The sequence below is a fragment of the Colwellia sp. 1_MG-2023 genome (genome assembly GCF_030546755.1).
In the GTDB taxonomy this organism is placed as follows: Bacteria; Pseudomonadota; Gammaproteobacteria; order Enterobacterales; family Alteromonadaceae; genus Thalassotalea_H.
The window spans coordinates 57,672-115,342 of sequence record NZ_JAUOPE010000004.1 but is presented as its reverse complement, the minus strand read 5'-3'; the positions used below and the strand labels follow the sequence as shown (position 1 = coordinate 115,342).

The following is a 57,671-nucleotide window of genomic DNA, read 5'->3' as shown; positions in this document are numbered from 1 at the left end:
TGCAATCTATTTTTTTTCATCACAGGTAAATGATGAATACGCTTTGCTGTCATCAACATTAAGGCGTCGTAAGCACTACTGTTATGTTTTATCGTCAACATGTTTTTCGTCATTATGGTGCTCACAGGTTGCTTAAAATCAAGCCCTTTAGCGATACAACGTTGTCGTAAATCTTTGTCAGTAACTATACCTATCGGCTGAGGGCTAGAGGTATCGCCTTGGGCATGATTGTTAACGATTACCAAACAAGAAAATTTACGTTCAGTCATTTTAATCGCCGCATCTTGAATAGTGCAATGCTGGTCAATGGTCTCAACCGGACTGTGATAAAACTGACTTATGCTGGTATTTAATAAAGAGGAGGCAATAATCGCGTCTTCATTAATTTGACTCATTTTATTATTCAGTCGTTGCTCTGCGCTGTGAATAAAAAAATTCAGCACCGCGGGGTAATCTGCAACTAAGAGCTCAAGTTCTTGATAATCAATACTATATAGCAGTGTGTCTTCCTCAGTATGTACTGCTATTTCAGACGACAAAGGTGTTTGACAAAACACTGTACATAAATCTCCCTCACCGTATTTCCCTAATAATTCATCTAATGAGTCACGATAATTTAACGCGCCTTTTCGTATGATAAATAATGGATTAACTGCACAATTTGCAGGAGGCAAAGGTTCATCTTGTTGAAGATAACAAATGCTGATCGCATGAACGACTTTTCCTAGTAGCACAGGAGGGAGCTGGTCAAAAGGAGGAATCGTTTGCACAAAAGCAGAAATTTCAGCTAAATCAGTATCCATAATTATCTTTTCAGTCATTGTTATATCTATGTTTGTAGTGCATTTATCCGCTAAAGGCTAACTTTATTTGTGCGATCTAGACTAAAGTGTAATACCTCGGCTTGAAAATCCTTGTTAGTGTTTAAATTAGCTAAGATTCATTATGGATTTTTGCTTTGCTAGATCACTGACATGGTATGGTAAACCTGCAATCAATAATAAATTTTGCTAAATAAAATAACAGGTTAATGAACGCGTAAAATAATTACAAAACGCGTATTAATGAGCTAACAAGCTCAATGCTAGGAGAATAAAATGGAAGACAAACAGTCATATTGGCAAGAAAATCTGCGCCTAATATTTATCTGTCTTGCTATCTGGTTCGTGGTTTCATTTGGGTTCGGTTTGCTGTTAGTAGAACCATTAAATGAAATTCGTCTAGGTGGGTACAAACTAGGTTTCTGGTTTGCACAACAAGGCTCTATTTACACCTTCGTTGGTTTAATTTTCTGGTACGGTAAGAAAATGAACGACTTAGATAAAAAATATAACGTGGAGGACGCGTAATGGATGAGTTAAGACTCTATACGTGGATCGCAGTTGGCGGTACCTTCTCACTTTATTTCTTTATAGCTTGGTGGGCTCGAGCGGGTTCAACCAGTGAATTTTACGCGGCCGGCGGTGGTATTACACCATTACAAAACGGTATGGCAATTGGTGCCGACTGGATGAGTGCTGCGTCATTTATTTCTATGGCCGGTTTAATTGCTTTCTTAGGTTATGGTGGCTCTGTATTTTTAATGGGCTGGACCGGTGGCTATGTATTACTCGCATTATGTTTAGCACCTTATATGCGAAAACATGGCAAGTTTACCGTCCCTGAGTTTATTGGCGATCGCTTTTATTCTAAAACCGCGCGTATTGTTGCAGTGGTTTGTTTAATCATTGCCTCATTAACGTATATTATCGGTCAAATGAAAGGTGTTGGTGTTGCATTTTCACGCTTCTTAGAAGTTGAATATGATATGGGACTCTACATCGGTATGGCGGTTGTATTTGTTTATGCCACCTTAGGTGGTATGAAAGGTATTACTTACACACAAATTGCGCAATATTGTGTACTGATCACTGCTTATACCATTCCAGCCGTATTTATCTCATTACATTTAACGGGCAACCCAATCCCACAATTAGGTTTAGGTTCAACACTTGCTGATGGTAGTGGTGTTTACTTACTGGATAAACTTGACACTGTGGTTTCGGAATTAGGCTTTAAAGAATATACCACGTCAACCTTAGGTGATGTTGAAATGTTTGCTTATACCTTATCCTTAATGATAGGTACGGCAGGTTTACCACATGTAATCATGCGATTTTTCACGGTACCTTCGGTAAAAGCCGCTCGTCAATCTGCTGGTTATGCTTTAGTTTTCATTGCTTTACTTTATACCGTTGCTCCTGCAGTTGGCGCAATGGCACGCTTCAATTTAATGAATACCATTGAACCTGTTGCCGGGCAAAATTTAGAATATGCTGAACGTCCACAATGGTTTAAAGAATGGGAAAAAACCGGACTTTTAGCCTTTGAAGATAAAAACGGTGACGGTAAAGTGCAATATAATGCTGATCCAACTACGAATGAAATGGTGAAAGTTGATCGTGATATTATGGTACTTGCTAACCCTGCCATTGCGAACTTACCAAACTGGGTGATTGCTTTAGTTGCCGCAGGTGGTTTAGCAGCAGCATTATCAACTGCAGCCGGTTTGCTACTCGCAATCTCTTCGGCAATTTCACATGATTTAATGAAAGGTGTATTAATACCTGACATGAGTGAGAAAAGTGAATTACTCGCCAGTCGTATCGTGATGACGTTATCGGTTTGTGTTGCCGGTTATCTTGGTTTAAATCCACCTGGCTTTGCCGCGGGTACTGTAGCGTTAGCCTTTGGTTTAGCGGCTTCTTCAATTTTCCCAGCGTTAATGATGGGTATTTTCTCTAAGACAATGAGTAGTAAAGCCGCTATTTCAGGTATGTGCGCAGGACTTGGCGTCACTATGTTATATGTATTCCAGCATAAAGGTATTATGTTTATTCCAGGTACGGCATTCTTAGGTGATATGGAACCTAACTGGTTTATGGGTATTTCACCAAATGCCTTCGGTTCAGTAGGCGCATTTGTAAACTTTGCTGTTGCGTTTATTGTTCTCAAGCTTACAGGCCCAGCACCAAGTCATATTCAAGACTTAGTGACTAACTTCCGTACACCTCACGGTGAAATTGCAGCGGCACATGATCATTAAATGACACATGCCAAAGCAGTTAGCTAGTATATTAAGGCTCCAGCTCTTATGAACTGGAGCCTTTATTTCCAACAAGAAAACAAGATATTATTTTGTCTATTCTGTTAGCCATTGAACAGAATAAACAAAGTAATATTACTTTTTAATTATAATAAGCACGATGGGAAATTGAATGAATCGTCACACTAAAATTGCTATTTTTGTCGCCCCAATCTTAATTTTACTTGGCTATGTTTTATCTGACATGTATATGGAGCATGAAGCAAGCAAAATAAAAATTGTTGAATTAGTACCATTTGGTCATTGTGATGTGAAAAATCAAAAGTGCATTTTAAAGTCTGGAGAATTTGAAATAAATGTGATGGACGACAAGGGCATCACTACCGTTAACTCAACATATCCACTTGATACCGCCACGTTATTTACTGTCGACAAAAGCAATCAAGCAACACCTTACCAATTAGGCATGAAAGATAGTCCCTATTATTGGAAGCGAGAAACCGCCTTAGGTACTTTAATCGAAAACAAAGGCGATAGTGCAAAACTCAGAATAATTATTGAAATTAAAGGCGGGAAATATTTCGCAGAATTTTACACCCAAACAACAAATTAAGTATCTCTATAAAACATAAGTTGTTATCAGCAATTAATAACAACTAATGCTAAAAAAATCAGGCCTCTGGTAAACCTATATGAACATCGCCACCTTTATAATCAATCGTGATTAAAAAATGTTTCAGCACATCATATCCAATGACACCTTCAACTTTTCTGCCTTTTATTCGTGTCCCTATTTGTTCAAATTGACTTTCTAAATAAGAATTTGAACCTTTACCAGGTATAGTCACTGAAACATCTTCCATTTCAAATGGACCAAATTTTAATGAAGGAATGGTAAAATGTTCAGTATTAATGACTTCATTAACACCACTCGTAACACCTTCTTGTATTTCCGCTTGTTCCAACCAACCCATTTTTATTGCTACGTTACGATCTACAACCATGCCGCCTGTATTACCCGTATCTAATAACAACCATATGTGTCTGTCATTTGGAAACCCTACTTTAATGATAGGCATTCCCGTTCCTTTTTGCCTTTGTGCGACAATATTTTTAAATTTTTGTACGTTAATAGAGTCTTTATCTATCATGCGCATTCTTTTATTCGGGTAATCAAATTGAGTGACAAACTTGCTAAAAAATCCGGCGCCAAGTAATAAACCATTACTGTGATGACCTAACGCTAATTCGGTTACTTTATCGAGCTCGGTTTCTAAGCCAAAATACTGAATAGGAATATTTCTACGTGTCGGCCTTTTCTCAATACCAAAAGCCCCTTTAACGCGAATGAAGCTACCTTCATCAAACGATAAATTATGCTTAGTAATAAATGCTTTATTAATTGCATTAAGCTGCGAGCCAGTATCTAAAATCGCATAAGTGTCGATATCGGCTATTTTAACAGGGATTTTGATATGACCGTTGTCTAAATTGAAATCAATCCATTGGGTGACGCCAGCTGAACAGGTAAAAATTTGTAGCAGTAAAACGAGGGTAGAAATTATTTTCATAGTTAGTCCTTTAAACAGTTAATCCTTTGAAATTACGCGTGAACTTTATACTTTTTTGACTTTTCTGTCCAATATTACAGGTCCGACACCTTCAGCAGCGAGTTCATCGTCTTTATTATATAACGGGCAATGATTTAGTGATAAACACCCACAACCAATACACCCACTTAGATAATCTCTTAAATTTTCTAAGTAATGGATTCTTGTCGTTAAGTTTTCTCGCCAATTACTGGCTAACTTTTCCCAGTCTTTTGTATCAGGTGTTCGATTATTCGGTAATGTTGCAAACGCTTCTTTAATTTCTTGTAAGCTTATTCCCATTTTTTGGGCCGCTTTAATCACGGAAATACGTCTTAGCACTTCAGCTTTGTAACGCCGTTGATTGCCTTGATTTCGCCAACTGCGAATTAAGCCTTTTTCTTCATAAAAGTGCAAGGTAGAAACTTTCACACCACAACGCTTGGCTACTTTACCGACCGTAAGCTTTGCTTCTTCTAAGTTATTTTTCATCATCAATGCTCATAAAATTATTTGTCAAAAAACACTTTACCCCAACTTAACTTGAGGTTTTATAGTGTCATCACTTTAATCACAAAAGGCAATAAAAATGAATAAAAACAATGTAACCACCATAAATAAAACCGCATTAAGAAAATTTTTAGCGAGTTCCTTGCAATATTTTAACCAAACCATGCAAAACAAATAACGTCTCTAAAACAATAATAAGGAAAAATTATGATTTATTTAGAACATTTGAACTTAGTCGTAAAAGATATCCCTACCACACTAACTTTCTACAAAGCTGCATTTCCTCATTGGTCTGTACGTAGCAAAGGTAAACAAGTCTGGTATGGTAAACCACGTGAATGGTTACACTTTGGCGATGATTATCAATACATTACCTTTAATGATGGCGGTGAAAATCAAAACAGAAACCTCACTGGTCATCAAATTGGCTTGTCACATTTTGCTTTTGTCACCAGTAACATCGAACAGATAATCAAACGTTTAGCTGAAGTCGGTTTTGCCGTTAGTAAAGAAGGTGCGATAGATCAGTTTAGAAAAAATGTATATTTTGTTGATCCCGATGGTTTTGAAATTGAATTTGTACAGTACCTAAGTGATAACCCTAAAGAAAGAAACTTGGATTCGTGAACAAGATAAATCTTAGTTTATGAAAACTGAGCCAAGATTAAAAAAACTGTTGAATTTTCATGATTATTTACAATATATTTCTTAAAAAATTCAACAGTTTTGTTTTATTAATCTATAATCTTGTTCACTTATTCGTTGCTATAGATTCTCGCGGATAAAGAATTAAATATAATGTAAGTATTAATTTTTAATTACCTCAAATATTTATCTATTTTTTTACGCTATACTAACGAAAGTTTTACAAAAATTTTACTCATAATTTTAGGATTTATGTTCAAGACTCAAGATATACATGTAAAAGGACTTGCAACCGAAGTATTAAATACTGACTTCTACGACGTGATGTTTGGCAGTATTGATACCAACGGAGCTATGAGTGCACTCGAACAAAACACCTTAAGCCAGATCACTAAGGTTTTAACTAACCCTGCGCAATTAAACAAACATATTCCTGCCTTACCGGCAATGTTAGTCAAGTTATTAGATACCTTGAAAGATCCGCACGCCGACTTTGATACTTTTGTGGATATTATTGAACAAGACCCAGCTTTTGCTGCCGAAGTGCTAAAAGTTGCCAACACAGCAAAATATAATCGAACAAACAAAGAAATTATTTATTTAAGTAAGGCTACCTCATTGCTGGGTATCAGCGGACTCATGAAAATTGCCAGCACTTTACTCATGGCAGATGTTATCCCTTGCAACCCTTTATATTATCAACTTTATGGCCGACTTATTTGGGTACACTCAGTGCAATGTGCCACCTTATGTGAACTATTAGCTATTCATGAAAAACAAAACACTGCTGATGCATATTTTCTTGGTTTAATACATGACCTTGGCAGAATTATTGTTTTTAATTGTATTTCACATGACATGAAAAAAACCTTTGCGTCATTAACTCCGTGCACAAGAGAATATAAAATACTCATGACAGAAATGTCGCGGGATATTACCTATTTTATCGCTAAAGAATGGCAACTACCATCCATATACGTAGAAGCACTAAAAGAACAAAGAGAAGGTACTCGCAACCCATTAAGTGACTTGTTATTTAAAGCAAATTGCTTAAGTGAAAATTACTTATTATTTAACAAAAAATCGGTTACTGAAGATGAATATCAATCGCTGCAAAAATCACTTGGTATTGATGAAAAAATTTTTGAAGAGTTTAATGAGCTAGCCCCAGCTATTTCAGAAAGTATTATCTAAATAAAATAACCGAGAAAAACGCAAACTTTTCATAACATTAGTTTTCATCTGTGTTTCAGCTTGATATCTTATAATCACAATAAACAGCAATTTTATTTTCATGTTCCCAAATTGGCAACTCACCTTAATTAGTATCAGTTACATTGGTCTCTTGTTCCTTATTGCTTATTTAGGAGATAAATACCGTCATCGATTAATTAAAAAACGCCAAAGTGTTATTTATGCGCTTTCTCTTGGCGTTTATTGTACATCGTGGAGTTTTCTAGGGACAACAGGACAAGCTTCAAGTAATTTTCTTTCTCATATTCCAATTTACTTAGGTCCAATCTTATTATTTATTTTTGCCTGGCCGTTTATTCAACGCATTATTCGCACAAGTTTAAAACTCAACTTAACGTCAATTGCTGATTTACTCGCGGCACGTTTTGGTAAATCACATAATTTAGCCATTTTGATCACCTTAGTAGCGTTAGTAGGTACTATGCCCTATATCGCATTACAACTTAAGGCGATTGTCTATTCATTTCAACAACTTCAAGTAAACAACACAGTAAGCACTTGGGGCTTTGGCTTAATCGTTAGTTTTGTTTTAGCAGGTTTTACCATTGTTTTTGGTATTAGAAATATCGACGTAACCGAACGTCACCCCGGCGTTGTTTTAGCAATCGCTTTTGAAAGCTTAGTAAAGCTTATCGCCTTTCTAGCGGTAGGAATTTTTGTTACTTTTTACTTGTTTGAGTCTCCTAGTGATATTTGGCATAAATCCGGCGCAAACATTCAACTTTATCAAAACTTTAACACCCCTAATTTAATGTCAATGTTTGCAATGCTTATCATTGTAATGGCAGCATTTTTATCTTTACCTCGACAGTTTCAAGTGATGGTAGTTGAATTAAAAGACGAAAAAGATACCTGGTTAAGTCGTCGTGTATTTCCATTGTATTTACTGGTATTTGCTTTGTTTGCCGCTCCTTTAGGTATTGCTGGAGATATGGTGTTAGGTGATTCCGTACCCGCTGATGCTTACGTGCTGTTTTTACCATGGTCTCAACAACAAACCTGGCTAACACTTATCGCATTTTTAGGCGCCATTTCAGCTGCCAGTTCCATGGTGATAATCTCTTCGATCGCGTTAAGTACTATGCTAAGTAATGAAATAGTTTTCCCATTTTTATTTCGATCAAATAACACCAATCATATTGAATACAACAACTTCCGACATCGCTTACTCAAAATCAGAAAATTTTTAGTTTTATTTGTTATTTTATTAGGTTACGGCGTATTTTTAATGGCATCGCCAGATACGCTCAGCTCTTTAGGCGAAATAGCCTTTGGTGCGTTTGCACAATTAACGCCGGCACTTATTGCTGCATTTTATTGGCGTCGTGCAAGTTTAACGGGGGTATACGGTGGAATATTAGTCGGTTTTATGATGTGGCTAATGCTTAACTTTCTCCCTCAATTTGGTTTGTACGCACAGCCATTTGATGACGGCCTCATTCCTGCCAATAGCTTATCAAGCTTATTAAGTTTAGCCGCTAATATTTTTGTTATGTGGTCTTTATCTCAAATTAGCCGTCAAACAGTACAAGAGCGTGTTCAAGCCTCATTATTTTTAGAGTGGCAAGCACCAAATTTACTCGGAAGTGGTAAAAATAGACGTATTGATTATAAAGAGTTAGAACTATTAGTTTCTCGCTTTGTCGGTCTATCAAAAGCAGCAAAGAGTTTCGCTAAATTTCAACATAAAAATATTAAAAAAGAACTAGGGACCACCAACTATAACCAAGCATTACTTCAGCATACAGAAAACACTTTAGCCAGTGTCATGGGCGCTTCATCTGCACGCTTGGTATTGTCTTCAGCACTTGATGGAAGAGATATTGCTTTAGATGATTTAGCATTACTGGTTGAAGATGCCTCAAATCAACGACAACAATACAGCGAGAATTTATTACAAAGCGCAATAGAAAACGCCAGTGAAGGTATTTCCATTGTTGATAAAGAGCTAAATCTGGTTGCGTGGAATAAAAAATATATAGATATATTTCAATATCCTGATGAATACATTTATAAAGGCGCACCCATTGAAAAACTGATTCGCTATAACGCTTCTCGAGGTCTCTGTGGTTTAGGCAACATTGAAAGCCAAGTTAGTAGGCGCTTACATTACTTAAGAAGTGGTAGTTCTCATAGTTCGGAGCGTCAACAAGACGATGGTAAAGTTATTCGAATTGAAGGAAACCCTTTACCTGATGGTGGCTTTGTGATGATGTTTTCCGACATCACAGCCTACCGTCAAGCAGAAAAAGTATTAAAAGATACCAATGTTGATTTAGAAGTAATTATACAAGAACGTACGCAAAAATTAGCCCAAGCGAACGATGCTCTGGAAATTGCCAAAGAAAAAGCGGAGCAAGCGCATATTAAAAAGAGCTTATATTTAAAAGCTTGTAGTCATGATTTAATGCAACCGTTAGAAGCCGCACGTTTATTTACTTCAGCATTAACCAGCCAAGACAATCTCAATGAGGTACAAAAAAGACAGGTTAAAAACATCGATCATTCGTTAAAAGTGGCGAATGATCTGTTAGCCGATTTAGGTGAAATCGCCCGCATAGAAAGTGGCAATATAAAACCACACTATACGGCTTTCTCGTTAAATGACTTATTTAAAGAACTTGCGGAAGAATTCTCTGCATCGGCAATTGAGCATGAAATAGAATTTCGTCTTGTTGAAACTTCTGCTTGGGTTTATTCAGATAGAAATTTATTACGACGTGTTCTGCAAAATTTAATTGGAAATGCTTTTCGCTATGCTAGCCCAGGTAAAGTGTTACTTGGTGCCCGCATTATTAAACAAATAGTGATCATTCAAGTGCTTGATAATGGCCCTGGTATTCCATTAGAAAAACAATCATTAGTCTTTGAGCAATTTACTCAGCTAGATACGCCGCAATCTCAATCTGGCAGAGGATTAGGTTTAGGACTCAATATCACTCAAAGCTTAACTCAGTTATTAGGACATTCTTTAGGATTAAAATCTAAAGAATCACAAGGATGTAAGTTTACGGTTTCCCTTAAAAAAGTACCGCCAATTTTAAATCCACGGGTAGAAAAACCTAGTGTGAAAATTGGTTTCAGCGATATTACGGTAATGTGTATTGATAATGATCCTGATGTACTCAGTGGGATGGTTGAATTATTAACAACCTGGCAATGTAATGTTTTAGCGGCAGACTCGTTTAAACAAGCACAAACGGTTTTTGCTCAGCATAGTAATGATATTCAGATTTTATTAGTGGATTATCAACTTGATAATGATCATAACGGCTTAAATTTAATTTCTATTCTCAGAGAACAATCCAGCCATTACATACCTGCAATATTAATTACTGCCACTACCGACAGTGATATTGAAGAAAAAACTAAAGCAGCAGATGTTGGCTACATGAGAAAACTAGTAAAGCCGGCTTCACTTAGAGCAATGATGAGTGCATTATTAGCGAAAAAACTGCAAGACAAATATTTATAAATCAGCTGACTAAGTTTTATTGATCAGCTGATTATGCATTTGAAGCTAAATATTCTGCCAATTAATTATGATTCAGAAATGTTAGTCTCGTGAATATCAAGCTGACTTATCGCGATAACCGCTTGCGTACGATTACGAACATTTAACTTTCTGAAAATTGCCGTTGCATGAGCTTTTATCGTTGCTTCCGATACATTTAAATCATAGGCTATTTGTTTATTAAGCATCCCTTGAGCAAACATCATTAAAATACGATATTGTTGCTGAGTTAAACTGGCAACTCGCTCGGCTATTTCAGCATGCGCTTCATTACTGGCATTCATTTGAAATGATTCTGGCAACCAAATTTCGCCCATCAGCACTTGCTGAATCGCTTTAAAAATAATATCTACAGGTGTTGATTTAGGAACAAAACCTGAAGCGCCAAATTCAATCGCTTTCGCAATAGTGTCTTGATCTTCATGTGCAGAAACAATGACCACAGGTATTTGTGGAAAATGATTACGAACATGAATTAAGGTATTAAAACCATGTGCGCCGGGAATATTTAAATCCAATAACAACATATCACTTTCGCTGTGCACTGAAAGTTGTTGCTCTAATTCTGCAATTGTTTGCGCTTCAACCCATATTGTTTGCGTCAGTTGTGCTTTAAGCGTATTGAGTAAAGCTTGTCTGAATAATGGGTGATCATCAGCTATTATAATTTTTTCTGGCTGGATCATAGTAAGTTTCCTAAAACTTGGGCGAATTCAGTATACATTGATCATCCCAAAAAGCTTCTACGACTAAAGTCTAAGACCACACTTTTAACTTTTTTCTCTGTGCTTCAATCAAAAGATTACTTTGATGGAATATTTTTTAACACCGCGATAAGTAGTTGCCAATACTGCTCAACCGTTTGTACATTAACCTTTTCATCCGGCGAATGAGGAAATTTAATCGTAGGGCCAAACGAAACCATATCCCAATTTGGATAAGCCGTTTTAAATAAACCACATTCAAGGCCGGCATGAATCACCATAATTTCAGGTAATTTATCGAATAAAGATTGATAAGTATCACGTACTGTTTGCATAACAGCTGAACTGGTATCAGGTTTCCAGCCTGGATAAGCGCCAGAAAAACCAATTGAAGCGCCTGCTAAATTGAAAATAGACTCAACCATAGTTTGCGCTTCTAACCTACCGTCATCGTGTAAACTTCTAATTAATGTCATGGCAACAAACTTTGGTCCTTTACTTCGCATCACCCCTAAGTTTAATGACGTTTCAACGATCCCTTCAATATCATCGCTCATACGTAAAACACCATTAGGGCAGGCATTTAATGCACGTAAAATTTGTTTTTGCGTGGTTTGATCCCAGCATTCATCAAACGTTTCTGGCGATATCAGCAGCATTTCAATGTTAGTCTCAACCACTTTAAGGTTTTCTTTAACAACCGTTAAATAATTCGCGAGGTCGTTTTTTAACGCGGCAATTTGATGAGAAGGCACAACAAAGCTTGCATCAGCTTCACGAGGAATAGCATTTCGTAAACTGCCCCCATTAAGCTCGGTTAATCGAATATCGAATTTATCACTCGCATTTAGTAAAAAACGTATTAATAATTTACAGGCATTCGCTCTACCCGTATGAATATCGACACCAGAATGGCCGCCTTTTAAACCTGAAATAGATAAATTAAAGGACGTATAATCGGCAGGCACTTCTTCAAAATCAATATTAAACGTTGCGGTGCCATCAATACCACCAGCACAGCCCATATAAACTTCACCCTCTTGTTCAGAGTCAGTATTAATTAATATCTCACCTTCGAGCCAACCTGCTTTCAGACCAAATGCTCCCGTCATACCAGCTTCTTCATCAATCGTTACTAACACTTCTAAAGGCCCATGGGCAATATCGTCACTTGCTAACACTGCCAAAGCTGATGCTAAACCAATACCGTTATCAGCCCCTAACGTTGTACCATTGGCTTTTACCCATGCTTCTCCAGCGTCATTAAATAAAATGGGTTCAATAGGATCCGTTAAGAAATTGTGTTTATTATCAGCATTTTTTTGAGGAACCATATCCATATGCGCCTGTAAAATAACACCTTTTCTATTTTCCATGCCTGACGTTGCTGGCTTTTTAATGAGTAAATTACCCACCTCATCTTCTTTAACAATTAATCCTTGTTCATTTGACCATGCTTGGATCCAGGCTGAAATTTTATCTTCATGTTTCGATGGATGAGGTATGGCACAAATGCCTGCAAACATTTGCCATAATTTTTGCGGTTGTAGATGCGATAAAGTGCCCACAATATTTCCTTGAGTATTATTTATTGTATTAATTATTTATGCTTAAGCATAAACGCCGAAAACTCAGCGTTTATTAGATGTTGAATCATTCACTATTGATTAAAAATTGAGATAGGTGGCTGTCTAGCTTATTTACTCGCCATTAAAAATTGCCATTGTTCATTAAAATTATCACTAGGCTTTTTATCAAATCCAGAGCGAACATATTGACTAATTTTCCCTTCAGCAAAAGCGACTAGAATATTAGCTAATGCCAGTTCATTTATTTCAAATCCTTTGCCTTCACGTAATTTACGCTCGCGTAAAATTTGTTTAAATTGCGATTCTAATTTTTCAAAAAACTGATTGACTCGCGTTCTTAATCGCTCATTTTCCCCCATTAAAGCATCACCTGATAAAATACGACACATGCCAGGGTTACGCTCAGCAAACACAAGTAAAACATGTAAAATATGATGGCAACGTACTAATGCTTCTTTGTGATCAGAGACAATTAAGTTGATACGAGAAAACGTTGATTCTTCAATAAATTCAATTAAGCCTTCAAACATTCTTGCTTTGGATGGAAAGTGACGATACAGCGCCGCTTCTGAAACACCCACTTCAGCAGCTAATTTAGCCGTGGTTATCCGTTGACCAGGACTAGACTGCAACATTAATGCTAAACATTCTAATATTTGCTGTTTACGGTTTGGTTTTTTATTAACCGGCATATCACCTATTCTCTATTGTTTTTATAAAGGGTATTAAAACTTAACACCTATCAAGTCGACTAAGATTGTATAATGTTCTTTAATGCTTTTCATCCAATTGTTCAGCAATGATATCGACTAATTTTTTCGCGACATCACTTTTACTCATTAACGATATGTCATGCTGAGATGTCGCACTAAAAACCGTTAATGCATTGTTATCACTATTAAAACCTTGCCCTGAAAGGGCGACATTATTCGCGGCAATCAAATCTAAATTTTTACGCTTTAATTTATCTAACGCATAGTGTTCAACATCTTGTGTTTCTGCGGCAAAACCTACGGTAAAAGGTTTATCCGCTAAAGCAGCTACGTCAGCGACAATATCAGGGTTTTTCACTAAGTTAATTTGCAAGTGATGATTATCAGCCGTTTTCTTAATTTTCTGTTCCGCTATTTCAGCCACTCGATAGTCAGCTACCGCAGCACAAGCCACAAATACATCAGCATTTTTCGCTTGTTTTATGGCTTCTTGATGCATTTGCTCGGCACTCGTCACTTTAATTAATTCAACAGTTTCCGGCGTAGATAAGTTCACTGGGCCAGATATCAACGTAACTTTCGCACCTGCATTTAACGCAGCCTGTGCAATTGAATAGCCCATTTTTCCTGAACTATGGTTGGAAATATAACGCACAGGATCAATTGCTTCTCGAGTTGGCCCCGCCGTGATCACCCAATGTTGATTCAACAATTTTTTTTCTTGATATAAACCACAAACCTGATCAACTAATTCTGGCACTTCCAGTAGTCGACCAAAGCCAACATCGCCACATGCCTGTTCGCCCTGTCCGGGCCCCCAAATATGCATACCACGATTTTTAAGCTTTTGAATATTCTCTTGTGTTATTTCAGCATGCCACATTTGTTGATTCATCGCGGGTGCTATAGCAATAGTGGCATTAGTTGCTAACACTATGGTGCCTAATAAATCATTCGCTAAACCATGAGTAATGTTTGCAATGCTATTAGCACTAGCTGGAGCAATTAATAACAAATCAGCCCACTTAGCTAATGCTATGTGCCCCATTGCACGCTCAGCTTCAGTATCTAATAACGTATCTGAAACGGAGTTTCCTGAAACAGCCTGTAAGGTTAAAGGAGTAATAAAAGCTTTTGCGCTTTCGGTCATCACAACACGGACTTCAGCGCCTTGATCGATAAGTCGTCGAACGAGCTCTGGCATTTTATAAGCAGCAATACCGCCGGTAATACCTAAGACAATTTTTTTACCCTGTAGAATTTGCATAACCTGCTAGTCTTAATAGTCTAAATCTTTATTTTATATACGATACCATTAATCGGCATCGAAGAAAATTGACATTGCAAGGATGCACTTATGTTAAAAGATTGGCCAAGTTCTGAAAAACCAAGAGAAAAATTATTAAATCAAGGGGCGGCAAGTTTATCTGACGCTGAACTTCTAGCTATTTTTCTCCGTACCGGCGTTAAAGGTTGCCATGTTGTAGATCTAGCTAGGAAGTTATTATCTTGCTTTGGCAGTATAGCTGCTATTTATCGAGCTTCCGCTGATGAATTTTGTCAAGTGCATGGCCTTGGCATAGCAAAATTTGTGCAACTACAAGCTTGTTTAGAAATGAGTAAACGGTTTCTTGCGGAAGAAATGAGCAACGGCCAAGCATTGACTTCTTCACAAGCAAGTAAAGATTTTTTAATCAGCCAACTGCGCAATGAAAGCCAAGAAGTTTTTGCTGTACTTTTTCTCAATAATCAACATCAAGTGATAACGTTTAAGCGCCTATTTTATGGGACAATAAATGCTTCCGCCGTTTACCCTAGAGTCGTGGTAGAAAATGCACTAAAACATCAATCTTGCGCGGTTATCCTTGCCCATAATCACCCTTCAGGCGTCGCAGAAGCTAGCTTTGCAGATAAAAATATTACTCAACAATTAAGCCAAGCATTGGCTCTTATTGATATTCGAGTATTAGATCATATGATTGTAGCGGGTCACCAATGCTATTCTTTTGCAGAACATGGACTTTTATAGCCAATGAATTATTTACTTAAAAATCTTGCAAGTCGTTGAATTGACAGTTAGGTTTAAAATATCATGAGAAAGAATAAGGATTGAAATATGTCAGATGATATCCCAACGATTAATAATCAAGATGGTGAAGAACGTCGTAAATCATTTCGATTAGACATGGAAAAAGAACTAGTTGATATAACTTGGACCCATGATTCTGGACAAGAAATAAACAAGAAAATTGTCTGTGTTGATTTTTCCAAAGGTGGATTAAAACTCGATTGTGACCAAAGCATTCCTATTAATACTGAAGTGACCATTAGGTTTAAAGCGGCAGCAGCAAATTGCCAAATTTTAAAAGGCAAAGTAATACGTTGTCTCGAACAAGAGAATGGTTGGTTTGAATTAGCATTAAAATTGAACCAATAGTGAATAAAATTCAACATTGATTTTTTAAGCTATACTAAAAGATCGGTGCATAAATAACGCATTAAAGTTGTAGTAGAAGGAATTGGCGAAATGATGATATTAGTTGGTGGTGAAAAAGGCGGCAGTGGTAAAAGTTGCCTTGCGCAAAATTTAGCAGTTTATTTTGCACGTGATAAAAATGCCATCGTTTTAATGGTTGATTGTGACCCACAACGAACCACTTCTGATTGGATACAAGCACGCAATACTGATCCATCTTTACCCGCAATAAACTGTATTCAATTATATGGAAAAATTCGCAATGACTTATTAAGTCTAAACCAACATTATGACTACGTTATTGTTGATTGTGGCGGCCAAGATAATTTAGCGCTACGTGCTGCGATGTCCGTTGCCGAACATGTTATCATTCCTCTTCGCCCGAAACGTCGTGATTTAAAAACAGTGCCGCATATGGAAGATATGTTAAGTACCTGTAAAATGGTCAACCCTAAAATGCTAGCCTCATTTGTTATTACTCAATGTCCTGCATTACCCACTCAAGCAAATCGTATTTTAGAAGCTAAAGATGTCTGTCGGTCATACGGCATTAATGTTTTAGACGCAGTGACTTATAACCGCAATATTTATGATGACAGTGAAGAACAAGGTTCTTCTGTTATTGAAATAGACCCTGAAGGTAAAGCGGCAACTGAAATGAAAGCAATAGCCGAGGAATTACTCGCCATGAAACCGGACAACTCTCATGAGTTTATCTGATCTAAAAAAATCCAAGGACGGCAAGCCACGGAAAAAGGCATTTACCGTAGATGAATTTATTGCTGACGCAGAAAATTATGCGAAAGGCACGCCTGAAATTGTCAGTGAAAGTAAAAATCAAACGGTTAATTTGCAGCAAGCATTAGCAGCAGCCAAGCAATTTGAAGTAAAAAAACAAGCAGAAAGGCGAAAAAGTAAAGCCGGCAAGCCATTTAGGCACGCAACGTTTACCTTGAGTGAAGAAGCGATTGAGCAACTTCAAGAATTAGCAAAAGACAGTCAATTAGCGAAATCGCATATCATCCGTATTTTAATAGACGAACTATGCAATAAAGATCAACAAAAGAAACTCAATAAACTTTTAGATTCGAATGTAAGCTAAAATTGTTTAATATCTCAACCAAACCTTATAAAAAAACAGCGTATAATCGCTGTTTTTTTATACCAACTTGTGAAAAACAATCATTTAACTGATTAATTTACAAGGAATTAGCAAAGATCTTTGCTTGGAACGCGATAAAAACTAGATTTCGTTTTTCACTTTCTCTATAATATGCCACCTTTTTCAGGATCCCGGGGCGACGGTCTTGGGGAAAAATAGCTCGAGCTGAAATTAATTTTGGAGTACTCATATGTCTAAAGTTTGCCAAGTAACAGGCAAAAAGCCAATGGTTGGAAACAACCGTTCGCACGCAAGAAACGCGACTCGTCGTCGTTTTTTACCTAACCTTCAAACTCACCGTTTTTGGGTTGAAAGTGAAAATACATTCGTTAAATTACGTTTAACTCCGAAAGGAATGCGTATTATCGATAAAAAAGGTATTGATGCAGTATTAACTGATATCCGTGCCCGTGGCGAAAAAGTTTAAGGAATCATCATGCGTGATAAAATTCGTTTAGTTTCAAGTGCTGGTACAGGTCATTTTTATACTACTGATAAGAATAAAAAGACTATGCCTGAGAAAATGGAAATCAAAAAGTTTGATCCAAAAGCTCGCAAGCACGTAATGTATAAAGAAGCGAAAATTAAGTAATTTTTGTTTTAAGAATTAAAAACCCAACGTAATGTTGGGTTTTTTTATAACCAAAAATCAACAAAAGATACCCAGACCACTCAGTTGTCTATTTCCCATTTCCCTATACCATCATTGAATCAATAAACCTTTGTCACTTAAATAAAAATTCAATAAGCCAGGTGTAGTTCAATAAAACCTTACCATGATATATTCAAGCAACGTTTAACGACTAAGTTATGTTTAAAATTAATGCCGTATTGATTGATTTTCATAATGAAGATTCATACCCTGATATTTTTTCATACCTTGATAAATAAACGACGATTAACGAAATTTCATTGAGGAGCACAATGAGCCAAGCAATTACTATCCGTGATGCGTTAAAAACTGATCACGACTTTATTTTATCTTTGTCACCCAGATTAGCCGAAGTCGCAAAGCTTTCATGGCACGATAAAAATACTGTGCAACAAATGCAAGATAACTACATACTTGAAATGTTAAATAACGCGCCAGCACCTCATACAACCTTAATTGCCGAACGAAATGGCATCTCTATAGGTTTTATACACATTTGTAGTCATACAGATGGGATATCCAACGAGAAATGTGCAAGCATTACCTTATTAGCGGTATGCCCAAACGCTCAAAAAATGGGCGTGGGTCAACAGTTAATGCAATCAGCAGAACTGTGGGCCAAAAATCAGAATTATCGGTTATTGCATTTAGAAGTATTTGCCAATAACAATCATGCCCAACAATTTTATCAAAACCTCGGCTTTAAGCCTGAAATGCTACATATGATAAAACCGCTCTCTTAATACGTTGAGCAAAGGACAATAGTTATTTTTTGGAAAAAAAAAGGCCGCTAACTTGCGTTAGCGGCCTGATTTTAAAATTGCTTGATTACGGTCTAATAGTAATTTCAGGTGAGGTATTAATTTCACCATCATCATTAATTGTTGCTGCATTTCCGTCACATAATAAAATAGCTAAACTACCGTTTGCTTGGCTATTACGGATAAAAGCAAGGTCGTAGCCAAACTGAGTTAAGCTACTTGCTGCGAATTTTTGAGCTAACGATAGCTTATCCCACAGCGAAGAATGTTCAGGCGTATAATGCCTTCTTTCTAACAACACTTCTCTCTCTAATACAGCTTGCACGTATCTACCTTCTACAATCAACGAGGATATTATGTTTAAAATATAATCGGACAATATCTTAGTTCGTTCTATAATTCAACAAATGGCTACAATTAAATGATAGTTTTTCAACTGGTACAAGCAGTCTATTCCAATCGGTACCATATTGCTTATATAATTGCAGATATGTTTTTTATGAGTAATATTCTTTATGAGCCAAGTATTAAAAGATCTCCTCACCCTTTTGTCTTTAGAAAAAATTGAGCAAGGCTTATATCGTGGTCAAAGCCAAGATCTAGGGTTTAAAGCGCTATTTGGTGGGCAAGTCATGGGGCAAGCTTTATCAGCCGCGCAAGAAAGTGTCGAGTTAGATAGACATGTCCATTCATTACACTCTTATTTTTTACGACCAGGCGATGCTGAAAAGCCAATTATTTATGAAGTAGAAAATATTCGTGATGGACGCAGTTTTAATACCCGTAGAGTGAAAGCAATTCAAAACGGCCAAGCTATTTTTTATATGACCGCTTCCTTTCAGTTAGAAGAAAAAGGCTTTGATCATCAAAATATAATGCCTAACGTTGCAGGCCCTGATGAATTGCCGTCTTTTACTGATTTTATTTTTGATAATCAGCAATATATCCCTGAAAATGTCCGCGGTAAATTTCTTTCAGAAAAGCCAATCGAGTTAAAACCCGTTGAACAATATAATTGGATAAAACCTGAAAAATCAGAGCCTATCTGCCATATGTGGATCAAAGCCAACGGTCAATTGCCTGATGACCCGCGCATACACAAATACATGCTGGCTTATACCTCAGATTTTCATTTTTTGCCCACCGCACTGTTTAGTCACGGAGTCAGCCATTGGCAGCCAAACTTTCAGATAGCGACCATTGATCATGCCATGTGGTTTCATCGCCCATTTCGCTTTGATGATTGGCTATTATATGTCATGGAAAGCCCGACAAGTATTGGTGGTAGAGGTTTAGTAAGAGGACAAATTTACAACCAAGCAGGCGATTTAGTCGCCACTACCATGCAAGAAGGCGTGATCAGACAACGATAAATACCTTTTAACGATGTCGCCAGTCATCACCACTAGGGTGTTGAAAAATCCGTAAATCGAACACTGGCGCCATCGCAAAGAGGTGATCAAATATATCCGATTGTATTGCCTCGTAATTCACCCAGTTTTGGTCATTACTAAAAAAATATAACTCTAAAGGTAAACCTGTCGCTGTCGCAGGTAGTTGCCTTACCATACATGTCATTTGGTGATGAACTTTTTCATGGTGTTGCAAAAATTCCTGAATATAAGCGCGAAAAGTTCCTACATTGGTTAATTTTCGTTGGTTCACATAATCGGTATCTTTTAATGCTAGTTGCTTGGAATGCTCAGAAATTTCTTGTAACTTCCTTGCCAAGTAATCCTTTAATAAATGAATTTCTTTAAGCTTTTCAATTTTATCGGCTTGGTAAAAATGAATACTACCAATATCGACAATAATTGTGCGTTTGATACGACGTCCGCCAGAAGCAAACATGTCTCGCCAATTTTTAAATGAGCCGCTAATCAGCGCATAAGTAGGAACGGTAGTTACCGTGCGATCAAAATTTTGCACTTTTACCGTATTTAAACCAATTTCAAGCACATCTCCATCTGCGCCATACTGTGGTATTTCAATCCAATCGCCGGGGGCAAGCATTTTATTAGCAGAAATTTGAATGCTGGCAACTAACCCTTTAATGGTATCTTGAAACACTAAGAGTAATACCGCAGTTAATGCCCCTAAACCACTCAGCAAGTAAATTGGCGACTTATCGAGGACAAATGAAATTGATAAAATAGTCGCTACTAGATATACCGCTAACTTAATCACTTGAATACTGGCATTTAACGGTAAATAACGCTGTTTCGCCGTTTCTCTAGAAATGTTATTTACAACATTAAGGAGCGAGGCTATTGTTCTAGCCACCTGAAAACTTATGGCAACTTTGGCAAACACCAAGAAAAAATGTAGCGTTAAAGATTCTGCTGCAATTAATTTAGGCGCCAAAAACCAAAAAAGTATCAGTGGAATTAACAAAGCTAAACGAGTAAATACATGGTGTTCAAAAATCAAGTCATCCCACGTATTTCGCGAATGCGCTACGAGTTTTTTTACCACACTTAATAATTGATGTTTTGCTAAATAATAAGCAATTGCACACAATACAAAGATGATCACACAACCAAGTATTAATGATGAGATAGCTAAATTATCAGGTGATACTCCTTGTTCTGTTAACCACGATGACATAATAGCTATCATATAATTCCCTTATTTATTCTGTTGATGAAATTCAGCAAGTTTTGCGTCTTTATCTAACCAAAGCTGATTAACCCATTTTTGAAACTGAATTTTATGCGCTCTATCGTTAACATAATCACCCTTTAACGATTGATCAATATCTTTTATGCCAATATCCACCCGTACTTCTTTCACTCTTCCACAAATAAAATCAATAAAAGTTGGTGTGCCATCAGGATAGTAAAGAGTAATGTCTAAAACCTTGTTTAACTGATCTCCCATCGTAGACAGCACAAAACCAATACCGCCGGCTTTGGGTTTTAGTAAATATTGAAACGGTGAATTTTGCTTATCATATTTTACTTTGGTAAAACGCGTGCCTTCAATAAAATTCATAATGCTCACAGGTTTATGTCTGAACTTTTCACACGCTTTTTGCGTCGTTTCAATATCCTTACCCTTTAAATGAGGATTTTTTTTGATGAAACTTTGGCTATATCGCTTCATAAATGGAAAATCGAGTGCCCACCAGGCAATGCCAAGAAAAGGTACATAAATCAGTTCTTTTTTTAAAAAGAATTTCAAGAAAGGTATTTTGCCATGAAGAATACGTTGCAAGACCACAATATCTACCCAACTTTGATGATTTGAAATCACTAAATACCATTGTTTTCTTTCAAGCTGCTCTAAACCAGTCACAACTAACTTAGTCGTGTTAAATAGTTTTTGAATTAAGGTATTTACTGCCACCCAATTACTCGCCATGTTATCGAGTAAATAACTAAAAAACTTACGCCATAAATGTAATGGAATAAGTGCTTTAAGAAGCGAAAACAGTACAATCGGCAACAACCAAAAAAGAGTGTTAACGGTATAAAAAATCATTGATATAAAACCAATGAGGAAAGCAGGTAAAAAATTTAACATCACTTAAGCCAATACAATCACGTTTATTCTTGTCAGCTATAATAAATCGAATTTATCTAGCTTTCAGCTAATATTTTCTCCTTTTTGAGGATAACTAACACTATACATGAAAGTGTGGTCACTTTTTTATCAATATTATTTAAGCACTGAGATAATCGGCTAAATTAGTGTTCTTTAATAATGAAAAACAACCATTAATCCCCCGTTATTGCCTAAAGCTACTAAAAAGAGCAATCTCTTCTAACAAACACAGAAAATATCATTGCATCTCACCGCGCTTTCAGGGCATGCTATAGCTAATTATCATGGGGAAATGTAATGAATTTTAATCGTGCTGTCATCAAAGTGGGCAGTGCCTTAGTATCACCAGATGCAAAAGGCTGTAGTGGCATGTATTTACTTGCCATCGCGCGCTTTATCACCGAATGCCAACAAGCAGGCAAAGAAATAATTATAGTGTCATCTGGCAGTGTTGCCGCTGGCAGACAATTAATTCAGCACGGTTCTAATAATCCTTCGATTCCAACCAAGCAAGCCATGGCATCTGTTGGGCAAATGCAAATGATGGCAAATTGGCAGCGCTTTTTTGATGTGCCTTGTAGCCAGTTGTTAATCACTCATGCCGATTTAAAAAATCGTGAACGCTATATTAATATTAAAAATACTTTACGTATTTTACTCGCCAATAATGTTATTCCAATAGTGAATGAAAACGACACTGTGGCAACAGATGAGTTAAAAGTTGGTGATAATGACAATCTTGCGGCCCTTGTTGCTTTAGTGAGTGAGGCAGATTGTTTGTTTATTCTGAGTGATATTGATGGTGTGTACGATCAAGATCCGCGTGATAATCCAAATGCTGTATTGGTACCTGAAATTAGCGAAATCACCGATGAAATTTATGCGATGGCGGGCACGACGAACAATCCCATAGCTACCGGCGGCATGAAAACTAAAATTCAAGCTGCAGAGAAAGCGGTAGAAAACGGCATTGAAACCTACATTTTAAATGGTCGCAATAGCGAAATTTTCGACGCCTTATTAAAAGGTGACAACCCTGGCACTCGTTTTAAAGCAAATCAAACAGCTATCAAAGCGCGAAAGCACTGGTTAAAACACACGTTAAAAAGTCATGGCAATGTTAGCCTAGATACCGGCGCGGTTAATGCCGTAATAAATAAAGGCGCTTCATTACTACCATCGGGCATCGTTGAAGTCAGTGGTAATTTTGCCGCAGGTGAATCGATTAATATTATCGACAATCAAACAGCAGAAATAATAGCAAAAGGTATTTGCCAATATAGCCATAGAGATTTATTACGTATCAAAGGCTGTAATAGCAGTCAAATCACCAAAATTTTAGGCTGTTGCCCAAGCAAAGTAGTGATTCACCGAGATGATATGGTTATTTTATAAATCGCTTCGAGATAACTATTCTTTATTCAATAAATGAACATTTAACACTGAAATTTTTGCCTAAATTATGGCGAAGTAAAGAGATAAAAATGACACAATTTAACATGGCCGAAAATGCCAAGCTGGTTCGAAAAGCTTCTCGCGTAGTTGCACAACTTACCACATCAGAGAAAAATCAATTACTTACAAAAATGGCGCAAGCAATAGAAGATAATAGCGATACTATCATTCAAGAAAATGCCAAAGATATTCGTGCAGGTAAAACGAAAGGTTTAAGTGATGCCATGCTCGATCGTTTATTATTAACAGAACAACGCATTACTGATATTGCTGATGCCATTCGTGAAATTATTACGTTGGCAGATCCAGTCGGTAATATTGCTAATTTAGCCTTACGACCTAATGGTATGCAAGTAGGAAAAATGCGTATTCCATTAGGGGTAATTGCGATGATTTATGAATCGCGTCCGAATGTTACCGCAGAAGCAGCTGCGCTATGCATTAAATCAGGCAACGCCGTTATTTTACGTGGTGGCTCTGAGGCTATTCACAGTAATATTGCCCTCGCCAATTGCTTACATAAAGTATTAGAACATCAAGAAATTGATAAAAATATTGTTTCAGTTATTCCTGATACCAGCCGTGAAATTATCAATGAATTATTAGTTCAACGCGACAGTATTGATCTCGTCATCCCACGAGGTGGCGAAGGCTTAATTCGCTATGTCACGGAAAATAGTCAAATTCCAGTGATTCAACATTTCAAAGGCGTGTGTCATTTATATATTGATAAATATGCCGATTTAACCAAAGCGGTGAACATTTTAGTCAATGGTAAAACACAGCGTCCAAGTGCCTGTAATTCACTGGAAACTTTATTGGTACATCAAGATATTGCTGCAGAATTTTTACCTTTAGCAGCAAAAGCACTTGCTGATTCAGCCCAAGTAAAAATTCATGCCTGTGAAAAGAGTCTTCCATACTTTAAAGATGCCACTTTAGCGACAACTGATGATTATCATGCCGAATATTTAGCGCAAGAAATAGCCGTTAAAATCGTAGACAGTTTTAACGATGGTATTGATCATATTAACGAATATTCTTCTGATCATACCGAAGTCATTGTCAGCCAAGATACCAGTCGCACACAACAATTTGTTCGCGCAATCAATTCTTCTGTGGTAATGATAAATGCTTCTTCACGTTTTTCTGATGGAGGGCAACTAGGATTAGGTTCTGAAATAGGTATTTCTACCAGTAAACTGCATGCTTATGGACCTATGGGATTATCATCGTTAACCACTGAAAAATTTGTCGTGATTGGTGACGGTCAAGTACGAGACTAGTTCTTTAGCGAGAAACTTGATGAAAAAGCCGATAAACGAAGATTTCAAATTTGCGTTAATTTGGGCTTTTCAGGAGTCGCCCTGGGGTTCATAGCCTTTATCTTTAATTACACCATGGCTCCAATATCGCTCCCTGGTTATGAATTATTAGCTTGGCCGGCCATGTTTGGTTTGCAGTTTTTTAGTGAAGAAACAGCATTCTGGCCAAAACTGATTATTTTTAACACTAGCCAATATCTTGTTTATTTTTCTGTGATTTTCACGGTAAGAAAATGCTTATGGCTCTATCAAGATAAAAGTCCGATAAACAAATCAAAAGGCAGTGAAGTGCAATCCTAAAATGACTACACTTTTTGATATTTTTTTCTAACGTCCAGCTTTCGAATAACTAGAAAACGTTTAGTTAGCCACCTACTCAACGATCGACTTAACTTTATTTCAATAAAATAATGTATTAGATATGCGACAACCACCATAAGTAAAATTGTCAATACAATCAAATTCACAATATTACTTTCTGTGCCAAATTGGTTAAATATTATGTAACCAATATGTTGATGAGTAAGGTAAAGTGGATAAGTTAAAATACCTAAATAAAAACACCAACGTTTACGTAAATGATTATCTTTACAAAAAGCCGTGAGGCTGAATACTGCAAAAAACACTAAATTGATCAAGATAATAGTTGTACTATCAAAAATGATATCAAACCATTTTCCCATTAATGAACCAAATAAAACAGATTGTATAATAATGTAAATAAACGAAAGTATATACAACCCCATTCGGTACAAATTAATACCATCACGCCTTAATAAATAAAGCACACAACCTGAAGCAAAATAACCACTCCAATGAGGAAATATTCCCGTCCACATATTCACATTTTCTGCCCAAGGGAAAAATAGAGCAGCCGTGCTCACAATTAAGGTGAATGCAAGTATGTGTTGAATATACTGCAAGGCACCACAGAGTAAAAGTGCCCAAATAAATATGTAAAATTTTAATTCAATAAATAAAGTCCAATAAGCACCATCAATAGGTTTGTAATTAAACGCCTCGTTGATCATAGTTGTATTAGCAAAAAACTGTGGCCATGTAATAGAAAAACCCACCCCACCCCAGTAAACCGTTATCAGACTAGTTAAAATTAAAGCCGCCCAATAAGTAGGAAATAAACGAACAAAACGAGAAATAACAAACTTCTTTGCACTGCCATCTTTGACACTCATAAAGATAACAAAACCACTAATAATAAAGAAAAAATTAATCCCCATATAGGCATAACGCGATACTTCTCTGAAATTTTCAAAGTTAGCAATGGGTGCATATCCCTCCATAAAAGCCGTGTAAGTATAATGAAAAACCATCACACCAAACGCGGCCAGAAATCGGAATAAGTCTATCTCATAAAAACGAATATTCATCAGTCTAATAATCTAAAATATGTATAAACAAGTTATCATAAAAAATAATAAAATTGCTGTATAAATTTTGTATTAATTAGCAGTGATAAATACAAAATCAGGCGTTACTAAAATGTTCTCTGCTGCCTAACCAGCGTTCAATTAAAGGAGTGGCATTATCAGGATGTTGATGCCATAACAAATAAGCCTGTTGTTGAATATCGGGGATCAAGTCAGCATCACGCTGTAAGTCCGCTATTTTTAAATCAGCTAAGCCGGTTTGCTTGGTACCTAATAATTCGCCCGGCCCTCTAATTTCAAGATCTTTTTGCGCAATCACAAAACCATCATTGCTTTCTCTTAACACCGCTAAGCGCTTGGTTGCAGTTTTTGATAATGGGCTTTTATACATCAGTACACAATGAGAAGCGACAGAGCCTCGACCCACTCGTCCTCGTAATTGGTGTAACTGCGCCAAGCCAAGCCGTTCTGGGTTCTCAATAACCATTAGGCTCGAATTTGGTACATCCACACCCACTTCAATCACAGTAGTCGCCACTAATAAGTGTAACTCTCCCGCTTTAAATGATTCCATCACAGCTTGTTTTTCAGCGCCTTTCATTCGGCCATGCACTAAGCCAATTTTTAATTCAGGTAAATGGGCTTGTAAATATATGGCAGTATCTTCTGCTGCTTGGCATTGCAGTACTTCAGATTCTTCAATTAAGGTACATACCCAATAGGCTTGACGTTTTTCATTAATACAAGATTGACGAATTCGTTCGACAACATCGTCTCGTCTAGAGTCAGGTAACGCAACGGTAGTGATTGGTGTACGACCTGGCGGTAGTTCGTCAATCACTGAAGTGTCTAAATCGGCATATGCGGTCATCGCGAGCGTTCGAGGAATAGGCGTTGCCGTCATAATTAATTGATGAGGATAATTCCCTTCAAAAGCGCCTTTTTCTCTGAGCGATAATCGCTGATGGACACCAAAACGATGTTGTTCATCAATAATAATCAGCGCCAATTTATTAAATACCACTTGCTCTTGAAATAACGCATGCGTGCCAACCACCATTTGCATGGTGCCATTTTCAATATGCTCCAAGGCATGATTGCGCGCTTTTGCTTTAGTTTTTCCTGCTAACCAACCTACGGTAATATTCAAAGGTTCAAACCATTTGGCAAAGCTAATCGCATGTTGTTCAGCTAAAATTTCGGTGGGCGCCATTAACGCAACCTGATAGCCGTCGCTAATCGCCGTAATGGCAGCAAGCGCTGCAACTAGCGTTTTTCCTGAACCAACATCTCCTTGCACTAAACGCATCATAGGTTGATTTTTACCTAAATCTTCACGAATTTCTTTAACAACTCTTGCTTGTGCCTTGGTCGGTGAAAAAGGTAAAGACTGTAAAAAAGCTGACCCAATGTTATCGTCAACCTGCAAAGATACGGCTTGATGAACATCGCTTGAGGCGCGCAATTTCAACATACTTAAATTATGAGCAAGTAACTCTTCTTTAATTAATCGCAATTGCGCGGGGTGTTTGCCTGCCTCAAGTTGTAAAACAGACGTATCTGGTGTTGGGCGATGAATAAACGCTAATGCTTGTGCGAGTGAATAACTTTCAAGATTAAAATTATCTGGCAGTAATTCTTCAACCTGTCCTCGTTTAAGACGAGTTAAGGCTTGTTCGGTTAAATTTCGTAAGGAAATTTGCCTAAGGCCATCGGTGGTTGGATAAACGGGCGTTAATGTTTCTTCAACGGGCGTTAACGGTTTATCTTGGTCGAGTGGTTTATATTCAGGGTGAATGATTTCAAACCCCCTACCACCTCTTTGAATTTCACCATAACAGCGAATATTTAACCCAACTGATAAATTATTTTTTTGCGCGGCAGAGAAGTGAAAAAAGCGTAGATTTACCGAGCCACTACCATCGTTCACTGTCACCACCATCATTCGACGACGACCCTGCACAATTTGGTTTTGAGTAATTTCGCCGATGATATTGGTAAATATGCCTGGCAGGCAATCTCGAATCGCGGTAACTCGCGTGCGATCTTCGTATCGATTAGGCAGGTGAAACAGGAGATCTTGTAGCGAATGTAAGCCTATTTTTTCAAGCTTTTCTGCCATACTAGGACCAACACCTTTGAGTGTGGTAATGGCTATCCTTGCCAAATTTCCAATACCTTGTTGGGTTCCTAGCACATGCTCACCTAAATATTATTCGCTATCAAGCTCTTGCCATGCCTCTTGGGTCATCTGCATTTGCTGCCACCAATCTTCCGAGGCGACAATTTGTCCTTCGTCATCAATCTCAGGATATGGTAATCCTTTACGTTTACATGCGCTGGCAAAAATAGGGTGGCCACCTTCAAACAAAAATCGTTGTCGACGTTGATACGAAATACTTGGCGTATCATACATGCCCGCTGCTTGGCGTTGGCGTTGTGCTTCATATAAAACCACGGCATTGGCAACTGAAACGTTTAATGATTGCACCATGCCAACCATAGGAATAATGATATCTTGATCCGCTAGCTCAAGCGCAGCCGGTGAAGCGCCAAATTTTTCTTGGCCAAGAATAATCGCCGTTGGTTTAGTGTAATCAATTTCACGAAAATCGACGGATGTATCAGACAGATTAGTCACCAACACCTGCATATTTTGCTGTTTTAACGTTTTAATGGCAGCTTCCGTTGAAGTGTAATTGTGTACATCAACCCAATTTTGGCTGCCAGCAGCACTGCCACCAGAAACACGCATGCGTTCATTTTTCCACACAGCATGAACATCACTAATCCCAATAGCATCAGCAGTTCTCACTACTGCGGCAAGATTATGCGTTTTATGCACGCCTTCCATACAAACGGTAAGGTCTGGTTGACGATGATCTAACATCGCATTAATTCTTTTTAATCTATCTGGAGTCATATTCTTCGCACTTACGCTTTATACGGCATTGTCTGCTTTCTTCAGTGAATCACTTATGAAACAAAAGCTCATAACTTCATCAATTGACGGCTTTGTTTAAAGCAAAATTGCTTTGAATAAATTACACGTCACACATACTTATTGACGACTTCCCATAGAGCTTAACTGTTTTGTGTAATTCGTTACAGGAAGATCAATTTTTATTAACTAACCTACGTTTGGTAATTCCATTACACCGTCAATTTCAATTGCAACATCTTTTGGCAATCTTGAAACTTGTACTGCCGCACGAGCTGGATAAGGCTGTTGAAAATATTGGCTCATCACCTCATTTACTGTCGCAAACTGGCTGAGGTCCATTAGAAAGATATTGACCTTTACCATGTCATTTAATGTGCCACCCGCCGCTTCACATACTGCAGATAAGTTTTTGAAAACTTGATGCGCTTGTTCAGCAAAATCATCCGAAACGATTTCCATGGTTTCTGGTACTAAAGGGATTTGCCCTGAAAGATAAACGGTATTGTTTACTTTTACCGCTTGGCTATAGGTACCAATCGCACTAGGCGCGTTATCGGTATTAATAATTGTTTTCATAATGTTCCTAAATTCTGCTTATTTGTTACGTACAACTCGTTGCACATCAACCATGACTTTAATTTTTCGAATAATATCCGCTAAATGAATTCGGTTTCGACAGGTAATTTCCATATCAATGACATATAAACCTGACTCTTTTTCACCTGAATTAAGGGTGTGAACATTAGAGCCACAACGTGCAACTACATTAGTTAATGCCGCGAGTGCTCCTTGATGATTGACAATTTCAACCCTAAGTTTGGCAATAAAATCTCTGTCAATATCTGTGTCCCATCTTACAGGGAATAGTTGCGATTCTTTTGTGCCCTTAATATTTTTACAACTTTGCTGGTGAACTATTAGGCCCTTACCTGGGCTTAAGTAAGCAAGAATGCCATCTCCAGGAATAGGACGACAACATTTACCATAACTCACTAACATACCTTCGGTGCCTTTAATCGGCATTTTTGCTTTGTTCGCTGAAGGCGCTATTTCATTATCTTCGGTAAATTCATCCGTTAATCGACGAGCAATACCAATACTAAGTGCATTCCCTAAACCAATATTAATTAATAACTCATCTAAATTTTTATTGTCGGTTTCCTTCACAACTTGATCAATTTTTGCTTGATCAATATCTTCAATTTCAATTTTACCTAATGCGTGATTCAGTAATCGACGCCCGAGTGCATAAGATTCAGTTTGCTCTTGTGAGCGTAAGTAAGTTCGAATTTGTAATCGAGCTTTTGCCGTCACAACAAAGTTTAACCAGGTTGCATTTGGTCGAGCCGCTGATGAAGTAATGACTTCAATCGTTTGCCCTGAGTCTAAGGGTTGACTAAGAGGATATGGTTTACGGTCGACTTTAACCCCCACACATGAGTTACCCACATCGGTATGCACCGCATAAGCAAAATCAACAGCCGTTGCACCCATTGGCAATTCAATAATTCTTCCGTCTGGCGTAAAGACATAAATTTCTTCAGGGAATAAATCAGATTTTACGTTTTCAATAAACTCAAATGAACTACCGGCACTTTGCTGCAATTCCAATAAACTTTGCATCCAACGACTCGCTTTCATTTGCGCAGTCGTACCACTTTCATCGCCATCTTGTTTGTATAACCAGTGAGCCGCAACACCTTTGTCGGCCATTTGGTCCATGTCGTTAGTACGAATTTGTATTTCAACCGGAATGCCGTGTGGACCAATTAATGAGGTATGAAGCGATTGATAACCATTGGTTTTTGGAATAGCTATATAATCTTTAAAACGACCTTCAATTGGCTTAAATAAGTTATGAACAGCGCCCAATGCACGGTAACAGTCGTCAATTTTACTATCAACGACAACTCTAAACGCATAAATGTCCATCACTTCATTAAACATTAATTCTTTATTAAGCATTTTTCGGTAGATAGAAAAAAGATGCTTCTCTCGACCCACAACTTTGGCACTAATACCACTTTCTTCGAGCCGTGCCGCTACTTCTTCTTGGATGTTTTGGACAATTTCTTTACGATTACCGCGCGCTTGTTTTACTGCCGATTTTAATGCCCGAGAACGCATCGGATACAAAGCTTCAAAGCCTAAAACTTCTAACTCATTTTTAATATCATGAATACCCAAGCGATTAGCAATAGGCGCATAAATATCAAGCGTTTCACGAGCAATTCGACGCCTTTTATCCGGTCTTAATGATTCCAGCGTGCGCATGTTATGTGTACGATCAGCCAGTTTGATCAGAATAACGCGGATATCTTGCACCATAGCAAGTACCATTTTACGGAAGTTTTCCGCCTGCATTTCTTCTTTGTTATCAAACTTTAGCTTATCGAGCTTGCTCACACCTTCAACCAGTTCAGCAACCGTGTGACCAAATAATTCTGCTAATTCATCCTTTGTTATTTCAGTATCTTCAATAACATCGTGTAATAACGCTGCCATTAAGGTTTCATGATCAAGGTGCATTTTTGCTAAATTATAAGCAACAGCCACGGGATGAGTAATATAAGGCTCACCACTAGAACGCATCTGCCCTTCATGTGCATCTCGAGCGACAATATAGGCTTGCTTAAGTAGATCTATTTGTACTTTTGATAAATAACTAGAAACGAGTTCTTTTAGTGGTTCAAAAAGGTACACACATTTTCCTGTTTGATAGCTGAACGAAGTGAAACGTATTAATACTAAGAATACGACGAATTAACAGGAATACCAAGCACCAAAGGTATCTCTGTCAAACATTATTTTTGCAATAAAAAACGCGCAATCATGAAGTCATAATTACGCGCTATTGTTTGATAAAGCTAACGGCACACCGCCATTAACATTATTAACCTTATTGTTGTTGCTCTTGACCACCAACAATAGCAGCAACAGCTGCAAGCTCTGCAGACTCTTGTTGTACTTGCTCATGACGATCAGTTTCATTCATCACTTCAGTTGTGATTAAACCTTCTTCGATTTCACGCAAAGCAATAACAGTAGGTTTGTCATTTTCTTCTTCAACCAAAGGATCTTTTCCACCCGTAGCAATTTGACGAGCACGACGAGATGCAATTAACACCAAGTCAAAACGATTACCGATTTTATCTACGGCATCTTCAACAGTTACGCGAGCCATTTGGTCACTCCAACGTTTAAAATTTATAAAATAGTTGCGTAGTTTACTATGTGCTTAATCGTTAGCCAATAGATCTTTGAATAAAAGTTGATGATTTTCTACTTGTTGGCTACGTTTTAAGCGTTGATTGTTCACAACAGTCGTTAAATCAGCAAGTGCTTGTTCAAAATCATCGTTCACAATGATGTAATCAAATTCTTGATAGTGAGAACATTCTGCTGTCGCTTGCGCCATTCTGCTTGCAATCACTTCGTCGCTGTCTTGACCGCGAGAGCGAAGCCTTTCTTCAAGAGCTTGCCTAGAAGGAGGACTGATAAAAATAGTGGTGACATCGGGCTTTTTCATTCGCACTTGCTGAGCACCTTGCCAATCAATATCAAGAAAAACGTCAATGCCTTTTGCTAATTGTTTATCAATAGCTGCTTCAGAGGTTCCATAATAATTACCAAACACTTCGGCATATTCATAAAACTCATTATTAGCAATTTGCTGCTTAAATTTTTCGACACTGACAAAGTGATAATGCTGACCATCAACCTCACCAGGCCTTGGTTGGCGTGTGGTGTGAGAAACAGACACTTGCATTTCTCGTGAACTTGCTTGTTTTAATAACGCAGAAATTAAGCTCGACTTTCCTGCGCCACTCGGCGCTGAAAGGATAAATAAATTACCGGTTGTAGCCACACTACACTCCTAACTTAAACAATATTTGCCGCACTATACCGAAATTCATACATTTTTCCTATGGCTTTAACAGGTAACTATATTGTTTAAATTTCGCTGCCATGCCTACAATTTAAAGGAGATGTTGATTAATTCGTCAACAATGCTCTACAAATATAGCTAAAATTTATAGAGTAAAAACTCATTTTAGTATCTTTTATGAACAAACATCTGCTATGATAGCGCTGTCATTTTTATATTAGTCATATTGATAAGGGCTGTTTGTGCTTAATTTAAAAAATAACGTGTTAATCGTTTTCGTATTTGTCAGTAGTTTCATTACCTCTACAGCAAATGCAGGATTAATTGATTTAGGTGTAGACCTAAGTACAGTTGATAAATACACCTTTGCTGTTGGCGGTGCCAGCTCAAGTTTAATTCTAGGTAGTGAAGCTGAAATATACGGCAGTGTTGCCTCACAATATTATTTGTCGACAGCACCTAACGTAAAAATTCATGGCGATGCCTGCTACCAAGCAAGTGGCATGGGACCGAATACAACCGTTGATGGTACTTCTGGCACGTGCGGTGAAATTAATCAGTTAGAATCAGCTATTGCGCAAGCCAATGCATTTGCAACTGCATTAACAGGTGAAAACATCAGTGATATCACTGGTACATTAACGTTAGATGCGGGTGCTCATAATGTTTATTCTGTTAATGAAATTAATTTAGCGACCGGCGAATTTCTCACGATATCTGGTAGTGCTAATGATGAAGTGATCATTAATGTTGCGAGTAATATTAAAGTAGGCTCATTAGCTGGTATTTTATTAACCGGTGGAATATCTAGCAGTAACGTACTTTTTAATTTCAGCAATAATTTTGCTCAAAACGAGTTTAATTTTGGTGGCGCAAATATCAGTGGGACATTTTTAGGTAATAACACCACTTACATTATGGGTGACGGCGCAACGCTTGATGATGTTCGCTTTTATACCAATAAGCATTTGCAAGCGAACGTACAGGTTGTTCGTACTAAAGAACCTTCAGTAAAAGTACCAGAGCCTTCAACGATATTAATATTAGTCGCGGGGTTATTTGTTTTATTAATGCGCTCGAACACTAAGCACAATTAATTAAATCACTAACAAGATAAACCTCAGCACATAAAAAACGGATAACGATTTCTCGCTATCCGTTTTTTGTTTTTAAGCCGCTAGCTAAATATATTAAAGTACTTTAGCGATAGATTCGGCTAAATAATCAACGTTTGAGTTAGCAATGCCTGCAATACTCATTCGGCTAGAACCTACCATATAAATACTATACTCATCTTGAAGTTGTTGAACTTGTTCTGGAGTAATACCCAAGAAAGAGAACATCCCCATTTGACGGGTAATAAAGCTAAAATCTCGAGTAACGCCTTTTTCAATCAATTTATCAACCAATAATTGACGGTTACCATTAATGCGATCGCGCATTTCTTTTAGCTCAACAAACCACTGCTGACGTAATTCATCCGAATGTAAAATTGTTTCCACAAGCGCAGCACCATGAGCTGGCGGCATCGAATAAATTACCCGTATTACATAAAGTAAAACAGAGTTTGCCACATCAACCGCCGCCGATGATTGACCAATAATAGTAATCGCCCCGATTCGCTCTCGGTACAAACCAAAATTCTTAGAACAAGAACTACATACGATCATTTCTCCAACACTGTCGGCCATTAAACGTAAACCATACGCATCTTCATCTAAGCCTTCGCCAAAACCTTGATAAGCCATGTCTACCACAGGTAAAAAGCCAACAGATTTAGCTACTTCGGCAACTTGTTGCCATTGCTCATTCGTTAAGTCCATACCGCTTGGATTATGACAACAAGCATGTAGTAACACAGCATCATCAGCACTCACTTCTTTTAGTGCGGCTAACATACCATCAAAATCAAGGGTCTTATTTTCGTAATCATAGTACGGATATGTTTTTACGGTTAAACCCGCCGCTTCGAATAAACCGGTATGATTTGCCCATGTAGGATTGCTCACCCAAATGGTTGCACCCGCTTTGCATGACTTAATAAATTCAGCCGCAACGCGTAATGCGCCTGTGCCTCCTGGAGTAGAAACCGTACGTGCGCGATTCTCAAGTAAAACGTTATGATGACCAAAAATTAATTTACTCATTTCATCATTAAAAACAGGTGAGCCGGTAGGGCCAATATACACTTTGGTATCTTCGTTATCGTTTCGATATTTTTCAGCTTTCTTCACGCAATCTAAAATTGCAGTATGACCTGATTCATCTTTATAAACACCCACACCTAGATCAATCTTTTGTGGGTTCTCATCTTCACGATATTTTGCTAATAACCCTAAAATAGGATCGGCAGGCAATGCCTTTAAGCGACCAAACATGACTCCGTTTACCTTATATAATGATCGGAATTTAACAGGTATAACGCCTTCGAAATACTTGTTTTATAAACCCCTGAGATTTAAGCGCAAGCATAGCCGTAATAAAGAGAAAATTAAAGAGGATTCTCATGAAAGTCAGTTGCTGCTTGTGCTCGAAGTGTAGTGGAAAAATTACATAATATTTACAGTGCGTTGTTCATTAACTTATTAAAAGCGAAATTGTGCCGTTAACGTCATTTGTTGTTGAGAAAAGCGTGATTTGAACCCTATGGCCGCACGATTATCCGCTTGACTATCCATCACTGCACCTTCAATCCCTAGTTGCCATTGTGGTGTAAGTTGGTAGCGCCACGTCGCAGTCACCCCTTCACCTTGACTGGTATTTGGATCAAACTGCCAATCATCAATATCAGTTACTTCAAAATAGTCATAACGGAATGAAAATCGATGTTTAGCCATTTTATGACTGAGCATTATAAAATGGCTATAGAAGCGATTATCTATGCCTCTGTTCTTCCCCATTGCTGTCTTGCCTGACATTAGTTGAGCAATAACGCGAGTATTATTAGTCAGTTTATAGAGCCATGCAGCACTTGAAAAACTTGTATCCCATGCATATTGCCCAGTGTTTTGATTAAGTACAGAAGGATCCCCATTATTGTCATAATAATAAAAACGAAATTGAGATTGTTTTAAATAATCCCAATGTATACCAGCATAAAATCCGAAGCGACCATCCACTTCGGTAAAGGGCAAATCTTGATTCGCTTGAAATTGTAATTGTGGTGTATTTAAAGATGCTATCGGTGCAAACCTTATCGCTTCATTAAAAAGTGTTTGGCGGTCATGCATTGCCCAACCTCGCCAAGAAAGCAAAGTACCCGCTGGATCATTGCCTTTGAATGTTGCTCCAACAAAAGTAAAACTATGCGGGCTTCTATAACTTTTACCCGGCAGTTTAAACGTTGCTTCAAGGCCAAATGTTTTTAACTCTTCCCCTACCCAGCTGTTTATTGCCGAATTGGTATAGTTATACGGTGAAATCCATCCAATATCAGGATTTTCTAGAGACAATAAAGGATAAAATCCTCCAACACGTAAATGCCATTTATACCGACTATTGGTTAAAGGCTGATAACGCAAGTAAGCTTGACTAAAGCCAATAGTTGGATCTGGATCTTGATAAGCATTCATAACACCATGAGCCGACCAATCTGAGGTCAAATCATATCTAAATTCAAGAAGACCTTGCGATAAGAGTAAACCGTCATTATCCTCGTCATAGCGATAAAGTCCTACTCCTCCTTGTTGATAACTTAATTGAGCGTCAGCGTTTATAGCACTCATTTGTATAAGCCCTTTTACCTGGGCATGAGCATAGAAGCTGAGACAACAAAGGCAAAAAATATAAATTCTTAAGTAAGTATTAATAATCATCAAATTCATCTACATCTATGGCAACAATTGGCTTGATTGCTTGTTTTAATGAATAGCTAAAATTATTTTCCGTTATCTGGATAGATTCAGATTCTACTTGACTAAAATCAGTGAATCCTTCATGCCATATATTTAGCGTATAATTATCTGGCTCAATATTGAAAGAAACATTGCCATTTTCATTGGTGATAGCATAAAAAGGGCTATCGACAACAACAATAAAACTTAACATCCAATCATGAATATTACAGCCAAGCTCTACCACCCCCGTTTGATCAAAAGTAATCGCCGTTTGTGGCTGTTCTCGATAAAGCTTAAGCTCAAATGTTTTACTTTTCGAAAAAGAATATACGTGATGCATGATTGAATCGGCGTTGGGGAATTCCACTTGGGCGTTTTGTGGCACAACTAGAATATGAGGGATAAATTGACGATCTTTTTGCATCATAATGAAAGGGTCAGTTGATGGCGCTTTCATTAGTACTTTATTCGTCGGGGTTAACCAAACTACCGCATTAGATAAAGGTTTTTGATTTTGGTCAAAAAGAGTAATAGTGACTGCGTAGCTTTTAAACGCGAATAAAATCAATATTAAGGCAACCGAAATTTTCATCATTTAATTCTGTTTTTATCTAAAATCTAACCATAATAGTGGCACTTAAATATTCGCATAACAATAGCGAACATTGCTCGAAAGTATTTTTCACTGCGCTTTCTAGTGCCTAAAAGGTTCGAGTAATAGCAGCGATTAAACCAATCAACCCACCAAATACCCCACCCCACACTACTAACCACCCTAAATGTTTACGGATCATCTCTTGGATAATTTCCTTTACAAGTTGCGGTGTTAATTCATTTAATCGTTTTTCAATGATATCACTAACTTTTTCACGCATTTCAGCCATCACATTGGGTTGTTCAAGCTCCTTACGTAATATTTGATTAAATGCTTCACTTTGCGAAATTTCAACAACGCTGCACTTCATTTTTTCAATAAAAGGTTCTCTTAGCGGTTGTAACGCTTCACTTCCTCCAACCATTGCCAGCATGCCGCCGAATGACGAGTTTTCAATCACTTGCACTAAATCATCAAACGCGGGGCTTAAATCAACTTGTTCAATGATTGGGGCTAAATTTATGCCGGTTGAATTTCCTGAACCACCATTTTGACCAGAAAGAAAACGATCAATATTTTCTTCAGTAAAAAATTGTTCCATCATTAAGTGACGAATACCCTGTTTAAATTCTTCAAATCGAGCAGGAATAACTCCTGAACCATATAAAAATGGCACCTTTTCAAAAAGCATGTGTATTGCTATCCAATTCGTGATCGCCCCTGATAATGCGAAAACTCCTACGGTAAAAATCAAATGATGATTAAAGACATGCCCAACAATTATAAAGGCTAAAGCAAGCAAATTAGTAACAACGCTTTTGTTCACAAAACACTCCAAACTTACACAATTTTTATCGTAATATATTAACAATTTCATGGTTTAACACCAAGTGAATCCTGTATAGTAAAATCAATAACAACAAAAAGAGTACATGGTTATGATGAAAAAATTCACCGTAGTAATTATCACCTTAATAGCGGTTTTCAAGGCAATTGCTTCAGGCAATGAATGGCGTACATTAGACCCCGAAAATGCTATTTTATTAACACTTCCTCACGGCAAAGTAGTTATTGAACTCGCGCCACAGTTTTCGCCTAATCATGTTAAGCGTTTTAAAACCCTTGCCCAACAAGGTTATTATGATGGTAATAAATTTTATCGTGTAATTGATGGTTTTGTAACACAAGGCGGGCCTGAAGACGGGAGTACTAAAGACAAGGCCATTACACCATTGAAAATAGAAGGTGATTTTTCTATCGATAAAGATTGGTCTTTTACCTTAGTACAAGATCACGATTTATTTGCGCCACAAACAGGGTTTAAAGATGGCTTTGCCTTAGGCAGAGACAACAATGAACAAAAAGCCTGGTTGTTACATTGCCCTGGCGTTATCGCCATGGCAAGGACAAATGCCCCTGATACCGCAACGAGTCATTTTTATATCACCAACGGACAAGCACCTAGATATTTAGACCGTATTATGACGGTATTTGGCCGAGTGGTTTACGGTATGAATCATGTGCAAGCCATTACTCGTACTTCTGTCATTGAAGGAGACACCCCTGTCGATCCGAAAGACTTTACCCCTATGGTGAAAGTGCAATTAATGAGTGACTTGCCAAAAGAGCAACAAATACAGTTAGAAATTAAAAATACTGAGCACCCAAATTACGCCAAAAAATTATCAGATAGAAGAAAACGAGACAATGCGTTTTTCTATAAAAAGCCACCACCTGTGTTAGATATTTGTCAAACACCAGTGGGCGTAAGAATGATTAAATAATGATTTGATGATACCGGCTTTTACCAATAGGTTTAAGTCGGTAATCACTCAACTAATGATGATCAACGTTTTCTTTCGAGACGGCTTTTCTCTTTTTGACTCTTTCTAATTTCTGTTGAATTTTATTTAAAGTCGATGAATTCGTTTTGTATTCATCAGTTATTTTATTAAAATATTCTAGCACTTTATCAATAAATAATTTCTCATAAATCGACATTTCCCTCTCAACCATTTCACCATCTATATATTCAACGCCATATGTTTGATTTTTTAGTGTTGTTTCATGTATTGGAATCAGTAAAAGAAACTTAGCGTGAATAGAGCGACAAGATTTAAATGGCTTGTAAGTAAAAGAGCAAAACTCAATTTCATCTAACATAATGGTTTCATTAAGATAAATGAGTTCATTTACATAGTGTTCTTCTATTCCATTTAATAAGAATTCTCTCGGTAATAGCTCTTTATTAGCGAGGCTTGGTAATGTAAGAAAAGTAAATATGATAAATATTGTGATAGCTTTCATGAATATCCTTATCAATGAAGTTGACTAATATTGTTTTGACTTAATAGTTAACGCATATTTTCAAATAATTAAGGACTTTTTTGCCAAATTTTATCCGACGTTTCTAAATAGGCCGATAACGCTGCAGAGCCATACCAAGGGTATAATTCAGCGGTTAATAGCTTAGCTTTAATGGCAGGATCTGTTTGCATTAACGCTTCAGCTTCATCTAAACCGGTAACATCTAAAATAAAGATACCACGATAAGCATTATCATTTTTTCCCATAGGACCAGCAACAATCAGTTTTTTCTCGGCGACCAGCTTTTTAATATTAGCCATATGACCTTTAAAGAGTTCTGTGATTTTCTCTTGATCATCTGTGGTATTCGTACCGGTTTTTAACATCACCAACACAAAACTTTTCATGCCATATTCATCAGCGCCAAATTTTGCCGCTAACGTCGCATCATAGTTAGGATTAGTTTGCTTGGCAAAAGCAGGAAAAATACCAAAGGTTATTAGTAATATGATTAATAATTTATTGAACATGATTTTCCCTTAATTTCTTATATAGTTTTGACTAAGCCTTTAATTAAAGTACATAAATAGCTATTTATACCAAATTTTTATGACATCAAACACCCGTTCACCTTCCGGGGTTTTTACCACCACTTCATCATCTACTGCTTTCCCGATTAACGCACGTGCCATCGGCGAATCAATACTAATTTCACCGGTTTTAGCATTCCATTCATCAGGACCAACAATTCGATAAGAAACTTCTTGGTCATCCTCATTTAACAAGGTGACCCAAGCTCCGAAGAATACTTTACCTTCTTGCTTAGGATCATAATAAACAATCGTCAGTTCTTCAGTACGCTTCACTAAAAACCGTACACGACGATCAATTTCTCTTAAGCGTTTTTTACCATAAATATACTCTGCATTCTCGCTTCTGTCGCCTTGAGCAGCAGCTTCTGAAACAGAGCGGGTGATGCGCGGACGTTCTTCTTTCCAAAGATACTTTAGTTCTTTGTCTAAACGGTCCCAACCCTCACGGGTGATGTAATTTGATTTTCTCATTTAGGCATTTTAACGATAGCAACTAGATAAGACTACGACTTTATTAAGATTATTCAATTATTAGCTTCTTAATGAAAAATGCCGTCATTGATGTAATTCGCAATTTATAACAACAGATTTATAATACTAATAGACATGTTATCGACGCTTGTATTATCGAAATCCGTCCCAATTTACACATTATCAAAATTTATTAAGGACAGCTTAATATGGCGCCAATTGCCGAACAAATTGCACAAGAATTAAACGTAAAACCACAACAAATTAATGCGGCAATTAATTTACTTGATGATGGCGCAACTGTGCCTTTTATTGCACGATATAGAAAAGAAGCCACTCAGGGGTTGGACGACAATCATTTACGTCATCTTGACCAGCGCCTTCGCTATTTACGTGATTTAGCAGATCGTAAAAAAGTTATCTTATTAAATATTGAACAACAAGGTAAATTAACGCCATCGTTAGCCAATGAAATTAATCAAGCTGATAATAAAACTCGACTTGAAGATTTATACTTACCTTATCGCCCAAAAAGACGAACTAAAGGACAAATTGCCATTGAAGCAGGTATTGAACCGCTTGCCAATAGCCTTTACAACAATTGGCAGTTATCGCCAGAAAAAGAAGCAAGTGCTTATATCAATGCCGATGCAGGCTTTGCCGACGTTAAAGCCGTGCTTGAAGGAGCAAGCTATATAATTATTGAACGGTTTGCTGAAGACGCAAACTTATTACAAAAATTGCGTCAACATATCCTCAAACAAGCGCACTTAACCAGTACGGTAGCAAAAGGAAAACAGCAAGAAGGGTTAAAATATAAAGACTATTTTGATTTTTCAGAACGCTTAAACAAAGTACCTTCACATCGTGCACTCGCAATGTTTAGAGGACGCAATGAAAACATGCTACAACTAAGTATTGTGGTTGACCCAAACAATGAAACGGGTAGCTTTACTAGCGCAGAACAAATCATATTTGAGCATTATAACTTTAGGCTTTCAGGACAGAATGCCGCGGATTTTCTCACGAAAACGATTCGATTAGCCTGGAAAGCTAAATTAAGTGTTCATTTAGAAACTGAATTATTAGGGCAATTACGAGAACGGGCAGAAACAGAAGCGATTAAAGTATTTGCCACCAATTTATCTGACTTATTAATGGCAGCACCGGCTGGCGCCAAAACAACGTTAGGCTTAGACCCTGGTTTAAGAACCGGCTGTAAAATTGCCATTGTCGACAGCACAGGAAAACTATTACACACCACCACTATTTTTCCTCATGCGCCGCAAAATCATTGGGATAAATCCTTACGAACCTTGGCTAATTTATGTCAACAATACAAAGTAGAATTAATCGCTATTGGCAATGGCACTGGGTCTAGAGAAAGTGACACCTTAGTTGGTGAAATGATTCAAAGCCTTGAAAAAAATAAACCACAAAAAATGATCGTCAGTGAAGCAGGAGCTTCCGTTTATTCAGCATCAGAACTAGCCGCTGATGAATTCCCTGATTTAGATGTTTCTCTGCGCGGTGCGGTTTCTATTGCCCGTAGGTTACAAGATCCTTTAGCTGAGCTAGTAAAAATTGATCCAAAAGCGATAGGTGTTGGGCAATATCAGCATGATGTAAACCAAAGTCAATTAAGCCAAATGCTTGATAATGTGATTGAAAATTGTGTAAATAATGTTGGCGTTGATTTAAACAATGCCTCAGCCGCTTTACTAGCGCGTGTGTCAGGCTTAAATAAAACCATGGCGCAAAATGTCGTGGCGTATCGCGATGAACATGGCCGATTTAACAATCGTAAAACCTTAAAGAAAGTGGCGCGATTAGGACCAAAAGCCTATGAACAAGCCGCTGGCTTTCTGCGAATAACCGCAGGTGAAAACCCGTTAGACAGCTCTGGCGTTCACCCAGAAACCTATCCAATTGTTGAAAAAATAATACAACAATTACAAAGTGATATTAGCTCATTAATGGGCGATAAAGCACAATTAAACAAGCTAAATATCAACGAGCTTGTCGACGATAATTTTGGTGAATTAACCATAAAAGATATTGTTAGTGAACTTGAAAAACCCGGACGTGATCCTCGCCCTGAGTTTAAAACGGCACAATTTAAAGAAGGCATTAACACCATTAACGACCTTAAAGTAGGTATGATGTTAGAAGGTGTTATCTCAAATGTTGCCAACTTTGGCGCTTTTGTCGATTTAGGCGTGCATCAAGACGGTTTAGTACATATTTCAGCGTTAACCGATAAGTTCGTCAGTGATCCTCGAGAAATCGTAAAAACCGGCGAAATTGTCAAAGTTAAAGTCATTGAAGTAGATCCAGCGCGTAAGCGAATCAGCTTAACTATGCGTTTAAATGATGCCATTGTATCATCAACAGAAAAACCACAAACGCAACATAAGCCACAGGCTAACCACGCTAAAAAAGCTCAAAAAAACACGAGCAACAAACCGATTAGAAGTAAGCCCAAAGCTGTTGAAAATGCTGCTATGGGGAACGCCTTTGCCGACGCCTTTGCAAAGTTAAAAAAATAACGCTATTTAGATGGGCAAACTTGATTTTTGCCTTTCTGTTTTGCTACGTATAAGGCGCGATCAGCAGAGTTTATCATTGGTTCAAGAGCGCTTAATGATAGTGGTTCATTTTGAAAATAACCATCGCTAGTGCCAGCAATCCCAAGGCTTGCCGTTACTGATAGAGGAAGTTTAATTACTTGAATTTCGAGTCGCTCTATTGCGGCTCTTATTCGTTCAGCTTGCAAATAAGCCTGATTCTCGGACGTTTCAGGTAAAAACAATATAAATTCTTCTCCCCCCCAACGAGCAAAAATGTCACCTTTTCGTGCTGTTTCTTTTATACATTGTGCTACTGCTATTAAAACTTTATCACCAATCTCGTGACCATATTGATCATTAAAACGTTTAAAAAAGTCGATATCTAACAACACAATAGCAGCATCTCTTTTTGATCGAATGATACCTTGCCAAATAGGTTGTGTTAATTCTTGAAAACCTCGTCGGTTATTTAATTGCGTTAATGCGTCAGTGCGAGCATAGGTTTCAGCAATAATTTTGTCGAGTTTTGCCATACGAAATTGTCTCGCTAAAATAACGGCCAATAAAACCGCTTCAAATGCCATACCCACTTCAATAGCTTTAAACGTATAACCATTGTAAGGCACTAAAAATCCTGCAACTGCGAGAGTAGAGATAGTGATACAAATAGCAGCTGTCACTGACGATAGAATAAAAATTAGCGCAAAAGGTTTATCTGCCATTAACGCTCTAATACCTAATGCAATAAACAGTATAACGAAACAGGTATTAAGCAAAAAAGCTAAGACCATGGAAAAAAATAATTGATCAAAAACAAAACCAATCACCATTCCCGCCGGAATAAAGATTGTGGTGCGGACCACAAATTGGTCAAGTTTTAAAGCATAATATTTTGTTTTCAGTAATAAGCGGGCAAAATGCAATCCAGCAACGCTATAGGTGATCATTAAAAATATATCTAACCAATCTTGAAAATAAGGACCAAAATCGTAAGTAAAAACAGTGTGTAATTGACCCGTATATGAAAGGCTATTTAACACAAAACCAATCAAATATAAGCTATATAAGCCATATTCCTTTTGTCGAATAAAAACATACAATACGAGATTATATAAAGCCAGCGCCAACATAATCCCGTATAAAAAGCCATATTGATAGCCACTGGCAATATCTCGATTTATCGCATTTTGCACCGTACTGTAATGTATAGGAATAGCCATAGGGCCTTTTGTTTCAATACGATAGAAAACTTCTGTTTTTCCTGGAGCAAAGCTATGTTCAAATGCATAAAATCGATAGGGCATAGGTCTTTGTTCATAAGGATAAGCATCACCACCTTGTATATGTTGAATAACGTTACCTTCGTGAACTAACCAAGTGTCAATATAGTCAAGCCATGGGGTTTCAACGGATAACCGATACGATTCGGCTAATTCGCTCGTGTTATTTACGGTAAATTTCATCCACACAGGTGCAACGTCAATACCCAATGAAATAGAATGACTAGATCCTTTGTTAACGTTTGATTGGTAAAACTTTTGCTGTGCTTCGTTAAGCGCTAATCGCGCATTAGTTTCTTGGAAATAGTGAAGATAATTACCTAATGTACCTTCTTTAAATTCAGGTAAGGTTAACGTGTCAGCTTTACTGCTAAAATTAATCGTTAAAAGAAATAATATTGAAAAGTAGCGTAAAGAATAGAGAAATAATCGACTATTGTTGATAGGTTCGCACCCTGCATTCTTAGTCATGTATTTGCTAAAATTCAGCATAATTAAAATTAAACCCAGTATTTTGTTAAGTTGCTAAATACCGTATCCGTGGCTTATCAAAAATGCTTCAAGTCGTTAATAGTATTTTAGCACGATTATAAGCATAAAATGGCGAGAGTTGAATAAAGGTTTTTATTTCAGTCACCTGTAACTCAATGGCTTAATATTCATTAACCTTATATTTTTTCATGTGCTGCCAGCAGTCCTATAAATTAAAGGTGAAAAAAGATGATTTTATTCATACACTTTGCAAAACATGCAAACCATTGGTAGATAATTTATGAACAATAAAAATGAAAAATTAAATTACGTGGAATTTCCTGCACAAGATATTCAAGCAACCAAGCAATTTTTCCAAACAGCATTTAATTGGTCATTTGTTGATTACGGCCCTGATTATACTTCTTTTAGTGATCAAGGACTTGATGGTGGTTTTTATCGTGCAGACCTAAAATCAACCACCGCAAATGGTTCAGCTTTACTTGTGCTGTTGAGCGAAAACCTAGAGCAAACACAGGAAAATGTAGAGCAAGCTGGCGGTCAAATATCACAAGCTATATTTGATTTCCCCGGCGGTAGACGTTTTCATTTTATTGAGCCTAGCGGTAACGAGTTAGCCGTTTGGTCAATTGTAAATGACGAAGCTTAAAGCTCAGGGTAATGTGAGTTAAGACAAATAAATATAAAATTTGTCTTAACTTTCTTCAGAAAACTTAGCTTCTATTTCAGCAATTTTTGTTTCTAATTGCGCTATTTTTTCACGCGTTTTTAATAAGACTTGGGTTTGCACATCAAATTCTTCACGAGAAACGACGTCTAATTGCGAAAGTTTGCGTTGTAAAACCGTTTTTGTTTTATCTTCAAAATCTGCCGCAATATTTTTCAAACCTGGAGGAATAGCGTCTGTGACTTGTTTGGCGATATCTTCAATTTTTTTGGCATTAATCATTATTTGAACCTGTCGAAAACCTATCAGGCTATTGTAATACAAATAACCGTTTTGCCAACGTCTAATTCACTATACGGTTTAAAGTAAACAAGGTAAAATCACCGCCCTTTAGCTTTTATCGAACACATTTATTAAAAATAATGAAACTTAACCCTGGACAAAATGAAGCAGTAAAATATGTCAGTGGCCCTTGCCTTGTTTTGGCAGGTGCCGGTAGTGGAAAAACTGGGGTTATTTGCCAAAAAATTGCTTATCTTATTCAAAAGTGCGATTACAAAGCTAAAAACATTGCCGCAGTAACCTTTACCAATAAAGCCGCCCGAGAAATGAAAGAACGTGTGGTTAACATGTTAGATAAAGCGCTCACTCGAGGCTTAACGGTTTCAACCTTTCATTCATTAGGCTTAGATATTGTTCGTAAAGAAATTAAAACCTTAGGCTACAAGCCCGGCTTCACTCTTTTTGATGATCAAGACACTTTGGCATTACTAAAAGAGCTCACTCAAGACGAGTTAGACGGCGATAAAGATTTACTGAGCAAATTGCAAAGTATGATTTCAAACTGGAAGAATGATCTCTTGCTGCCTGATAGCGCAATCAAAATGGCTAGTGATGCCGACACTAAAATGTATGCTGAGTTTTATGCGATGTATCAAAAGCATATGAAAGCCTATAACGCGCTAGATTTCGATGATTTAATTTTAATTCCTACTTTATTGTTAAAAAACTTTCCTGAAGTAAAAGCACGTTGGCAGCAAAAAATACAATATATGTTGGTTGATGAATATCAAGATACTAATGCAAGTCAATATGAATTAGTGAAACTTATCACCGGTGAAAAAGGATTATTAACCGTGGTAGGTGATGATGACCAATCTATTTATTCTTGGCGTGGCGCTAAACCTCAAAACTTAGTGCTTTTAGGAGAAGATTTCCCTCAGCTTAAATTAATTAAGCTTGAACAAAATTATCGCTCAAGTGGCCGCATTTTAAAATGCGCCAATATACTGATCGCCAATAACCCACATGTGTACGACAAAGCTTTATTTAGTGAGCTAAATTATGGGGTTGAGCTTAGGGTTGTCCAAACAAAAAATGAAGAGCATGAAGTTGAAAGAGTGGTAGGTGAACTCATTGGTCATCGTTTTTTAAACCGATCTAAATTTAAAGATTACGCCATACTCTATCGAGGCAATCATCAATCTCGTTTGCTTGAAAAAGCGTTAATGACCAACCGAATTCCTTATAAAATTAGCGGCGGCACCTCGTTTTTCTCACGTTCTGAAATTAAAGATATGATGGCGTTTTTACGCGTACTAGTGAATCCTGACGACGACAATGCCTTTCTTCGCATCGTTAATGTACCGCGTCGAGAAATAGGACCAACCACCTTAGAAAAGCTCGGTAGTTACGCGAATATGCGTCAAATCAGTATGTTTGCTGCAAGTTTTGAATTGGGTTTAGAGCAACATCTGCAAGGCAGAGGTTTAGCTGCCGTACAACGTTTTACTCAATGGATAGTAGAAACGGCTGACCATGCTGAACGTGGCGACACTCCTGCGGTTTTACGCGCTATGGTACGTGAAATTAACTATGAAGATTGGTTATACGACACGTCACCCAGTGCCAAAGCGGCAGAAATGCGCATGAAAAATGTCACACAGTTATTTAGTTGGGTACAACAAATGCTTGAAGGTGATGAAGATGAAGATCCGATGACGCTTGCCCAAGTTGTAACTAGGCTAACTTTACGTGACATGATGGAACGTAATGAAGATGAAGAAGAAAGTGATCAAGTACAGCTGATGACCTTACATGCATCAAAAGGCTTAGAATTCCCTTTTGTTTTTTTAATTGGTATGGAAGAAGGTTTATTACCGCATCAAACCAGTATCGATGAAGGCAATGTTGAAGAAGAACGTAGACTTGCCTACGTAGGGATCACCCGAGCACAGCGTGAATTGATCTTTACCTATGCTCGCGAACGCCGACAGTTTGGTGAAGTCGCTCGCACCGAAGCCAGTCGATTCTTGCATGAACTCCCGCAAGATGATTTAAAATGGGAGTTAAGCCAAGTGAAAAAAAGCCAAGAACAAAAAGAACAAACAGCAAAAATGGGGGTAGCAAATTTACGTGAAATGTTAAAAAACAAACCTAAATAACTAGGAGCTGTTGATCTTTCGCGGTTAAATTTCTTGCTCTGGTTTATATTTATGGTTTAAGCGATTTACGGTTTTAATGAAAGTACCATGCTTTCCATAAAAGTGACAAAACCTTTAAGGTTGTTGCTATTCCACGCACGCTTAATATGGCTTTCTTGTGAATTAATATAAATAGTCAAACGTTTAAAGCTACCAGACTGGTAATTTTCACAACATTTTTTCGCAATTTTATGCATTTCATCTTTGCCGCGAAGACTTTCCCGACAAATCGTCGCATAGTTTGTCACTAAAGGCGTAAGTAAAACTATTAGCTCATTGTCTTTACAATTTTCTTGCGCTGCTTTAAATCTGAAATGGATAAAATCTTCATTCTTTTTGACAACTATGGCAAAAGCGTCAATCATCACTTTTGATTCTTTTTTAATAATGCTAGCTTCTTTTTTTATACCTTTTAATTCCACAGCTAATTTTTCTGAACGGAAATAATAATAAACGCTCAGCACAACAAAAACGATAACAATGAAAAGACTAAATATCATAAATACGCCTAATTTTTATAACTACTATACTCAGCTCGAGTTGACTCACTCAACCGTGATAAGAATATATACGGATCAATATCTTGAACACCTGGAGACTGGTAATCGTAGCCAATTTTAATGGAAAACTCACCCAAATTTGCGAAAAATTGCACCTTTAATGCCTCAGTTAATTTCTCAAAAACTTCTTTCAAATATTGGCTATCTTGATGTGGGCATAAAAATAAATATTCGCCTTGATTAATGAGTCCGACTTGGTCAAATTCACCACGATATTCATTCACTAATGTCGAAATAGTACGAGAAACTTCTGCGATCACACGTTTGCTAAATTGAAATTCTAATTCTTGCCAATTATCAATAGAAAAATAACCGACAATTAACGGATATTCATACTTTCTCGCCATTTTAAAATGTTGTTGATAAAACTTTTTCGTTTGCGAAGGACTTGCAAGATAATCTAGCGGTTTCTCAACATCGTCGTACTGCTGATTAAGTCTTAATGCGCGGGTTCTAAACCCTAAAAATAATAATAAGCAAAACAATAATACGATGATAGCAATTAAGAAAATGATAATATTTTTTTGTTGCTGATATTTTTGAGTAAACTGACTTTTTAAATCAGTTTCTTCCGCCATACCTAGTGATAAATCTCGACGTTTTTCCGTTGCCAGTGTTTCAGCATCCATCATGTTAAACAGTTTTTGCTTTGATAAACTAAACTTCTTTAACAGCTCAGTATATTTAACTTGAGCGATTAAGGCTTTTTCGAACAATTGTTTGTTCTGGTACATAGTTGCTAGTAAAGCATATAGTTCAATTTGCTCATGAGTTAATTCGACACGCTCAGCAACCAATTCAGCTTCTTTCAAATATTGAAAGGCAATCTCATTTTTGTTAAGTAGTTGACTCGCTTTTGCTAAATAAATCAGTGTTGTTAAATAAGGTAAAGATAAATTTTGGCCATGAAAAAGTGTTTTAGCGACTAGCAATTGCTCTAATGATTTTTCTGCTTTATTTTGCCGGTACAAAACCTGCCCCAAGCCCATTTTTCCATAGGCGACTCTGATAGGTGCCTCTTTCTTTTCCGCAAGTGTAATCGCTTTCCAAAAACCATGATGAGCATCGTCTAAACGCCCTAAGCTTAAATAAGATCTCGCTAAATCAGTATAAGTACTTTCAATATTATTAACTTTAGATAAATCGTAACGAAGCTTCAAAATTCGATTATACAAGGTAACTGAGGTTTGATAATCGCCAGTATAAAAATAGGCATTGGCTATCACATTTAATACGGCAAGATGATCCGAAAACTCTTGATGCTTTGTTAAATATTGTTTTACGCGTTCTAGATCTGAAAAGGCTTGCTGATGGTTAAGATTTAAAGCATTAGTCATTGAACGATAACTTAATGCTTTTACTAAAAAAGTAGGATTATTCAATTGTGTCGCTAAGTTAACGGATTCTTCAGCCATTTGCTGAGCTTGTTTGAACTTGCCACGAAAATAATATCCTGAAGTTATTTTCAGCATTAATGTCAGCCGTAAAGAGACATCAATATTAGTTAAGCTTTCACCATCAAGTGAAAATTGCATGGCGCGAGATAAATCCCCTTTATTCGTTGCCGCGTCCGCTAATAAACTAAATACTTTTCCAACGGTGTTATTTTCATAAAAGGTTCTATTTTGAATAATATCTTGAGATAACTGCACCACTTCGTCGTTATCTAATTGTTCAGGATCGGTTAAAAACAAGCGTTCAACTTTACTAATATTTTGTTCAATAATTGTTAAATTTTCATCAGCCGCGTAGGTGTTAGCCGAATAACTAACCTGTAAGAGTAATATTAATAATAATAATTTATTTACAGACATACCTTAAATTTTCTCGTTTATTCAATCATTTAGAAAAAATATCCTTCCGCTTTTGGCGGCTGATTTTACATTATCAATGATAAAGGTTTACAAGCAAGCTTCATAGCTTATAATGTTTTTAGAGCTTCTAAAGCTCGATAAGGGCAAATCTAGCGAAAGCTAGAGACGCAAAGTTACCGGTCTAAAGGGAAACCTATGATAGCGGAACTACCAAATTTAGATATAGTGGGGGCTTGTCTATATTTAGCAGACTCTATCTATTTCCTGCTGTGTACTTTGCGTGCTTCCCTTGTCCCTTAATTATTATCTTCTATTTTTTAATTTCTGCTCTGTAATATATTGAGTAATTACTTGCTCTAACATTGATAATGGCATTGAACCATTTTTCAGCACTTCGTCATGAAACTCACGTAAATCAAACGCAGCTCCTAAAGTATCTTCAGCTTTTTTACGTAATCGTTTAATGGTTAATTCACCAATTTTGTATGAAAGTGCCTGACCTGGCCATGAAATATATCGATCGATTTCCGTTTTCACATTATGTAATGATAGTGCTGTATTATCCGCTAAAAATGACAAAGCTTGCTCGCGACTCCAGCCCTTACTGTGCATGCCTGTATCAACAACTAATCGACAAGCGCGCCACATTTCATAAGTTAAACGACCAAAATTGCTATATGGGTCTTGATAAAAACCAGCCTCTAACCCTAAATATTCTGAATATAATCCCCAACCTTCGCCAAAAGCAGAAATATAAGTGTTATTGCGAAATTCTGGAACATTCTTCATTTCTTTCGCTAAAGAACCTTGTAGATGATGTCCTGGTACCGCTTCATGCAAGGTTAATGCTTCCAAAACATAAAGAGGACGACGATCTAGACGGTAGGTATTTACCCAATAATTTCCCGGCTGATCATCTCTTGAAGGGCCAGCATATCGCCCTGTGGTATACTTAGGCGCAATGCTAGCAGGTACTGCCATCACTCCATAGGGTGTACGCGGGAGCTTTTTAAACAAGCTTGGTAATTTTGCATCCATCTTTTTGGCAATAAATGATGCTTCTTTTAATAATGCTTCGGGAGTTTTTGCATAAAATTGCGGATCGGTACGTAAAAATTCTACAAAGCTAGCAAAATCACCTTGAAAACCAACAGAAGTGATTATTTCTTCCATTTCAGCTCGAATACGTGCAACTTCCTCTAAGCCTTTTTGATGAACTTCATCTGCGCTCAAGGCAAGTGTTGTATAATGTTCAACTCGATTATTATAGTAATGTTCACCATTAGGCAATGAGTTAGCCGCAATATTTTTTCGACCATTTGGCTGATAGACATTCACCATATATTCATAGTATTTTTGGTAACTCGTAATGACATTTTCTTTAATAATTTTCTGTGCTTGCGCTCTTAATTCTGCCGTAAGTTTCGCATCAAAATGTTTTGGCATTTTCTTAAAGGGTTGATAAAACTCACTTTCAGTAACATCTTCTTTAATAAATGCTTTTATCGACTCTTCAAAACCAATTAACACAACTGCCGGCTGAGTGATGCCTTCTTGTATCCCCAAATCCATCCAAGCCATTTGTTGATCAAAGTACCTAGGTAAAGCCGACATTCGTTTTATATAATCGCGGTAATCCTGTTCAACTTTAAATGGCACACGTTTATTAATCCAACTAATCCCTACATGAAACCCTGATTCAGCAGTAAGCGGCATGTAATGCTCTTTATTGACATAACTGTCTAGCTGATCTTTTATTTTATAGGCAAGTACTGACCAATTTATTTGATCATTTTGAGAGAGACTTTCACGATCTATTTTTAATAGTTTTTGGTAAATCTTTTGCTTACCTTGGTAATTTTTTAATAAAACCGCAGCTGAAAGGTCGGGTAAGCGCGCATTATTATCAGCAACACCAGGTTGACTAAAAGGGCTTAATGTTTTTTGGTATTGATGATATTCATTGATCACTTCGCGAAGCGCCAAGCTATTCCAACGACTAGTATCTTTCGGTAATTGGCCACAAGCGGCAACAAGAAAAAGGCAATAAAAAGAGATAACGTATTTCATTTTGTTCATTCAAAGAAAAATTATGACACCACTTTATCAAATATTTGCCGCGATGAAAGCTCAAGTTTCATAATATAAAATTGAAAAAATGTGCAATTTTTTAAAAAAAATGCGTATATTTACAAAATAATAATAATTATTGAATAATTACTATAGAAGTTTAAGTAAAATTGCTACAGAATAACCGCTATAACAATAATAAAGCTGTCGTGTAACAATAGAGGTCTGGAAGTAGTGAAACATCATGATTCCATTGAACAAGCAGATCAAAAGCTCGCCTTAGCGATAAAACAATTACAGCTTTGGCATCTTCCTGCCACACCAATTAATTATGCCGTTGGTTACGAATTTGTTAATAAAAAAAATTCAGCGCTAATTTCTCAAATAAAACAACACTTAAGTCTTGGAAAAAAACTTGATAATTATTTTATCAATGAGTTATTTCAGCTCCATATATTAGGCCAAGGTAGTTTTAGAGATGATATTATTACTGATATCGATGAGTTAATTACTGACGTACAAACAAGTAATCAACATTCAGTAACCTATGCCAATGGTTTAATTAAAAAAATTGACGACAATGTTCATCATTTAAAATCACAAAATCAGCAAAAAATTAATCTTGCCATCCAGCAAATTGAGAGTGCTTCAAATTCATTTAAACAAAAGCAAAAACAACTCGCTAAGCAACTATTGCTTTCGAAAAAGCAGTCGTTGTCATTGTTATCTGAGTTAGAAGAAGTCAAAAAAGAAATATATCTAGATCCACTTACGGGTTTATATAATCGAAAAGCATTGAATAAACATTTAGAGCAATGGACAAGTGAAGATCCGCATAAAAATATTGCCGCAATTGTTATCAGTGTAGATAAATTATCCCAAGTAAATGAAAAGTTTGGTTCATTAATTAGTGATGTACTTTTATCAAAAATTGCCAATAAAGTCGGTAGTTATGTTGGCGAAAGTGGCTTACCAATTCGTTCAGGCCAAGACGAATTTTTAATATTATTACCTGAAGTAGAACGTAATATTGCTGGTGAAATTGCCGAGAAAATACGCCAAGGTGTTGAAAAATTACGCTTTGTTAGCAGTAAATCCGGCGTTAGGCTCCCGCAAATGACCGTATCTTTAGGAGTAAATGATTTTAAGGTTTCACAAAATGCTCAAACAGTTATCAATTATACTCGTAGCTTAGTTACAGATATGCAACGTAGTGGCGCTAATGCCGTTATGGTTTCTCATTAATACTCATCATCTCCTGAATTAATACTGATATATTTTTTTCCGAAAAAACCCGAATACCATTTTTCCTTAATAAGGCTGTAGTTACCCCTTCTCCGTTGATTTTCTTATCAGTAAAAGTGCCATCATAAATAGTTGTACTACCACAAGACGGGCTTGATTCCTTTAATAAAGCGATACCAATATTATGTTGCTGGCAAAGCTTTAATGCCCGTTGTGCGCCTTTATTAAACTGTTCAGAAACATCAACGCCATCACAAGTTACGATACGTTGACTCTTATTTTGAATTTCTGCCGGTTGCCTCGGCACGGATAAGCCGCCTGCAACTTCAGGACAAAAACTGACGACTTGTTTATTCTGTTGCCAATGCAATAGCGTTTCATTTAATAGGCTTTGGCATTTGCCATCATAACGAACTTTTTCACCAAGAAAACAAGCACTCACTAATATTTTAGTCATTGCTAAATGTTACTCATCTCTTGAAATAAAGCGGTTAATAATTCACTGCCATTATGTTCTGGGCATTCAAGCCAAGCAGATTGACTATAACATTCAAAATTTATCGTAAAATCATGTTGTTGCCATTTAAAGCGAACTGCTTCAAGATCCGCCCCTTTTGACCATTCAAGTTTTTCAAACAAAGTATATTGCTGAAAATATCGTTCAATAATTAAAGGCAAGTCGTCTTGCGACCAATTTATATTAACCTCCATAATAATGGCAGTTGCGGTTAGCTCTTTACAGGCAAATAGTTTAATCACGTGATTTTTTGTCCAATATCAATAAACATACAGTTTCCTTGATATAATACAAAAAAACCTAAGACAGTTTCGCTCTTTTCTCATATAATCGAGCAAGAGCTATAAAAATTTTAAATTAACTAAGAGAGATAACGTTATGAGAAAACTTACTTTGGCTATTGCTGCTACAGTGATGATTGCATCTCCTGCATTTGCTGGTGATGTTGATGCCGGAAAAGCTAAATCAGGTACTTGTGCAGCCTGTCATGGCGCTGCAGGTATTTCAGCAATCCCTATGTACCCTAACTTAGCAGGTCAAAAAGAAGTTTATATTGCTAAACAATTAAAAGACTTCAAAGCAGGCAAACGTAAAGATCCAGTAATGGGTGCTATGGCAATGCCGTTATCTGATGATGATATTGCTAACCTTGCTGCATATTATGCTAGCTTAAAATAAGTTACTCTTTTCAGTTGAAAAAGCGTTCTATTGAACGCTTTTTTTTGCCTAAATGGATATCAATGACCCTTAACTGATCTTCAATTTTGTCATTAATTAACATGTTCTTTAATTAACGCTAAAAATGGCTGGCCATATCTCGATAATTTCGTGTCACCAATACCATTAATATTTAACATCTCATGAGAGGTAATGGGTTGATATTTCGCGAGTTCAGATAAGGTTGCATCGTTGAAAACAATATAAGGTGGAATATCTTCCGCATCAGCGATTTCTTTTCTCAGGGTACGTAACTTAGCAAATAATTTACGATCATAGCTGGATGATTCACCCGCTTTTCGCCAGTAACTCGCTTTTTGTAAACGAGGAGTAGCTAACAGTAAAGGTTGCTCACCTTTTAATATTGCATGAGAGGCTTGAGTTAAACAAAGCACGGAATGATTCGCTATGTCTTGTTGTAAAAAGCCAAGATGAATAAGTTGTCGAATAATCGCGTGCCAATAACTCAATGTTTTCTCTTTACCAATACCAAAGGTTGAGACTTTTTCATGGCCTTGTTGCTTAATTTTTTCAGTTATTTGCCCACGTAATACGCTAATAGTATGCTCAATACCTCCTTGTTGGTTAATACGATAAACGCATGACAACACTTTTTGTGCGGCTTCTAGACCGTCAAATTGACTGGGCGGATCTAAACAAATATCACAATTCCCACAACCGGTTTGCGTGTATTCAGCAAAATAATTTAACACTAACTGCCGACGACAAGTTTGTGCTTCTATAAACCCAGTCACCGCACTAAAACGTTGAATTTCAACATGTCTTCGTTGCAGATTTTCGCCTTGCTCTATCCGTTTATTTATTCGTTGCGCGTCATTCTCATCATAAAGAAATAAAGCTTCTGCGGGTAAGCCGTCACGACCAGCTCGACCAATTTCTTGATAGTAAGACTCTAATGTACGAGGCGGTTCAAAATGAATCACATACCTAACATTTAACTTATTGATCCCCAAACCAAATGCCACTGTAGCAATCACCACGTGAATATTGTCTTTAGCAAAGCCTTCTTGTACCGTATTTCTTATTTCAACTTCCATGCCTGCATGATACGCAGCACAATTTATGCCTGCCTCGGCCATAGATTTGGCTAGCTTTTCCACTTGCCAGCGGCTATTACAATATATAATTCCACAATCATTCTTACGCTTTTTCACATAACTAATTATTTGCTGCGTGCCTTGAAATTTATCCGCCATAGTTAAACGAATATTGGGCCGGTCAAAACTATCAAGATGTATATATGGGTTAGTTAAATTTAATTGTTGAAGAATATCTTTACGGGTTGTGACATCTGCCGTTGCGGTTAAGGCAAGTACAGGAACATCAGGAAATTGCTCTTTAATAATATTTAATCGAGTATAAGCGGGTCGAAAATCATGACCCCATTGTGAAATACAATGCGCTTCATCAATGGCAAATAATTGGATCGGTAAACTATGTAAACCTTGCATAAAGTAGTAATTACTCAAACGCTCAGGCGCAATATAAAGTAACCTGATTTCACCGGCTGCTAATTGCTGAAAAATGTGATTAATGTCATTCTGTTCAAGACTCGAATTAACATAAGCGGCACTAATTCCTTGTCGTTTAAGTGCATCGACTTGATCTTTCATTAAAGCAATTAACGGCGAAATAACGATGGTAATGCCTGAAAGAATGGTTGCGGGTAATTGATAACATAAAGACTTACCGCCACCTGTTGGCATTAAAACAAGGCTATCTTTACCTTGTAATACATGCTCGATAATTGCTTGCTGACCTTTGCGAAAACTAGTGTAACCAAAAAAGTGTTTCAGCTTATCTAATAGCGGGGGATTAGCGGGGTTTAGCGCAAGGTTAGTCAACGAATTATCATCTTAAATAGTCAGTGAACGTATTTTACCTGAATGAATGAACAATAAGAAAAATTTATTTCTGATTCATTCAATGTTATTCTCTAAACACAACTCATCAGACCAGATAAATTATGGATAAAACAGAAATTTACCAGCAAATCATTAATTTTTGGAACAATGATATGCCTTTTAATCGTTTACTTGGTTTAGAGATTCAACAATTCGACAAAGAGCAATCTGAAGTCAGATTTCTTTGGCAAGATAAACTCATCGGTAACCCGATTCAAAAAATCCTTCATGGAGGTGTAACCGCTACGGTTTTAGATATTGCTGGTGGTGTAGTGGCAGCGGCAAATATTATTGAACAATTGGATAATTTATCCCCAGAAAATATTCA

At 37.1% G+C, this 57,671-nt stretch carries 57 protein-coding genes and 1 riboswitch (2 of these 58 cut by a window edge); of the genes, 25 read left to right on the top strand and 32 right to left on the bottom strand.

The window, feature by feature from the left end:
• Nucleotides 1-821: the 5' portion of a putative nucleotidyltransferase substrate binding domain-containing protein gene (locus tag Q4493_RS05960; protein WP_368506780.1), read on the bottom strand. The gene continues 1,066 nt to the left of window position 1, outside the view; the window shows 821 of its 1,887 coding nt (coding positions 1-821); the start codon lies at nt 819-821; its stop codon lies off the left edge, out of view.
• Between the two features lie 276 nt (nt 822-1,097).
• On the opposite strand from Q4493_RS05960, the gene Q4493_RS05955 reads away from it, so the two are divergent.
• From Q4493_RS05955 to Q4493_RS05945, 3 genes are all read left to right on the top strand, one after another.
• Nucleotides 1,098-1,349, top strand: coding sequence for a DUF4212 domain-containing protein (locus tag Q4493_RS05955; protein WP_303450267.1), 252 nt, complete (start codon nt 1,098-1,100; stop codon nt 1,347-1,349).
• The gene (locus Q4493_RS05950) at nt 1,349-3,085 is read left to right on the top strand and encodes a sodium:solute symporter family protein (protein ID WP_303450265.1); all 1,737 of its coding nucleotides are present in this window, start codon (nt 1,349-1,351) and stop codon (nt 3,083-3,085) included. Before Q4493_RS05955 ends, Q4493_RS05950 begins: the two co-directional genes overlap by 1 nt.
• A gap of 172 nt (nt 3,086-3,257) precedes the next feature.
• Complete coding sequence (locus tag Q4493_RS05945; RefSeq protein WP_303450263.1) at nt 3,258-3,698, top strand: hypothetical protein; 441 nt, start codon at nt 3,258-3,260, stop codon at nt 3,696-3,698.
• A gap of 58 nt (nt 3,699-3,756) precedes the next feature.
• Here Q4493_RS05945 and Q4493_RS05940 read toward each other — a convergent pair whose 3' ends face one another.
• Both Q4493_RS05940 and soxR read right to left on the bottom strand, forming a co-directional pair.
• Complete coding sequence (locus Q4493_RS05940; RefSeq protein ID WP_303450260.1) at nt 3,757-4,656, bottom strand: pepsin/retropepsin-like aspartic protease family protein; 900 nt, start codon at nt 4,654-4,656, stop codon at nt 3,757-3,759.
• A gap of 45 nt (nt 4,657-4,701) precedes the next feature.
• The gene (soxR, locus tag Q4493_RS05935) at nt 4,702-5,166 is read right to left on the bottom strand and encodes a redox-sensitive transcriptional activator SoxR (RefSeq protein ID WP_303450766.1); all 465 of its coding nucleotides are present in this window, start codon (nt 5,164-5,166) and stop codon (nt 4,702-4,704) included.
• Between the two features lie 225 nt (nt 5,167-5,391).
• Between soxR and Q4493_RS05930 the strand changes: the two genes are divergently transcribed.
• From Q4493_RS05930 to Q4493_RS05920, 3 genes are all read left to right on the top strand, one after another.
• Nucleotides 5,392-5,811, top strand: a complete 420-nt coding sequence (locus tag Q4493_RS05930) for a VOC family protein (protein ID WP_303450257.1) — start codon at nt 5,392-5,394, stop codon at nt 5,809-5,811.
• A gap of 270 nt (nt 5,812-6,081) precedes the next feature.
• Complete coding sequence (locus tag Q4493_RS05925) at nt 6,082-7,023, top strand: HDOD domain-containing protein (RefSeq protein ID WP_303450256.1); 942 nt, start codon at nt 6,082-6,084, stop codon at nt 7,021-7,023.
• A 100-nt stretch (nt 7,024-7,123) separates the two neighbouring features.
• Nucleotides 7,124-10,558 (top strand): PAS domain-containing hybrid sensor histidine kinase/response regulator, encoded by a 3,435-nt coding sequence (locus tag Q4493_RS05920; RefSeq protein WP_303450253.1) that lies wholly within the window; start codon nt 7,124-7,126, stop codon nt 10,556-10,558.
• Nucleotides 10,559-10,623: 65 nt separating this feature from the next.
• Here the strand turns inward: Q4493_RS05920 and Q4493_RS05915 are convergent, their stop codons facing one another.
• The 4 genes from Q4493_RS05915 to coaBC form a co-directional block, all read right to left on the bottom strand.
• Complete coding sequence (locus tag Q4493_RS05915) at nt 10,624-11,283, bottom strand: response regulator transcription factor (RefSeq protein WP_303450251.1); 660 nt, start codon at nt 11,281-11,283, stop codon at nt 10,624-10,626.
• 116 nt (nt 11,284-11,399) lie between these two features.
• Nucleotides 11,400-12,869: an aminoacyl-histidine dipeptidase gene (locus Q4493_RS05910; protein ID WP_303450248.1), complete on the bottom strand. Its 1,470-nt coding sequence runs from the start codon at nt 12,867-12,869 to the stop codon at nt 11,400-11,402.
• A gap of 128 nt (nt 12,870-12,997) precedes the next feature.
• Nucleotides 12,998-13,582, bottom strand: coding sequence for a nucleoid occlusion factor SlmA (gene slmA / locus Q4493_RS05905; RefSeq protein WP_303450246.1), 585 nt, complete (start codon nt 13,580-13,582; stop codon nt 12,998-13,000).
• A 79-nt stretch (nt 13,583-13,661) separates the two neighbouring features.
• Entirely contained in the window at nt 13,662-14,870 is a 1,209-nt protein-coding gene (gene coaBC, locus Q4493_RS05900) for a bifunctional phosphopantothenoylcysteine decarboxylase/phosphopantothenate--cysteine ligase CoaBC (protein ID WP_303450244.1), read from the bottom strand.
• 90 nt (nt 14,871-14,960) lie between these two features.
• Here coaBC and radC point away from each other — a divergent pair, with 90 nt between their 5' ends.
• From radC to Q4493_RS05865, 7 genes are all read left to right on the top strand, one after another.
• Nucleotides 14,961-15,632 carry a DNA repair protein RadC gene (gene radC / locus Q4493_RS05895; protein ID WP_303450242.1) on the top strand — a complete coding sequence of 224 codons (672 nt, stop codon included), beginning with the start codon at nt 14,961-14,963 and terminating at the stop codon, nt 15,630-15,632.
• Nucleotides 15,633-15,719: 87 nt separating this feature from the next.
• Nucleotides 15,720-16,040: a PilZ domain-containing protein gene (locus Q4493_RS05890; RefSeq protein WP_303450240.1), complete on the top strand. Its 321-nt coding sequence runs from the start codon at nt 15,720-15,722 to the stop codon at nt 16,038-16,040.
• 90 nt (nt 16,041-16,130) lie between these two features.
• On the top strand, nt 16,131-16,799 hold the full coding sequence (locus Q4493_RS05885) for an AAA family ATPase (RefSeq protein WP_303450237.1): 669 nt from the start codon (nt 16,131-16,133) through the stop codon (nt 16,797-16,799).
• Nucleotides 16,786-17,181 (top strand): ribbon-helix-helix protein, CopG family, encoded by a 396-nt coding sequence (locus Q4493_RS05880; RefSeq protein WP_303450234.1) that lies wholly within the window; start codon nt 16,786-16,788, stop codon nt 17,179-17,181. The genes Q4493_RS05885 and Q4493_RS05880 overlap by 14 nt, the downstream gene beginning before the upstream one ends.
• A 250-nt stretch (nt 17,182-17,431) precedes the next feature.
• Nucleotides 17,432-17,668, top strand: a complete 237-nt coding sequence (gene rpmB, locus Q4493_RS05875; protein WP_303450232.1) for a 50S ribosomal protein L28 — start codon at nt 17,432-17,434, stop codon at nt 17,666-17,668.
• A gap of 9 nt (nt 17,669-17,677) precedes the next feature.
• Nucleotides 17,678-17,833 (top strand): 50S ribosomal protein L33, encoded by a 156-nt coding sequence (rpmG, locus tag Q4493_RS05870; RefSeq protein ID WP_044834320.1) that lies wholly within the window; start codon nt 17,678-17,680, stop codon nt 17,831-17,833.
• A 332-nt stretch (nt 17,834-18,165) separates the two neighbouring features.
• On the top strand, nt 18,166-18,636 hold the full coding sequence (locus Q4493_RS05865; RefSeq protein WP_303450208.1) for an N-acetyltransferase: 471 nt from the start codon (nt 18,166-18,168) through the stop codon (nt 18,634-18,636).
• A gap of 85 nt (nt 18,637-18,721) precedes the next feature.
• On the opposite strand, the gene Q4493_RS05860 is transcribed toward Q4493_RS05865, so the two are convergent.
• Nucleotides 18,722-18,979: a hypothetical protein gene (locus tag Q4493_RS05860; protein ID WP_303450206.1), complete on the bottom strand. Its 258-nt coding sequence runs from the start codon at nt 18,977-18,979 to the stop codon at nt 18,722-18,724.
• Nucleotides 18,980-19,169: 190 nt separating this feature from the next.
• Between Q4493_RS05860 and tesB the strand changes: the two genes are divergently transcribed.
• Nucleotides 19,170-20,027, top strand: coding sequence for an acyl-CoA thioesterase II (gene tesB / locus Q4493_RS05855; protein ID WP_303450204.1), 858 nt, complete (start codon nt 19,170-19,172; stop codon nt 20,025-20,027).
• 7 nt (nt 20,028-20,034) lie between these two features.
• Here tesB and Q4493_RS05850 read toward each other — a convergent pair whose 3' ends face one another.
• Nucleotides 20,035-21,273 carry a mechanosensitive ion channel family protein gene (locus Q4493_RS05850; RefSeq protein WP_303450202.1) on the bottom strand — a complete coding sequence of 413 codons (1,239 nt, stop codon included), beginning with the start codon at nt 21,271-21,273 and terminating at the stop codon, nt 20,035-20,037.
• A gap of 9 nt (nt 21,274-21,282) precedes the next feature.
• Nucleotides 21,283-22,179 (bottom strand): acyltransferase, encoded by an 897-nt coding sequence (locus tag Q4493_RS05845; RefSeq protein WP_303450198.1) that lies wholly within the window; start codon nt 22,177-22,179, stop codon nt 21,283-21,285.
• A gap of 318 nt (nt 22,180-22,497) precedes the next feature.
• Between Q4493_RS05845 and proB the strand changes: the two genes are divergently transcribed.
• The 3 genes from proB to Q4493_RS05830 all read left to right on the top strand — a co-directional run bounded on the left by proB (nt 22,498) and on the right by Q4493_RS05830 (nt 25,280).
• Nucleotides 22,498-23,595, top strand: coding sequence for a glutamate 5-kinase (gene proB / locus Q4493_RS05840; protein WP_303450195.1), 1,098 nt, complete (start codon nt 22,498-22,500; stop codon nt 23,593-23,595).
• 89 nt (nt 23,596-23,684) lie between these two features.
• Nucleotides 23,685-24,941: a glutamate-5-semialdehyde dehydrogenase gene (locus Q4493_RS05835; RefSeq protein ID WP_303450192.1), complete on the top strand. Its 1,257-nt coding sequence runs from the start codon at nt 23,685-23,687 to the stop codon at nt 24,939-24,941.
• Nucleotides 24,942-25,055: 114 nt separating this feature from the next.
• Nucleotides 25,056-25,280, top strand: a complete 225-nt coding sequence (locus Q4493_RS05830; protein ID WP_303450190.1) for a hypothetical protein — start codon at nt 25,056-25,058, stop codon at nt 25,278-25,280.
• Nucleotides 25,281-25,285: 5 nt separating this feature from the next.
• Here the strand turns inward: Q4493_RS05830 and Q4493_RS05825 are convergent, their stop codons facing one another.
• The 7 genes from Q4493_RS05825 to gmk all read right to left on the bottom strand — a co-directional run bounded on the left by Q4493_RS05825 (nt 25,286) and on the right by gmk (nt 33,180).
• Nucleotides 25,286-26,368, bottom strand: coding sequence for an acyltransferase (locus tag Q4493_RS05825; RefSeq protein WP_303450187.1), 1,083 nt, complete (start codon nt 26,366-26,368; stop codon nt 25,286-25,288).
• A gap of 97 nt (nt 26,369-26,465) precedes the next feature.
• A complete protein-coding gene (gene recG, locus Q4493_RS05820) occupies nt 26,466-28,565 on the bottom strand; it encodes an ATP-dependent DNA helicase RecG (protein WP_303450185.1) in 2,100 nt (699 codons plus the stop codon).
• 15 nt (nt 28,566-28,580) lie between these two features.
• A complete protein-coding gene (gene trmH / locus Q4493_RS05815) occupies nt 28,581-29,291 on the bottom strand; it encodes a tRNA (guanosine(18)-2'-O)-methyltransferase TrmH (RefSeq protein WP_303450182.1) in 711 nt (236 codons plus the stop codon).
• Between the two features lie 207 nt (nt 29,292-29,498).
• Nucleotides 29,499-29,891 (bottom strand): RidA family protein, encoded by a 393-nt coding sequence (locus Q4493_RS05810; RefSeq protein WP_303450763.1) that lies wholly within the window; start codon nt 29,889-29,891, stop codon nt 29,499-29,501.
• 15 nt (nt 29,892-29,906) lie between these two features.
• Nucleotides 29,907-32,015 carry a bifunctional GTP diphosphokinase/guanosine-3',5'-bis pyrophosphate 3'-pyrophosphohydrolase gene (spoT, locus tag Q4493_RS05805; protein WP_303450180.1) on the bottom strand — a complete coding sequence of 703 codons (2,109 nt, stop codon included), beginning with the start codon at nt 32,013-32,015 and terminating at the stop codon, nt 29,907-29,909.
• A gap of 196 nt (nt 32,016-32,211) precedes the next feature.
• Nucleotides 32,212-32,496 (bottom strand): DNA-directed RNA polymerase subunit omega, encoded by a 285-nt coding sequence (gene rpoZ / locus Q4493_RS05800; protein ID WP_303450179.1) that lies wholly within the window; start codon nt 32,494-32,496, stop codon nt 32,212-32,214.
• 54 nt (nt 32,497-32,550) lie between these two features.
• A complete protein-coding gene (gene gmk, locus Q4493_RS05795; RefSeq protein WP_303450176.1) occupies nt 32,551-33,180 on the bottom strand; it encodes a guanylate kinase in 630 nt (209 codons plus the stop codon).
• Nucleotides 33,181-33,443: 263 nt separating this feature from the next.
• Between gmk and Q4493_RS05790 the strand changes: the two genes are divergently transcribed.
• Complete coding sequence (locus Q4493_RS05790; protein WP_303450174.1) at nt 33,444-34,298, top strand: PEP-CTERM sorting domain-containing protein; 855 nt, start codon at nt 33,444-33,446, stop codon at nt 34,296-34,298.
• A 93-nt stretch (nt 34,299-34,391) separates the two neighbouring features.
• Here Q4493_RS05790 and Q4493_RS05785 read toward each other — a convergent pair whose 3' ends face one another.
• The 4 genes from Q4493_RS05785 to Q4493_RS05770 all read right to left on the bottom strand — a co-directional run bounded on the left by Q4493_RS05785 (nt 34,392) and on the right by Q4493_RS05770 (nt 38,458).
• The gene (locus Q4493_RS05785) at nt 34,392-35,579 is read right to left on the bottom strand and encodes an amino acid aminotransferase (RefSeq protein WP_303450172.1); all 1,188 of its coding nucleotides are present in this window, start codon (nt 35,577-35,579) and stop codon (nt 34,392-34,394) included.
• Between the two features lie 207 nt (nt 35,580-35,786).
• On the bottom strand, nt 35,787-37,016 hold the full coding sequence (locus Q4493_RS05780) for a hypothetical protein (protein WP_303450169.1): 1,230 nt from the start codon (nt 37,014-37,016) through the stop codon (nt 35,787-35,789).
• The gene (locus Q4493_RS05775) at nt 37,006-37,632 is read right to left on the bottom strand and encodes a methylamine utilization protein (RefSeq protein ID WP_303450167.1); all 627 of its coding nucleotides are present in this window, start codon (nt 37,630-37,632) and stop codon (nt 37,006-37,008) included. Before Q4493_RS05775 ends, Q4493_RS05780 begins: the two co-directional genes overlap by 11 nt.
• A 106-nt stretch (nt 37,633-37,738) precedes the next feature.
• Nucleotides 37,739-38,458, bottom strand: a complete 720-nt coding sequence (locus Q4493_RS05770) for a DUF445 family protein (protein WP_303450165.1) — start codon at nt 38,456-38,458, stop codon at nt 37,739-37,741.
• A gap of 112 nt (nt 38,459-38,570) precedes the next feature.
• On the opposite strand from Q4493_RS05770, the gene Q4493_RS05765 reads away from it, so the two are divergent.
• The gene (locus tag Q4493_RS05765) at nt 38,571-39,416 is read left to right on the top strand and encodes a peptidylprolyl isomerase (RefSeq protein WP_303450163.1); all 846 of its coding nucleotides are present in this window, start codon (nt 38,571-38,573) and stop codon (nt 39,414-39,416) included.
• A gap of 52 nt (nt 39,417-39,468) precedes the next feature.
• Here Q4493_RS05765 and Q4493_RS05760 read toward each other — a convergent pair whose 3' ends face one another.
• From Q4493_RS05760 to greB, 3 genes are all read right to left on the bottom strand, one after another.
• Entirely contained in the window at nt 39,469-39,939 is a 471-nt protein-coding gene (locus Q4493_RS05760; protein WP_303450160.1) for a hypothetical protein, read from the bottom strand.
• A gap of 68 nt (nt 39,940-40,007) precedes the next feature.
• Nucleotides 40,008-40,469 carry a YciI family protein gene (locus Q4493_RS05755; protein ID WP_303450158.1) on the bottom strand — a complete coding sequence of 154 codons (462 nt, stop codon included), beginning with the start codon at nt 40,467-40,469 and terminating at the stop codon, nt 40,008-40,010.
• A 60-nt stretch (nt 40,470-40,529) separates the two neighbouring features.
• Nucleotides 40,530-41,003, bottom strand: a complete 474-nt coding sequence (greB, locus tag Q4493_RS05750; RefSeq protein WP_303450155.1) for a transcription elongation factor GreB — start codon at nt 41,001-41,003, stop codon at nt 40,530-40,532.
• Between the two features lie 209 nt (nt 41,004-41,212).
• Between greB and Q4493_RS05745 the strand changes: the two genes are divergently transcribed.
• Nucleotides 41,213-43,552 carry a Tex family protein gene (locus Q4493_RS05745; RefSeq protein WP_303450153.1) on the top strand — a complete coding sequence of 780 codons (2,340 nt, stop codon included), beginning with the start codon at nt 41,213-41,215 and terminating at the stop codon, nt 43,550-43,552.
• A gap of 2 nt (nt 43,553-43,554) precedes the next feature.
• Here the strand turns inward: Q4493_RS05745 and Q4493_RS05740 are convergent, their stop codons facing one another.
• On the bottom strand, nt 43,555-45,324 hold the full coding sequence (locus tag Q4493_RS05740) for a diguanylate cyclase (protein ID WP_303450150.1): 1,770 nt from the start codon (nt 45,322-45,324) through the stop codon (nt 43,555-43,557).
• A gap of 301 nt (nt 45,325-45,625) precedes the next feature.
• Here Q4493_RS05740 and Q4493_RS05735 point away from each other — a divergent pair, with 301 nt between their 5' ends.
• On the top strand, nt 45,626-45,994 hold the full coding sequence (locus Q4493_RS05735) for a VOC family protein (RefSeq protein ID WP_303450147.1): 369 nt from the start codon (nt 45,626-45,628) through the stop codon (nt 45,992-45,994).
• A gap of 45 nt (nt 45,995-46,039) precedes the next feature.
• On the opposite strand, the gene Q4493_RS05730 is transcribed toward Q4493_RS05735, so the two are convergent.
• The gene (locus Q4493_RS05730) at nt 46,040-46,294 is read right to left on the bottom strand and encodes an accessory factor UbiK family protein (RefSeq protein ID WP_303450146.1); all 255 of its coding nucleotides are present in this window, start codon (nt 46,292-46,294) and stop codon (nt 46,040-46,042) included.
• A 140-nt stretch (nt 46,295-46,434) separates the two neighbouring features.
• On the opposite strand from Q4493_RS05730, the gene rep reads away from it, so the two are divergent.
• The gene (gene rep, locus Q4493_RS05725; protein ID WP_303450144.1) at nt 46,435-48,456 is read left to right on the top strand and encodes a DNA helicase Rep; all 2,022 of its coding nucleotides are present in this window, start codon (nt 46,435-46,437) and stop codon (nt 48,454-48,456) included.
• Between the two features lie 65 nt (nt 48,457-48,521).
• On the opposite strand, the gene Q4493_RS05720 is transcribed toward rep, so the two are convergent.
• From Q4493_RS05720 to Q4493_RS05710, 3 genes are all read right to left on the bottom strand, one after another.
• A complete protein-coding gene (locus Q4493_RS05720; protein WP_303450142.1) occupies nt 48,522-48,995 on the bottom strand; it encodes a hypothetical protein in 474 nt (157 codons plus the stop codon).
• A gap of 8 nt (nt 48,996-49,003) precedes the next feature.
• Entirely contained in the window at nt 49,004-50,869 is a 1,866-nt protein-coding gene (locus Q4493_RS05715; protein ID WP_303450140.1) for a tetratricopeptide repeat protein, read from the bottom strand.
• Nucleotides 50,870-51,001: 132 nt separating this feature from the next.
• Nucleotides 51,002-51,084: riboswitch (cyclic di-GMP riboswitch) on the top strand.
• Nucleotides 51,085-51,172: 88 nt separating this feature from the next.
• Nucleotides 51,173-52,939: a DUF885 family protein gene (locus tag Q4493_RS05710; RefSeq protein WP_303450138.1), complete on the bottom strand. Its 1,767-nt coding sequence runs from the start codon at nt 52,937-52,939 to the stop codon at nt 51,173-51,175.
• Nucleotides 52,940-53,173: 234 nt separating this feature from the next.
• Here Q4493_RS05710 and Q4493_RS05705 point away from each other — a divergent pair, with 234 nt between their 5' ends.
• Nucleotides 53,174-54,184, top strand: a complete 1,011-nt coding sequence (locus Q4493_RS05705) for a GGDEF domain-containing protein (RefSeq protein ID WP_303450135.1) — start codon at nt 53,174-53,176, stop codon at nt 54,182-54,184.
• Here Q4493_RS05705 and Q4493_RS05700 read toward each other — a convergent pair.
• Together Q4493_RS05700 and Q4493_RS05695 are read right to left on the bottom strand one after the other, a co-directional pair.
• Nucleotides 54,168-54,641 (bottom strand): DUF523 domain-containing protein, encoded by a 474-nt coding sequence (locus Q4493_RS05700; RefSeq protein WP_303450132.1) that lies wholly within the window; start codon nt 54,639-54,641, stop codon nt 54,168-54,170. The two genes, Q4493_RS05705 and Q4493_RS05700, sit on opposite strands and share 17 nt — an antisense overlap.
• A gap of 2 nt (nt 54,642-54,643) precedes the next feature.
• Nucleotides 54,644-54,943 (bottom strand): DUF3630 family protein, encoded by a 300-nt coding sequence (locus Q4493_RS05695; RefSeq protein WP_303450130.1) that lies wholly within the window; start codon nt 54,941-54,943, stop codon nt 54,644-54,646.
• Nucleotides 54,944-55,079: 136 nt separating this feature from the next.
• Here Q4493_RS05695 and Q4493_RS05690 point away from each other — a divergent pair, with 136 nt between their 5' ends.
• On the top strand, nt 55,080-55,379 hold the full coding sequence (locus tag Q4493_RS05690) for a cytochrome c (RefSeq protein WP_303450128.1): 300 nt from the start codon (nt 55,080-55,082) through the stop codon (nt 55,377-55,379).
• Nucleotides 55,380-55,471: 92 nt separating this feature from the next.
• On the opposite strand, the gene recQ is transcribed toward Q4493_RS05690, so the two are convergent.
• Entirely contained in the window at nt 55,472-57,283 is a 1,812-nt protein-coding gene (gene recQ, locus Q4493_RS05685; protein WP_303450126.1) for a DNA helicase RecQ, read from the bottom strand.
• 122 nt (nt 57,284-57,405) lie between these two features.
• On the opposite strand from recQ, the gene Q4493_RS05680 reads away from it, so the two are divergent.
• Nucleotides 57,406-57,671: the 5' portion of a thioesterase family protein gene (locus Q4493_RS05680; protein WP_303450124.1), read on the top strand. Its footprint extends 190 nt past the window's final position; only the first 266 of its 456 coding nucleotides appear in the window; the start codon lies at nt 57,406-57,408; the stop codon falls past the right edge of the window.

What these genes read in the sequence shown, in the direction of transcription:
- Q4493_RS05715 (WP_303450140.1), bottom strand. Translation starts at nt 50,869, where the DNA reads ATGTCTGTAAATAAATTATTATTATTAATATTACTCTTACAGGTTAGT.
- Q4493_RS05945 (WP_303450263.1), top strand. Translation starts at nt 3,258, where the DNA reads ATGAATCGTCACACTAAAATTGCTATTTTTGTCGCCCCAATCTTAATT.
- rep (WP_303450144.1), top strand. Translation starts at nt 46,435, where the DNA reads ATGAAACTTAACCCTGGACAAAATGAAGCAGTAAAATATGTCAGTGGC.
- Q4493_RS05745 (WP_303450153.1), top strand. Translation starts at nt 41,213, where the DNA reads ATGGCGCCAATTGCCGAACAAATTGCACAAGAATTAAACGTAAAACCA.
- Q4493_RS05845 (WP_303450198.1), bottom strand. Translation starts at nt 22,179, where the DNA reads ATGTTAAATTTTTTACCTGCTTTCCTCATTGGTTTTATATCAATGATT.
- Q4493_RS05880 (WP_303450234.1), top strand. Translation starts at nt 16,786, where the DNA reads ATGAGTTTATCTGATCTAAAAAAATCCAAGGACGGCAAGCCACGGAAA.
- Q4493_RS05890 (WP_303450240.1), top strand. Translation starts at nt 15,720, where the DNA reads ATGTCAGATGATATCCCAACGATTAATAATCAAGATGGTGAAGAACGT.
- Q4493_RS05850 (WP_303450202.1), bottom strand. Translation starts at nt 21,273, where the DNA reads ATGATAGCTATTATGTCATCGTGGTTAACAGAACAAGGAGTATCACCT.
- Q4493_RS05690 (WP_303450128.1), top strand. Translation starts at nt 55,080, where the DNA reads ATGAGAAAACTTACTTTGGCTATTGCTGCTACAGTGATGATTGCATCT.
- Q4493_RS05825 (WP_303450187.1), bottom strand. Translation starts at nt 26,368, where the DNA reads ATGAATATTCGTTTTTATGAGATAGACTTATTCCGATTTCTGGCCGCG.
- Q4493_RS05765 (WP_303450163.1), top strand. Translation starts at nt 38,571, where the DNA reads ATGATGAAAAAATTCACCGTAGTAATTATCACCTTAATAGCGGTTTTC.
- radC (WP_303450242.1), top strand. Translation starts at nt 14,961, where the DNA reads ATGTTAAAAGATTGGCCAAGTTCTGAAAAACCAAGAGAAAAATTATTA.
- Q4493_RS05950 (WP_303450265.1), top strand. Translation starts at nt 1,349, where the DNA reads ATGGATGAGTTAAGACTCTATACGTGGATCGCAGTTGGCGGTACCTTC.
- coaBC (WP_303450244.1), bottom strand. Translation starts at nt 14,870, where the DNA reads ATGCAAATTCTACAGGGTAAAAAAATTGTCTTAGGTATTACCGGCGGT.
- rpmB (WP_303450232.1), top strand. Translation starts at nt 17,432, where the DNA reads ATGTCTAAAGTTTGCCAAGTAACAGGCAAAAAGCCAATGGTTGGAAAC.
- Q4493_RS05830 (WP_303450190.1), top strand. Translation starts at nt 25,056, where the DNA reads ATGGCTCCAATATCGCTCCCTGGTTATGAATTATTAGCTTGGCCGGCC.
- Q4493_RS05710 (WP_303450138.1), bottom strand. Translation starts at nt 52,939, where the DNA reads ATGAAATACGTTATCTCTTTTTATTGCCTTTTTCTTGTTGCCGCTTGT.
- slmA (WP_303450246.1), bottom strand. Translation starts at nt 13,582, where the DNA reads ATGCCGGTTAATAAAAAACCAAACCGTAAACAGCAAATATTAGAATGT.
- Q4493_RS05920 (WP_303450253.1), top strand. Translation starts at nt 7,124, where the DNA reads ATGTTCCCAAATTGGCAACTCACCTTAATTAGTATCAGTTACATTGGT.
- Q4493_RS05740 (WP_303450150.1), bottom strand. Translation starts at nt 45,324, where the DNA reads ATGACTAAGAATGCAGGGTGCGAACCTATCAACAATAGTCGATTATTT.
- rpoZ (WP_303450179.1), bottom strand. Translation starts at nt 32,496, where the DNA reads ATGGCTCGCGTAACTGTTGAAGATGCCGTAGATAAAATCGGTAATCGT.
- soxR (WP_303450766.1), bottom strand. Translation starts at nt 5,166, where the DNA reads ATGAAAAATAACTTAGAAGAAGCAAAGCTTACGGTCGGTAAAGTAGCC.
- Q4493_RS05700 (WP_303450132.1), bottom strand. Translation starts at nt 54,641, where the DNA reads ATGACTAAAATATTAGTGAGTGCTTGTTTTCTTGGTGAAAAAGTTCGT.
- rpmG (WP_044834320.1), top strand. Translation starts at nt 17,678, where the DNA reads ATGCGTGATAAAATTCGTTTAGTTTCAAGTGCTGGTACAGGTCATTTT.
- tesB (WP_303450204.1), top strand. Translation starts at nt 19,170, where the DNA reads ATGAGCCAAGTATTAAAAGATCTCCTCACCCTTTTGTCTTTAGAAAAA.
- Q4493_RS05720 (WP_303450142.1), bottom strand. Translation starts at nt 48,995, where the DNA reads ATGATATTTAGTCTTTTCATTGTTATCGTTTTTGTTGTGCTGAGCGTT.
- Q4493_RS05785 (WP_303450172.1), bottom strand. Translation starts at nt 35,579, where the DNA reads ATGTTTGGTCGCTTAAAGGCATTGCCTGCCGATCCTATTTTAGGGTTA.
- proB (WP_303450195.1), top strand. Translation starts at nt 22,498, where the DNA reads ATGAATTTTAATCGTGCTGTCATCAAAGTGGGCAGTGCCTTAGTATCA.
- greB (WP_303450155.1), bottom strand. Translation starts at nt 41,003, where the DNA reads ATGAGAAAATCAAATTACATCACCCGTGAGGGTTGGGACCGTTTAGAC.
- Q4493_RS05885 (WP_303450237.1), top strand. Translation starts at nt 16,131, where the DNA reads ATGATGATATTAGTTGGTGGTGAAAAAGGCGGCAGTGGTAAAAGTTGC.
- Q4493_RS05730 (WP_303450146.1), bottom strand. Translation starts at nt 46,294, where the DNA reads ATGATTAATGCCAAAAAAATTGAAGATATCGCCAAACAAGTCACAGAC.
- trmH (WP_303450182.1), bottom strand. Translation starts at nt 29,291, where the DNA reads ATGACTCCAGATAGATTAAAAAGAATTAATGCGATGTTAGATCATCGT.
- Q4493_RS05940 (WP_303450260.1), bottom strand. Translation starts at nt 4,656, where the DNA reads ATGAAAATAATTTCTACCCTCGTTTTACTGCTACAAATTTTTACCTGT.
- Q4493_RS05775 (WP_303450167.1), bottom strand. Translation starts at nt 37,632, where the DNA reads ATGATGAAAATTTCGGTTGCCTTAATATTGATTTTATTCGCGTTTAAA.
- Q4493_RS05930 (WP_303450257.1), top strand. Translation starts at nt 5,392, where the DNA reads ATGATTTATTTAGAACATTTGAACTTAGTCGTAAAAGATATCCCTACC.
- Q4493_RS05915 (WP_303450251.1), bottom strand. Translation starts at nt 11,283, where the DNA reads ATGATCCAGCCAGAAAAAATTATAATAGCTGATGATCACCCATTATTC.
- Q4493_RS05835 (WP_303450192.1), top strand. Translation starts at nt 23,685, where the DNA reads ATGACACAATTTAACATGGCCGAAAATGCCAAGCTGGTTCGAAAAGCT.
- Q4493_RS05955 (WP_303450267.1), top strand. Translation starts at nt 1,098, where the DNA reads ATGGAAGACAAACAGTCATATTGGCAAGAAAATCTGCGCCTAATATTT.
- Q4493_RS05780 (WP_303450169.1), bottom strand. Translation starts at nt 37,016, where the DNA reads ATGATTATTAATACTTACTTAAGAATTTATATTTTTTGCCTTTGTTGT.
- Q4493_RS05925 (WP_303450256.1), top strand. Translation starts at nt 6,082, where the DNA reads ATGTTCAAGACTCAAGATATACATGTAAAAGGACTTGCAACCGAAGTA.
- Q4493_RS05755 (WP_303450158.1), bottom strand. Translation starts at nt 40,469, where the DNA reads ATGTTCAATAAATTATTAATCATATTACTAATAACCTTTGGTATTTTT.
- Q4493_RS05865 (WP_303450208.1), top strand. Translation starts at nt 18,166, where the DNA reads ATGAGCCAAGCAATTACTATCCGTGATGCGTTAAAAACTGATCACGAC.
- Q4493_RS05735 (WP_303450147.1), top strand. Translation starts at nt 45,626, where the DNA reads ATGAACAATAAAAATGAAAAATTAAATTACGTGGAATTTCCTGCACAA.
- Q4493_RS05760 (WP_303450160.1), bottom strand. Translation starts at nt 39,939, where the DNA reads ATGAAAGCTATCACAATATTTATCATATTTACTTTTCTTACATTACCA.